The following is a 56,635-nucleotide window of genomic DNA, read 5'->3' on the forward strand; positions in this document are numbered from 1 at the left end:
CGCGCGGCCAGCGACGGCCGCGTCGCGTGGTTGCGGACCTTGCTCAACGGTCGCCCGCGAACGCGGCGCGACCTGTGCTGGCAGCAGCGTCAGGCACAAGGCCCGGAGTTGTGGCTGGTGATCGTCGACGCCTCGGCGTCCACCCGTCGGCAGGGCGCGCTGGCCGAGTGCAAGGGGTTGCTGGCTCAGGTATTCGACCAGGCCTACCGTCAACGCGCGCGGCTGACCTTGCTGACCGCCAGTGGTCGCGAACCCCGCTGGCAGCGCCATGGCCTGAAGGCTTCGGCGGCGCTGCAACCGTGGCTGCAAGCACTGGGCGCAGGGGGCGGTACACCGCTGCTGGCCGCGCTCGAGCAGGCCCGCCAGTGGTTGGCAGCACGCGCCCGCCAGCACCCCGACGAAGTCCAGCGTTGCCTGATATTCACCGATGGTCGATTGCAACGCTGGACGCCAGTGAGCCCGTTACCGTGCGCAAGCCTGCTGGTGGATATCGAGCGGGCATCGGTCCGGCTGGGCAGGGCAGAGCTTCTGGCTACGCAGCTACAGGCCGAATACTGGCATCTGGATGAATTGCGGCAGCTTGAATAGCCTTGTTGGGCTGGCGCGTATGAGTCTCAGGTTCGTTCTCTTTGGGTCGGCGCGCCGCCCATCGCGGCTGACCGGCGCGCCGGACCGGCCGCTTATTACTGAGATCTTGGGGGGAGGCACATTTGGTCTCCACTACGCATCCGTGTCTCGCGATAACAGCGGTCCCTGTAGGAGCGACTTCAGTCGCGATGGCCGGCCTAGCCGGCCGGATACAGGCGCCGCGAAAGAGCAGGAGATCAGAGGTGCAGCCTTGGGTCGGCTACGCCGCCCATCGCGGCTTAAGCCGCTCCCACACGGGCCGCGATGGGCAGGGTCATCTGGACCCCGATACAGGCGCCGCGAAAGAGCAGGAGATCAGAGGTTGCAGCCTTGGGTCGGCTACGCCGCCCATCGCGGCTTAAGCCGCTCCCACACGGGCCGCGATGGGCAGGGTCATCTGGACCCCGATACAGGCGTTGCGAAACAGCAGGTAGATTGAGTCGTCCTGTACGGTGTGCCGCTCTCAGCACAGCAACGTCAGTGTTGACGACTCAGCGCTGCCCAGGCTAAGTTTCCTACCCATGAACGCCTTCCCGCTCTCGCACGTCAGCCAGATTATTACCGCCATCATCAGATTGGCGGACTAGCGCTCACGTGCAGCAATCCCGCCCTGGAGGCGGGTTTTCACACTCTGACTCCTCGGCACCCCACACCGCCAGGAGCTCTTGATGACCAGCCTTACCGTCAACCCGCCGTCGCTTTCCCCGCTGCGCCCGTGCCTGTCCGAGCACGTGCGGCGCATTCTTGCTGCGCCGGTCTATGACCTCGCCATCGAGACGCCCCTGCAGGTTGCCCCTGCGTTGTCTCAGCGCCTGGGCAACCAGGTGCTGCTCAAACGCGAAGACCTGCAGCCCACGTTCTCCTTCAAGATCCGCGGGGCCTACACGCGTCTCTCCCGCTTGACACCCCAGCAGCGCGCCTGCGGTGTGGTCACAGCGTCCGCCGGCAACCACGCTCAGGGCGTGGCCCTGGCCGCCGCGCACCTGGGCGTGCGCGCGATCATCGTCATGCCCACCGCCACCCCCGCACTGAAGGTCGACGGCGTGCGCGCGCGCGGTGGCGAGGTGGTGATGCATGGCGACAGCCTGGCCCAGGCCATTGCCCATGCCCTGGACCTGGCCGAGCGTGACGGCGCCACGTTCATCCCACCCTTCGATGACCTCGATGTAATGGCCGGGCAGGGCACCGTGGCCATGGAGATCCTGCGTCAGCACCCCGGTCGGCTCGACGCCATCTTCGTCCCCGTCGGCGGGGGCGGGTTGATTGCCGGCATCGCTGCGTACGTCAAATATCTACGGCCGGAGGTGAAGGTGATCGGCGTCGAGCCGCATGATGCCAACTGCCTGCAAGCGGCCATGGCCGCCGGCCAACGGGTGATCCTGGCGCAGGTGGGCACCTTTGCCGAAGGCGTTGCGGTGGCACAGATCGGCGCCCAATGCTTTGACGTGTGCCGGCATTACGTCGACGAAGTGATCACCGTCAGCAGCGACGAACTGTGCGCTGCAATCAAGGACATCTATGACGACACCCGTTCCATCACCGAGCCTTCCGGCGCACTGGCGGTGGCCGGCATCAAGCGCTATGTCGCCCGTGAACAGGCCAGCGGCCAGACCCTCGTGGCCATCGATTCAGGCGCCAATGTGAACTTCGATCGCCTGCGCCACGTGGCCGAACGCGCTGAACTGGGCGAGCAACGCGAAGCGCTGATCGGCGTCACCATCGCCGAGCGGCCGGGCAGCTTTCGCGCGTTCTGCCAGGCGCTGGGCAAGCGCCAGATCACCGAATTCAACTATCGCTGCCACCCTGGCCAGCCAGCGCGGCTGTTCGTCGGCGTGCAGACCCACCCGGTCGATGACCCGCGCCCGCACTTGCTGGCCAGCCTGGCGGCGCAGGGCTTCGAGGCCGTCGATCTGACCGACAATGAGCTGGCCAAGCTGCACATACGCCATACCGTGGGTGGTCATGCCGCACTGCCCGCTCAGGAGCGCGTGCTGCGCTTTGAGTTTCCCGAGCGACCGGGAGCGTTGCTGGACTTTCTGCAACGGCTCGGCCAGCGCTGGAACATCAGCCTGTTCCACTACCGCAACCACGGCGCAGCCCAGGCGCGGGTGCTGGCAGCGCTGCAAGTGACTGATGGGGAGCATGTGCAGCTGCAACAGGCGTTGGCCGCAATGGGATACGCCTATTGGGATGAGACGGAAAATCCGGCGTATCAACTGTTCTTGGGGTAAGGCTGATGGCTGGCACAACAAGCGTGAACGCAGCGTGGGCTGAGCCTTTGCAGCGCGAGCGCCGTTGCCCCATCACGGCAGGCGCCCATGCCATCGCGGCCGCCTTTGGCCGCTGGCTCTCAGCGCTGGCGTAGCCTGGCCATGGTGAAGGCATCGGCATACGCCCCGTCTCGCACTGCGTAGTCACGCAACCGCCCTTCGATTTCAAAGCCGAACTTGCGGTAGAGCGCCAGCGCGGGCTCGTTGTCGGCAAACACCGTCAGTTCCACCCGACGCAGGTTCATCCAGTCATCGGCAATTGACAGCGCCGTCCGCATCAGCAGTGAGCCAACCCCTTTGCCGTGCCAGGCAGGCGCCACCCCAATGCCCAAACTGCCGACATGGCTCTGCCGAATCCGCTCCGATTGCACCAGGCCGACATTGCCGATCACCTCACTCTGGTGCAGCGCCACCAACGCCACACGCCGCTCCGTGTGCATTTCCAGCCGCTTGCGCCAGACCTCGGTGGACTGAAACGGCATCTGCAGCACCTGGCGGCACACCGCTGCGTGGTGATACAGCGCGGTGATCCCGTCGATGTGCGCGGCGGTCATGGGCGCGATGTGGATAGCGGGTGTGGCGGGGGGCATCGGCGTCGTCCTTGTGTCGGCGAGGTAGACGTTTCACTCTAAACCAGGTGCGTGGCAGAGTGCCAGGGCTCAGGCGTCTAGTCGGTCTCGTGCCGATCTTGTCAGCATGCCGGCAGAGCGGCAGGCACTGACAGGTTTGGCAAACCTTCCGATGGCATGGGTCTGCGGCGGGCCTCGCCGCCCATCGCTGCGGACAGGGGCGAACGTTGTACTGCACATCCGCGGCGTATCGCGATCTGAGAGTGTGGACGCCCACACTCACAGGGATTCAGGAGCGATATCCATGCCGCCAGTGACCGCACACGACCTCGCCATCCACTTCACCCACCCCAGCGACCCCGGCCTGTTCCACTGGCTGGTGGCTGCATTCCTGATGGGTAAGCGCATTCGTGCGGCGGCGGCAGTCGAGGCTTACCGCCAGTTGGTGGAACAGCAGGGCCTGGACACGCCGAACAAGCTCGCCGGCTGTGCGCATGCGGTGCTGGTGCGGCGACTGGGGCAGGCAGGGTATGCCCGTTACGATGAGTCGACCGCGCAACGCTTGCGCGCGCTGGGGGCCGCATTCGAGGCGCAGATGCCGGCGCAACAGGAGGCGCTTCGGGCTGGTGAGCTGACGCGAGCAGCGTTCGAGCGCTGGCTGTTGACCTTCGAGGGCATCGGTCCGAAGACCGTGGAAATTTTCATGCGCGAGGCGGCCAGGGTGTTGCTGTTTGCTGAAGACGCGCCTGTCTGATCCAGGCGGGGTGGGGCACATCACGCGCGGCAGCTCTCCCGCCGATGCTCCGCTCCCCGTTGCGGGCCTGTTCACCTCAGGACCGCTCACCGCGCAACCAGCGCTCGTGGTAATGCATCAGCCGTGTCAGCCCATGCAACGCGCTGTCCTGAATGACTTGTGCCCGTGCCCCGAAAAAGCGCTGCGTGGCGGTGAACACCGCGTCCGTTTCGCCGGCAAATGCCCAGGCGAAACACACGGTACCGGGCAACACCCCAGGGGCCGGCGCCGGCCCGACGACACCGGTGGTGGCGATGGCGACGTTGGCCTGGCTGTCGCGCAGGGCACCGCGCGCCATCTCCCAAGCGACCGCTTCGCTGGTCAGGCCGAACCGTTCGATGGTGGCGGGGTCGACGCCGAGCAGGCGCTGCTTGGCCGCGGGCGAGTACACCACGTAGCCGCTTTCCAGCACTTCGCCGGCGCCGTCATGCTCGGCCAGCCTCGACACGATGCGCCCTGCCGTACAGGACTCGGCCGTGGTCAGCAGCAGATGGTGGGCTTTCAGGTAATCAAGGACGGCTGAGGTAGGGTCGCGGGACATGGGCGGATCGACTCGGTGGCAGTGTTGCGGTGGACGTGCTGGCGACGCAGGGGTTCAGCTCAGGATAGGGTCAGTGTCCGCAATGCTGTATTCCAGCGCTTAGGCGGGCAGCGCCAATAATGCGAAAACGCCGCGGTCCGGTATGGGGATCGCGGCGTTTTACAGGGCGGCAGCCTCGCCGGCAAGCCGGCGCGGTGCATGACCGTCCGATCAGAGAATCGGCTTGCCGCCGGTCACCGCGTACAGCGATCCGGAAATGTAGCTGGCCTCGTCCGAGCCCAGCAGCACGTAAATAGGCGCCACTTCCACCGGCTGCCCCGGGCGGCCCATCGGGTACGCGGCGCCGAAGTTCTTCACGGCTTCATCGGGCATGGTGGCCGGAATCAGCGGCGTCCAGATCGGCCCAGGTGCGACGCTGTTGACGCGAATGCCCTTGTCAGCCAGTTGCTGCGCCAGCCCTGCGGTGAAGTTGGCGATGGCGCCTTTGGTGGTGGCATACGGCAACAGCTTGGCCGACGGATCATCCGCGTTCACCGAACTGGTGTTGATGATCGAGCCGCCTTTGGGCATCGACGACAGCGCGCGCTGGCAAATGCGGAAGATGGCGGTGATGTTGACGTTGAAGGTCATCACCCATTCATCATCCGAAATGTCTTCGAAGTTTTCGTGAGCCATCTGGAAGGCGGCGTTGTTCACGAGGATGTCGATGCGGCCGAACTGCGCCACGGTCTTGTCAACCAGGTCGTAGCAGTGCTCTTTGTGCGCCAGGTCGCCCGGCAGCAACAGGCACTGACGGCCTGCCGCTTCCACCCAGCGCGCGGTTTCCTGGGCGTCTTCGTGCTCGTCGAGGTAGGCAATGGCCACGTCGGCGCCTTCACGGGCGTAGGCAATGGCGACGGCACGGCCGATGCCGCTGTCCGCGCCGGTGATCAGCGCGATCTTGCCGTCGAGGCGGCCGTGGCCCACATAGGACTGTTCGCCGCAGTCCGGATACGGCTCCATCTTGCGCTGCGAGCCGGGCACCGATTGCGGCTGGGACGGGAAGGGTGGCTTGGGGTACTCACGCATGCTTCGTGCTCCTGTAGATGACGATACTCATGACTGTTTGAAGGGCATGGGCCAGGAGTATTGGAGTGGATGTGAATTTCGGCGACGGACGGCACGTTTATGCATTCACCCACCCCGGCCACGTGCTGTCACTGGCAGCGAACGCGGGAAAACTCAAGACGGATGGCAAAGTGGCTCGGCGCCGGCGGCGCGGCTTTTTCAGCAGTCGGCAGCGAAGGCAGAATCTCGGAAGACTTCACACTAAGGTCAAATCAACACGTAGTCGCTGCGCTGAATGATCCCGCTGTGTTCGCCTTCGACCAGATGCACATAGCGGCCGCCGACCAGATCGATAGGCAGACAGTCATCCACATCCAGCACCGCGTCGGTGTGCGCTTTCAGCCAACCTGCTGCCATGCGCTGGCGCCCCAGGCGCTTGGCGGCGGCTTTGTCAGGCGCCGGCACCAGCAGGTAGCGATGCGCTTCGCCAAACACGCCTGGCTCGTAACCGCCGAGGTTGAGAAAGAACAGGCGCATCGCACCAGGCGCGGGGCTGGCCTGGCTGAACTCCACGCGATAGCCCTCTACACCATGCACCTCCATCCAGGCATCGATGTGCAGGCCCTTGAGGCTGCCGAACCAGCTCGCACGTAACTGCGGGTAGGTGTGCGCCAGGGTGTCGGCCTGGGCGAACAGCACATCGTGGACTTCGATGCTGGCGCGCGGGTGACGGCCGCCGAGCAGAACGACGTAGAGCATGGGGACATCCACAACGGTCAAAGGAACGCTCATTGTGTGGGATTGGCTGAACGACGCAAGCGGCAGGTTGGGTGTGAATCACGCGTGGGCCGGCGGCTGGCTTCGGCCCGTGCAGGGCGGCAGCGGCTCTATCGACGCCCTCGGCCGCAAGGCGCGTGCGGCCAGCCGCTGGAAGTCGAACGGGTCGTCAACTGAGAGCGGCCATGCGGGCGTCTATCGCCGCCGCTCGATCAGTGCGCGACTGAGTTACCATGCGCCAGCAAAATCTTCTTTCGCACATGCTGGCTGCCTATGTCCTCCAACGCGCTGTACACCGACCTGTCCATCTACTACGACCTGATGTGCGCCGACATCGACTATCCGGCGCAAAGCCATAGCGTGGTTCGGTTGCATCAGCTGTTCGGAAATGGCGGACGTCGGCACCTGGACCTGGCTTGTGGCACCGGGCCGCATGTGCGGCACTTCCTCGACGTTGGCTACCACAGCACCGGCCTGGACATCAGCCCGGCAATGCTGGAAGTCGCCCAGACACGGTGCCCCGAGGCGCAGTTCGTTCGCCAGGACATGGCCGGTTTCGAGGTAGGCCAGCCGCAAGACCTGATCACCTGCTTTCTCTACTCCATCCATTACAACGCAGAGCTGACGCAGTTGCGCGCGTGCCTGGCCAGCGTGCACGCCGCGCTTGCCGACGACGGTGTGTTCTGTTTCAACGCGGTGGACAAGGGCCAGATCGACAACGGCCTGGCCGTACGCCATGGCGTGGAGCACCAAGGCAGCCATTTCACCTTCGGCTCGGGCTGGCATTATCCGGGCGAGGGCGAGCAGCAGTCGCTGCGCCTCAGCATTCAGAAGACCACCGCTGGCGTGACGCAGATCTGGCAGGACGAACACCGCATGGTGGCCTTCAGTTTCGCCGAGTTGCAGCGGGTGTTGCAGCCGCTGTTCGACGTGCACGTCTTCGAACATGACTATCAACGCATCGCGCCCTGGGGTGGCACCAGCGGGAATGCCTTGTTCGTGTGCGTCAAGCGCGAGGTCTCAGATCGAGGCAGCGATGGCGTCGACTGCAACGCAGAGCGGCGCTGCGCTTGAGGAGGGCTATCGCGAGATGTATCGCAAATGGTTCTGGATGGGGGTTCTTGGTTTCCTGGGGATGTTCGTGATCGTGTTGCTCATGGTCACGAAGATGACGCCGTGGCAGTTGGTCGGCTTGCTGGCTAGCGCCTGACATTTCCACGCCCGGCACTCCAGGCCACTGCGCACAGCGCCAACCCCGCCACATTCAGCGATACCGGATTGAACGCCTCCTTGAGCAGCCCTGGGCTGACCAACGCCACATCCACCAGCAGACCCAGCAGCGCTGTCGCCGCCACTGCGATCGGCCAGCGATGGCGTGGCGCAAGGAGGATGCACAACGCCAGGGCAATTTCCCCGATGCCTGCCAGGATGGCGAACAGTTGCACCTGCTCGATCCCATGCGCCCGGATCATCGCCTGCTCGCCCGCGCTCAACCACAGCAACTTCGGCACCAGGCCATGGTAGGCGAACATGAACGCCAGGCCGCCGCGAGCGATCCAGTTGATGCGCGCCAGAGCATTCACAACGGTGCCTTGAGAAAACGTTGCTCATGGTCCGCATTCGGCAGCAGGCAACGGTCGTATTTGCCGAACAGCCGATAGCGGTTGCGCGCAATGCGATCGTAAGCCCAATCGCGCAGCACCCGTGGAACGGCCCGCAGCAGCCGCAAAGGGCGCCAGGCCGCTGGTAGCTGCCCGATGATCTCGAACACCGCTTCCGAGCGCAGCCAACAGGCGCGGTCGCGGATCACCGCCAGCGTGTCGAACTGGTCCAACGGCAATCCTGCCCAGGCCAGCAACGTCTGCCCCTCGGGCGATTGCACGGCCGCCAGCCGCAGCCGTTGCGCAGGGTCATGGCGAATCAGAAAGCGCACCCAACCGTTGCACAGCTTGCATTCACCGTCGAACAGCACCACGGTTTCACCGGGCTGCAGGAGGGGCGCGGGGGCGGGGCGGATCTGCGAGGTGGGCATGGGAGTGATTCCAGTCGGGTGAGTGAGGATGAATCATACCCAGAGGAAGCGGTGGCAGTGTGGCAGTCTGAGTGGGCTTGGGCGATCCGGGCAGAAAACCGCTGCGGCAGCTCGAGGCCGATCGTGGATGCGAGATTGCGGAAGCGCTATCCAATTCATCGTCCTTGCTGTGTTTCGCCATGAGCGGCTGATCATGGCGTAGCTTGGCGAACTAGTGAAAAGCGCTGGAGCAGGGACGATGATTTTACCTGCGAAGCACGCCACTAGCTCGCGGGCAAGAGGATCACGAAGTTCTTCTTCATGTCTTCGAGCACTGTCCATTTGCCCTTGGCACCCGGCTCAAGGTGAGTAGCCGATGAAATCGGTTGAGTGCAACATCTTCTATCGAGAGAGTTGGGCGAATCATGGGGGCTCCAAGTACGGCTGATCTTTTATTTCTTGTTGGCGACATGACACCGTGAAGTAGCATGCAGCTCATGATCAGCTTACGAATTAGCCATGGCGCGGCTTGTCAGGCCACAGGCGTTAGAAGGACGGTTAATTTGAACCTTTGATGAAGGGTTTCCAGTCGAAACTGGGCAGAGCTAGCCTAATGGCTACAGACATAATCCTTGGAAAGGAATTTAGAGGTTGCGATGATGCTTATGGAGCTCCTTGATGGTCATCAGCCAAGATAAGTTACCAGACCTGATGCGTCAAATAAACATTTTCCAAAGCCGGATAACCTGGGGGTTATAGGTTATTGGGGCGGGTTTGCGAAAAGGTAAAAACGGGCGCTAAGCGCCCGCGTCCCAAGAGGGACCAATTACCACAAGAGTTCATTCAATAGGGTCATCATGCAAATGCACGTATATTTAACATCAAGACAGTCTTCAATGCTGTACTTGAATGTCTCATTGTTTCTTCCTCAGACAGCCGCGCTACGCTCGCGCAGGTCCATATTCAGAATGCGGTCGTTTTCACTGTAATCCACCGGGCAATCGATCACGTGCACACCGGGGTTGGAAATGCAGTGATCCAGCAGGGGCAGGAAGCCCTCGGCGCTTTCCACGCGGTGGCCGTTGGCACCGTAGGCCTCGGCGTACTTGACGAAGTCCGGATTGCCGTAGTCCAGGCCGAAATCGGTGAAGCCCATGTTGGCCTGCTTCCAGCGGATCATGCCGTAGCCGTCGTCGCGCAGGATCACCACGGTGATGTGCATGCCCAGGCGCACGGCGGTTTCCAGCTCCTGGCTGTTCATCATGAAGCCGCCATCGCCGCACACCGAGATCACCGGGCGGTCCGGGTGCACCAGGTGCGCCGCCATGGCCGACGGCAGGCCGGCGCCCATGGTCGCCAGGGCGTTGTCGAGCAGCACGGTGTTAGGCTTGTGCGCCTTGTAGTTGCGGGCGAACCAGATCTTGTAGATGCCGTTGTCCAGGGCGACGATGCCTTCGGACGGCAGCGCGCGGCGGATGTCGGCGACCAGGCGCTGCGGGTAGACCGGGAAGCGCTCGTCGTCGGCTCCTTCGGCGATCTGCGCCTCGTTGGCTTCGCGGATCGCCATCAGGCGGGTGAAGTCCCAGTGCGCGGTGTCGCTCAGCGCTTCGCCGATCTGCCAGACGGCGTTGGCGATGTCGCCGATCACTTCGACCTGCGGGAAGTACACCGCATCGACTTCGGCGGAGCGGAAGTTGATGTGGATGACTTCGGTGCCGCCCCGGACCATGAAGAACGGCGGCTTCTCGATCACGTCGTGGCCGATGTTGACGATCAGGTCGGCGGCCTCGACGGCGCGGTGGACGAAGTCGCCGGACGACAGCGCGGCGTTGCCGAGGAAGCGCGGGTGGCGCTCGTCGACCACGCCCTTGCCCATCTGGGTGGTGATGAACGGGATGCCGGTCTGGTCGATCAGCTGCTTGAGGACCTTGGCGGTCATCTTGCGGTTGGCGCCGGCGCCGATCACCAGGATCGGGTTGCGCGCGTTGCGCAGTTTCTCGACGGCGGCCTCGATGGCCTTGTGCTCGGCCAGCGGCCGGCGATGCAGGCTGCGCGGGATCGGCAGGGCGTCGGTCTGCTCGGCGGCGATGTCTTCCGGCAGCTCCAGGTGCACGGCACCCGGCTTCTCTTCCTCGGCCAGGCGGAACGCTTCGCGCATGCGCGCCGGGATGTTGACGGCCGAGGCGAACTGGTGGGTGTACTTGGTGATGGGGTCCATCATCCCGCACACGTCGATGATCTGGAAGCGGCCCTGCTTGGACTTCTTGATCGGCTTCTGGCCGGTGATCATCATCATCGGCATGCCGCCGAGGTAGGCGTAGGCGCTGGCGGTGACCAGGTTGGTGGCGCCGGGGCCGAGGGTCGACAGGCTGACGCCGGTCTTGCCGGTCAGGCGGCCATAGGTGGCGGCCATGAAGCCGGCGGACTGCTCGTGGCGGGTCAGGACCAGCTTGATCCTGGACTTGCGCAGGGATTCCAGCAGGTCGAGGTTTTCCTCGCCGGGAATGCCGAACACATACTCGACACCTTCGTTTTCCAGGCATTGCACAACGACATCGGCGGCCTTGGCCATCTTGCTCACTACCTCAAATTTATAATTGTTCCGACACCAGATTCACGAGACCGACTTCAGCGTCGATCTCGCGAATGACATCCTGCGTTGAAACCAGCGAAATCAGGCCAGTTGGTATGTGGTCTTGACGCGGGTGAAGAATTGACGGGCGTGGGTGCCTTGCTCGCGAGAGCCCAGGCTTGATGCACTGTTACCACCGAACGGTACGTGGTAATCCACACCAGCGGTTGGCAGGTTGACCATCACCATGCCTGCCGTGCTGTTACGCTTAAAATGTTCGGCGTGGCGCAACGAGGTGGTAACAATACCCGCCGAAAGACCGAAAGCGGTGTCCTCTGCCGCGGCGAAGGCTTCTTCGTAATCCCGGACCTTTAACACGCTCAACACTGGCCCGAAGATCTCTTCACGATAGATGCGCATGTCCGGAGTCACCTCGGTGAACAGAGCCGGCGTGAAGAGGTAGGCGCCAGCCTGGTTTTCGATGCGCTCACCGCCACAAACCAATTTGGCACCTTGTTCTCGTCCGATGGCTACGTAGGACAGGTTCTGCTCCAACTGCCGACCATCCACCACTGGACCGATATCGGTGCAGGCTTGCAGTGCATCGCCCACTTTCAGTGCTTGAGTACGCTCGGCCAAGCGCGCCACGAATGCATCGTGGATACCCTCAGTGACGATAACGCGCGAACTGGCAGTGCAACGCTGACCGGTGCTGAAGAACGAACCATTCAGAGCGACATCCACGGCCTGTTCCAAGTCCGCATCATCCAGCACGATCAGCGGATTCTTGCCGCCCATTTCCAGCTGGACCTTTTTCATACCTTCAGCGGCAAGCTTGGCGATCTGGCGACCGGTGTTTTCCGAGCCGGTGAAGCTGATGCCGTCGACCTCCGGCGAGCGTATGATGGTATCGCCCACGCTGCGACCGGGGCCGATAAGCATGTTGAACACCCCAGCAGGCAAGCCAGAGCGGCTGATGATTTCGGCCAAGGCCCAGGCCGAAGATGGAACCAGTTCGGCAGGTTTGAATACTACGCAGTTGCCGAAGCACAGTGCTGGCGCGATCTTCCAGGCGGGGATGGCAATCGGGAAGTTCCACGGCGCAATGATGCCAATCACACCCAGTGGTTGAGTGAATACGTCAATGCCGACGTCTTGGCGCACCGATTGGTATTTCTCGCCTTCGGCGCGTAGGGCTTCCTGAGCATAGAACTTGAACGAGCGGCCAGCGCGGTCCACTTCGCCAAGCGCTTCGCGAACGATCTTGCCCTCTTCGCGGGCCAGCAGCAGCGCAAGTTCTTCGCGGCGCGCTAGAATCTCGGTACCGATGAAATCCAGCGCATCGGCGCGTTGCTGCGGATTGCTGCGCGCCCAGACCGGCTGGGCACGGCGTGCGGCGGAGATGGCCTGCTCGGTCAATTCCTGATCGGCACGCACGAAACGCTCGACGACCTCACCAGGGTTGGAAGGGTTGCGGTTCTCGAGGATATCGGCGCCGCTGTCCAGAGCGACGAAAGCGCCGTCGACGAAGCTGCTCTTGGTGGCGATGGTCATGCTGTACGGATCCTTTTCTCGGCGGCGTGGCGGGCCACGTAATCGGTGATGTTGTCGACGGCACGGTCCATCAGTTGCTGCATGGCATCCTCACTGCTCCAGGCAATGTGTGGATTGAGGATGAAGTCGTCGCGGTCGATAAGTTGGTGCAAAGGGTTGCTCGGGTGCAGTGGCTCGACTTCGACCACGTCCAGCGCCACGCCGCCCAGGCGGCCGTTTTGCAGCGCATCGATGAGGGCAGCTTCGTTGACAATGCCGCCACGGCCGGTGTTGATCAGCAGCGCATCAGGCTTCATCAGCGCGAGCTTTTCGGCATTGATCAGGTCGTAGGTTTCGGGCGTCAACGGTGCATTGATCGACAGGACGTCGCAGCTCTTGAGCAGACTGTCCAGCGAGCGGCAATCCATGCCCTGGCGCTTGCCGCCACGGTCCTCGAACAAGACTTCCATGCCAAAGGCGCGTGCCAGCTCGGCCAGGCGCACGGCGATCGGGCCGCTGCCGATGATCGCCATCTGCTTGCCGCGCACATCGCGGATGCGGTGATCGAAGTAGATGTTCTTATACTCGGCCTGCCCGGCATGCACCTTGCGCATCAGGCGGCTGAAGGCGGCTGGGCGACGGAACAGCTCGAGCATCATCGCCATGCTGTGTTCGGCGACGGTGTTCGCGGCATAGCCAGGTACGCTGGATACCTCGATGCCATGAGCATCGCAGTAATCGACGTCGACAATATCGCGGCCGGTCAGTGCGAGGGAAATCATCTTCAGTTTCGGCAGCTGACGCAGGTGCGCTTCACGCAGCGGCACGCTGCACGTCAGAGCCACGGTGGCGTCCTTCAGGTGCTCAAGCACCTGGTCAGGATGGGTATAGGCAAACTGCTGCCAGCTATGCTCGCAGTCAGGGCGCTTGAGTCGCGTCGATGCGGCAAGGCCGTCGTCGTCGAGGAAAACAATATGCTCACTCATTATCCTGATCCTGATCCTTATTTCTTCTGGGCAGGGACATAACCGGCTGGTGCCATGGAAACCAGCTGGCGGGTGATGAAGCCTGCATCCTGGTCGTGGTCTTCGAGAGACTCTTTACGCACCAGTGCATCGCGCACCATGTGCGCGCCGAAGAAGCGGAATGGCTCTGGCGGGAGCAGTTTCATCTTCTGATTGACCAGGCCACAGTTGGCCCATTCGTCATTGGCGTGGGTGGCCAGCGACTTGATGATGCGGCTGGCGAAGACCGTGGTGGCCACGCCGTTGCCCGAGAAGCCGATGCCATAGCTGACGGTCTGGTGATGGTCGAGGTAGCCAAAGTTCGGCAGGCCTTTCATGGCCCGGTCGATCGGGCCGGTCCAGCTGCTGACCACGGGCACGTCAGCAAGCTGTGGATACAGGCGACGCAGTTCTGCGGCGACCCTGTCGGCGGCGGGCGATGGCTTCTCGTAAAGGTTTCCGATGCGACCGGCGTAGGCGAACTGGCCCAGTGGCTTGCCGAACACCACGCGGCCATCCGGGGTGTTGCGCCAGTAGTTGAGCACGGTGCGCGAGTCGGTCATGCACTCGCCGCCACTGAAGCCAATGGCATCGAGCTTGGCTTTGACCGGCGTGGTGGCCACCATGTCGCTGGACATGATGGCAATCATGCGACGCAGCTCGGGGAACTGTGCACCCCAGGCATTGAGCGCAAGGACCACATGATTGGCTTTCACTCGCCCCATGGCCGTGTGCACCACGGGATTCTTGCCGCGCTCAAGGTGGGTGAATGGCGATTTCTCGAAGATCTTCACCCCGAGTTTCAGGGCGACGCGGCGCAGGCCGCGCGCCAGCATGGCAGGCTGCACGGTGGCGGCATTAGGGTCGTAGATACCGCCCAGAACCAGCGGCGAGCCCACGCGACCGCGAATAGTCTCACGGTCCAGTTCCTGGAACGGATTAACATCGAGCTTCTGCAGGCCGTCGGTCAGCACCTTCCAGGAACCCATCTGCCGCTGGTTGGTGGCAGTCCACAACCAACCGTCTTTACGGTATTGGGCATCAATACCATGCTCCTGGCAGAAGCTGCCAATCTCGTCGATGGCCGATTCAGCCGCTTCACAGATGCGTCGGGCTTCGACGTCACCGCAGATGGTGCGTACCGACAGGTACTTGCCCCACCAGTTCGTGGCTACCCCACCGTTGCGCCCACTTGCGCCGGAGCCGCAGCGGTCGCGCTCGACGATAACGATGGATTTTTCCGGGTGCGCCTGTTTCAGGCGGATGGCCGACCACAGACCCAGGAAGCCGCCGCCGACAATGCAGACATCCGCTTGAATCGCATCCTGCAGAGCAGGGGCCAGATCGCTGTCCAGGTCGAGTGCCTGGGCATACCAGAATCCACGGTACATAGTGAGTGCCTTTGAGCATGTTGGTTTTTGTCCACATGATGCTCAGGAAATGGCTGGCGAGATATTACGCTCATGACAATTGATCGTACGCTTGCGCCTATTCGTACCGAGTGTCCTAAATGTCCCATTAGCTGAGATCGATATGATATGTAGGACCGTAGGGGTGCTTTAGAATTGAGCCGTCCCAACAAGCCGAGGTGATTCGCAGTGCTCCGGGAATCCGAAGAACAAAGCAATATTCCTGCCTCCATCAAGCCAGAGCTGAGGGTCGGCTTTGTCTTGATGAATCACTTTACCTTGGTCCCGGTTGCCGGGCTGGTGGACTCTTTACGCTTTGCGGCGGACAAGTCCTTTCGCAGTCAGCAGGTGTTTTGCCAGTGGGACTGGATGACACTGAATGACCAGCCCATCGTGGCCAGTTGCGGCATGCCGATCTTACCGACCAAGCCCCTGAACCTCTGGGCTCAGTATGACTACATCGTGATCGCCGGGGGGTTGCTCGGAGAGACGCGAAACCCGCCGGACTGGCTGCTGGACGCGCTACGCGATGTACATGCTGCCAATATTCCGATCATAGCGCTGTGCTCCGGTTCTTTCGTGCTGGGCAAGGCCGGGCTGCTTGATGGCCGGCGATGTGCGCTGCATTTCACCCTGAGAGAAGAGTTCAAGGAGCGCTTCCCGCTGTCCACTGCCGTGATCGACAAGAACTATGTCGATGATCGGGGAATCATCACCTGTCCTGGTGGTACTGCCATTGATCTGGCGGCCAGTCTGATACGCCGCCACTGCGGAGCCGTTCGAGCGCAGAAAGGTCTGGAATACCTGTTGGTCGAGGAGCGAAACGAGGAAGAGGCGACGGGAGCGGAAGGCGGCGTGTACCAAAACGACCGGGTGCAACGAGCCATCGCTTTCATGCGCGAGAATTTGGGGTCATCCCTTACCATCCAGGCGGTTGCAAGTGCTGTCGGTACGCATCCTCGGCAGTTGCATCGTGAGTTCGTAGCCAATACCCAGGAACCTCCCGCCAACTATTGGCGCAAGCTGCGTCTCGATCACGCCAGGCGCTTGCTGGTCAATACCAGCCAGAACATCACGACCATTGCGCTGGCTTGCGGTTTCTCGGACGCTTCCCATTTCATACTCTGGTTCCGCAAGCAGTACGGAGAAACGCCCTACAGCTTCCGCAAGCGTCGGCACGAGGTGGAGCGCTTTGAATGGGCCGCCGAACGTGTCGGGCTGGATCCGGAGTTGTAAGTTGCGCGTGAAAAAACGCCGCAGCCTGTGGCTGCGGCGGTTTCCGAGCGAAACGCCAGGGTTACGGCATCTCGCCAAACGCCTGAATTTCGATGAGGTACTCAGGCGCGGCCAGTTGCGCGCCCACGCACGCACGTACAGGCGGCTCGTCTGCAACCCAGGCGTCGTAGACTGCGTTCATGGCGGCGAAGTCGTCCATGTTGGCCAGCCAGATCTGTATGCGCCAGATGTTTTTCTTGCTCGCGCCAACTTCCGAAAGCCAACGCTCGAGCTGGGCGAGCACGCAGTGGGTCTGCTCGCTGATGCTGCCCTGGGGGGCTTCGGCGACGATGCCAGAGGTTTCGATGCGGCCATTGATCAGCACCATCTGGCTGGCGCGCGCGCCAGGCTTGATCCGTTCGATCATGGGTCCTCCTCAGAACAGCACGTAGGTTTTGCGCAGTGGCTCGCGAATGTCCCAGACGCCTTCGCAGTTCTCGGGGAACAGCACGGCGTCACCCGCGCGCAGTTCGACAGGCTCGCCACCGTCTGGGGTAAAGGTGCACCAGCCGCTGACGATGTGGCTGAATTCGCGATTCTTCAGATGGCGACGGAACACGCCGACGCTGCTCTCCCACACGCCGATGCTGGCCCCGACGGCTTCATCGGTTTGTGCCTGGCCGGTGGCAGCCACGGCGACGATGTCGCCGATTGGCAGTTTGGCTGGCGAGGTTTCACCCAGTGCCGATTCAGCAGCGTTTCGTACAACGGTAAGAACTTGGGTCATCAGGTACTCCTTGGTGTCTCGGTAGATCAGACTGGTTAGTAACTGCCTGCTTTGGCGGCAGTCAGTGAAGAAGCCTGTTGCAGGTCGAGCTTGCTCGTCTCGGGGGCCAGCCACCAGGAAATGAGCGCGCCAAACAACGAAATGGCAGCCGCTGCGAACATGGTGTTGGCAATGCCCAGCGACGTGAGCGAAACAGGCACAAGGTAGGTTCCGACCGCGGCGCCAATTCGCGAGAGCGACGTCGCAAGCCCCACGGCAGAGGCGCGGATCTCGGTAGGGAAGAGTTCATTGGGGTATACATATTCCAGTACCTGAGCGCCGCCGATCATGACCGCATACCCGCCAAACAGGATCAGTACGAGGGTAGGAGAGGCGTCCGGGAACATGCCCAGCAGCAGCAAGGACAAGCCTGACCACAGGAAGCTGTGGATGAGCATCTTGCGCCGGCCCATGCGGTTGATCAGCTTGGTCGCCAGGAGGCAGCCCAAGGTAAACAGGAACGTAATGGCGATGGAGCCGTAGCTGGCCCAGTCACCGGTCAGTTTCAATGCTTGCAGGACTTTGGGGGCAAACGCATAGATGGCGAACAGTGGGACAATGGCGCAAGTCCAGAACAGCGTGATGAATGCCATGCGCTTGCCATAGCCGGAGTGGAACAGCGACCACACGGAAGTTGGCTTTTCGCTTACCGCTTCTGGCAAATCACTGATGGAATACGAGGGCCCGTATACCTTCTTGATCACCGCATCTGCTTCAGCCACGCGCCCTTTGTTCAGCAGCCAGCGTGGCGACTCCGGGGTGCCGGACCGGGCGATCAGGAACAGTGCGCCAGGTACTACCGCACTGGCCAAGACCCAGCGCCAGCCGTCATCACCCATGGCGCGGAGCAAGAGCTCACCCACCAGGTAGGCGACTGCGGCGCCTGCGAACCACATGAGCACCATTGCAGCCAGCAAGGGGCCACGATGCTTGCGGGGCAAGAACTCGGCCAGCAGGGATGTGGCGATCGGATAGTCAGCGCCGACAGCGATACCGATCAACAAGCGCCAGGCAAACAGGGCCCAGGCTGACTCCACCCAGAACTGCGCGACCGAAAAGCCTACGATGGCGATCAAATCAACCAGGTACAGGATTTTTCGGCCGTACTTGTCAGTGAACCACCCGCCTAAAAAACCACCTAGAAAGACCCCAATCAAGGCGGACGCTGCAATCAGGCCTTCCCAAAAAGCAGTAAGGGAGAGGGCGCCTGAAATCTGCACCATGGCAACGCCGATAATGCTTAATACATAGCCGTCAAGAAACGGCCCCCCCGATGAATAGACCGCCAGTTTGCGGTGAAATGCATTGAGTGGAGCATCCTCGACGGAGCGTTTTGAAACTGACATTTACGACCTCTTGTTTTTATTGCGCGCACAGTCCCCGGCCCGATGGCGAGTCGACTATGCGGGTTATAACTAGCGGGGGAGGCGCCTTGCCCAATTGGTGACTTGCGCACTTTGGCATCCTGCCGTGCGCCACTATGGCATCGATTGTTAACAGGCCATATAACGCACAGGACAAGTCATAACAGTAAACGGGCTTTTCGATGCTTTACTGCGGTGGTCGAGTTCGGGTAAGAAGTGCGTCCAATACAACTTCACAGGCCGCTCCCCAGTTGGCGCTTACCGGTTGGTGCATCAACACGGACAGCCCTTCGGCAGAGAACGTCCCTGGCGTGGCAATTGCCCAGCCCAGTGACTGGAGACTCTTGTCGGGGTTGGATTCCGCAGAGCCTACACAATCCTTGATATTGCCAAGCACCAGGGCGCGTGCCTGGTCAGCGGGCAATCCTTTTTCACTCAACCATTGCTCAAGATCGTGCAGCAAGAAGTAAAACCAGCTGTTCATGCACGCTGCGACGGTTGCAAGCTCGAACGAATCTTCGTCTTGCAAAGTCACCAGCTGGCCCAACGTTTCGAGCAGATTCGCCGTCGCCGCATCAGGCGGGCAGATGACCACCGTCGAGTGGTTGAGCTTGGCTGCGCATGAGAGCATTGCCCGTACGCAGTCGGCTTGCGGGAACGCGGTGCGCAGCTGCTTCAGGCTTATGCCTGCCGCAAGCGAAATCAGCTTTTGGCCGGGCTTCAGGTGAACTTCATTTGCCACGCTTGCGATATGCTCTGGCTGGACGCCGAGCAGCACGATTTCGCTGCAATCAACGACCGCCTGATTATCTTGCAGAACCTGGCATGCGCATTCTGCAGCCAGAGTCTGGGCGCGTTCCGTGTTTCGCGGAGACACCATGATCACGCCGGTAAACCCGCTTCTGCGCAATCCGCGGACGATGCTTTCAGTCAGTTCACCTACACCGATAATGCCCAGGCTCTGCATGTCGTCCCCCTAGCTTTCCATTCCCGCGCGGTGCTGACCCCAGCGCAGATTCAAGTTGACGCCAACGCTCAGAAACGGTTCGGGAGGGTTGCGATTCGGCCCTTCGGCACTCAACAGGAAATCAATCAGCTCATCGCGTTCGCCGGCGAGCCAGTTGGCCAGCAAGGTGCCGGTCACGGTACCCCGGGTGATGCCCAGGCCGTTGCAACACAGCGCCCCATGTACATTGCGCGCGAGTGAGCCGAAGTGCGACATGTGGTTGCGCGACAAGCACATGGAACCGCCCCAGGTGTACTCGAACGGCAAGCCTGACAGCATCGGGAAGCGTCGTTCGAACGAGTCTCTGTGCTGGCGCCCGGCACGATCCAGATAACGCTGGTGGGCACGACCATCGGCATTGAAGCTGAAACTGTTGCGCACAAGCAGGCGTTGATCGGGAGTACGACGTAATGTGCTACCGAACGGATCTGCGGGAATCACGCCCCAGGTTTCCTTGCCGCCGAGTCGCTGCTGTTCCTCTGCCGTCAGGGGGCGAGTCATGCTCGCGTAGGTGAAGATAGGCAACAGGCGGCCCGGCAGGAAGCCGAAGTGCGAGGCAAAGGCGTTATTGGTGAGCAGCAACTGGTCGGCGATGATCTCGCCGGCGTCGTGCCTCAGCGTGACGCGGTCGCCCTGTTCGATAGAGGTGATGACCGTGCCCTCGTAGAGGGTAACGTTGGCCGGCAGCGTCTCTGCGAGCCCTTTGGCCAGTGCCGCTGGCTGTAGCAGTTTGGTGCCGGGGGTATACAACGCCTTTTTGTAGAACGATGTACCCAGATGATCGGGAAGATCTTGTGCGTCGATCATTTCATAGGGTTGGTCAAGCTTTTCGAGGCCACTGCGATATGCCTCCAACACCGCAAGCCCCTTGGCTTCAACGGCAGCTTGATACTTGCCATCCGGTCTTATCTGGCAGTCGATGCCGTGCGCTTTGATCAACTGCTCAAGGATGCCCTGCGCCCGCAGATTAAGCTTCAGATTCATCCGGGCAGTCGGCAGCGGGCCAATATAGTCCGCAGCACCAATGTCATGAGGCAGGTCGATGGCGAAGCCGGAGTTGCGCCCGGACGCGCCAAAGCCCACGACTTGGGCCTCGATCAGAATGATTTCGTCGGCGGGATAATGGAAAGCGAGCTGGCGTGCCGCTGCGAGGCCGGTGAAGCCTGCGCCCAATACAACCCAGCGTGCCGAGCTGCGGCCCTTGTGACTAGGTTTTGGAGTGCGGGCCGGGCTCAGGTGGAACCAGCCACAGCCATTGTCATCCGCAGGGGTGGAAGTGCTTCTGTACATGCGAATCTACTTTTAGATGTTGTTTGAGTCACTATCGCACCCATCGCCGCGTGAAAATATAACGGCCGGGACGACTCATGGAAGGTTCTGGCTGCGCCTGTTTTGCAACCGACTCCAAGCTGAAAACCGCACGCCGCAGATCCAATCGAATCCGCGGCGTGCGCTTTTATTCCCATAACAGCCGATGGTCATTTCGTCGATCAATCGGCCGGTATGGTTGTTGCCGAAGGTGCCCTGGTGCCGGAAGTCTCGACTACCGCGGGGGCGTCAATAACATCCTTGTTCGATAGAAGGCTGCGGCATAGCGTGTAGGCGGTAAGCAGCATGTACACAGCGATCGGCAGGCCGACCACGATACTGGCCATTTGAATGGCCAGAAGCCCGCCCGCGATGATCAGGCTCCCCGCGATTGCCCCTTCCAGTACGCACCACAGGATGCGTATCCACTTTGGCGGGTGCAGCGACCCGGACGAGTTGAGCGTCGTTATCACCTGCGTCCCGGCATCGGCTGCCGTAACGAAGTGCACGGCTAGTAGCAGGCATACAATCAGGCTCAGGATGCCGCCCACGGTAGGACCGTCCAGTCTTCCCAGGAAGGTGAACATGGCAGTAGTGGTTTCGCGTCGGGTTTCTTCAAGGATCGGGCCGCCTTTGAACGCAGCGGCTGCGGACTGCTCCGCTACTGGCAGGTTGGCGTAGGCATGGCGCGCCTGTTGTTCGTCTTTCAGGGCGGTGCCCCCGAATACCGACATCCAGATCAGCGTGACCATGGTAGGTACCAGTAGCGCGCCGAAAACCAGTTCTCTGACGGTCCGGCCTCGCGAAATCTTGGCGATGAACAGTCCCACGAAGGGGCCCCAGGTCATCCACCATGGCCAGTAGAACGCGGTCCAGGTCTTCTGCCATTCGCCACCCGCCTGAGCGTCGGTCCAGAAACTCATGCCCACGATGTTCTGCAGATAATCCCCGGTGGTTTCGAACAACAGGTTCATGATGAAATTGGTTGGCCCCAGCGCCAGCACCACGGCCACCAGCCCCAGAGAGATCCACATGTTCAGTGTGCAGAGGCGTTTCATCCCCTTGGACACACCGGCAAGAAGCGATATGGATGCAATGATCGTCACCACAACGATGATCGACAGCTTGAAGCTCAGGCTGACGGGGAACCCGAAGACGTGGTGCAGCCCCATGTTGATCTGCTCGACACCGAGGCCGAGTGCCTGGGAAACGCCGAAAGCTGTGACGACCGCGCCGACGATATCGACCGTGTGACCAATCGGGCCGTAGATCCGGTTTCCGATCAGCGGATAGAGAATCGAGCGCAGCGCCAGAGGCAGGCCTTCGCGATAGGCAAAATAGGCCAGGCCCAGACCGATGATGGTGAAGATCGACCACGGGTGCAGGCCCCAGTGCAGCATTGTGATGCGCATTGCCATGCTGGCGGACTCGTCCGTGAAGCCTGGCGTGAACGGGTTGCTGGCGTAATGCAGCACAGGTTCGGCGACCGACCAGAAGATCAGGCCCACGCCCATGCCGGCGCTGAACAACATGGAGATCCATGCCGCGAAGCTATATTCGGGTTTTTCGTCAGGCCGCCCGAGGCGCAGGGTGCCGTATCGGCTCATGGCCAACACCGCTAGCACCAGCAAGACGCCGCTGACCAGGAAGATATAGAACCATTTGAAGTTGTCGAGAATGGCGTCCGAGGCGAGTTTGAAAACGCCTGTGGCTGATTCTCCATAGATGCCGCAGAAAATGACGAAGGCCATGACCAGGGCAAGTGACCAAACGGTCACGGTGGGGTTCAGACCTTTTAAAAGGCCTTGCTTTGCACGCATCGGCTATATCCTTTTTATTCTTGAAAGCTGTAAATCAGCTCGGCATATTGCTGATCGAAACGTAACGAAAAAAGCCGGTGCGCAGCGCTAGCCGCGAACCAGCCAAAACCAGGTATTCACCTGGAAGGGTGATGCTCAGGGTCTCCGGAGAGGGCGCCGCTGCATGGGAGTAGGGCATCCGCTCGGAGTCAGAGGTCGACAACCAGGTTGGAGGTCGGCCGGCTGCAGCAGAGCAAGCGCAGGCCCCTATCAATCTCGCGTTGGCGGATGCCACCGTTGTGGTGCATTTCCACGGTGCCTTCCAAGACGGCGGTCTTGCATGTGCCGCATACGCCCTGACTGCAAGACGACGGAACCACTGCACCCGCTTTTTTCGCAGCAGCGAGTACGGTCTGGTCGGCGGTCATGGTGAATTCCTTGCCTGACCGTGCCAGGCGCACCGTAAAGGTGTCCGTCCCAGGCGCTGCTTCGACCGATGCAGGTACTTCAACTTCAACCACGACTTCGGCGTTGATATCGAAGCTTTCTTGATGGTAGTGGCTCATGTCGAAGCCGCCGGTCTGCAGCAGGGCCTTGACCGCGTCCATGTAGCCTTTCGGGCCGCAGGTGAAGACTTCCCGCTCGAGGAAGTCCGGGACCAGCTGTTGAAGCTGCTCGACAGACAACCGGCCCGTTGGTCCCTGCCAGTCCGGTTCGTCCCCGTTGCTCTCGCAGAAGAAGAAGGTCTTCAGGCGCGGCATGGAGCGTTCGAGGCGCGACAACTCATCGCGGAAAATGATGTCTTTCGGGGTGCGGGCGCTGTGCACGAACACGATGTCCAGGTCGGCGTGCAGATCCGCAGCGGCGCGAGTCATGGCCATCACTGGCGTTACCCCCGAGCCCGCCGAGAGGTAGAGCAACTTTCTGGCCGGTGCGGCTATGGGCGTGAAGATGCCGGCAGGGCCGGAAGCCACGAGCGCATCACCGGCACGCAGGTTGTCGTGTAGCCAGTTGGAGACGATGCCGCCCGGTACCCTCTTCACCGTAATGCTGAAGGTGAATGGGCGCGTCGGCGTCGACGACAGGGTATAGCACCGCGAGATGCTTTCGCCGTTCACGACCGGCGACACGGTGAGGAACTGCCCTGGTTCGTATGCCAGCGCGTGATAATCAGGGCAATGGAACACGTATGTCTTGACATCGTGCGTTTCGTCCACGACGGTCAGACATTCGATTCGCTTGGTTTCGCCGCTCGCCCACTGCACGCCAAAGGTCGCCCAGTGGTCGGTGTCGGCGAAGCGCTGATCAGCCCGCAGGCTGGCAATATTCTCGATCATGCCCATCACCCTTAAACCCCGTGAGCCGCGAGGCGAGTGGAGTACCAGCGTGCAAACTGGTCAACATACGGCTCGGTGAATTGAGAGTAGGGCCCAGGTACGAATGCTGGATCCTGAGTGCCGCTGTGCGTGATCGCGACCAGGTTTGCGTCCTGCTGGGTGGTAGCGACCCACACTTCGGTCAGGCGCTGCAGATCGTAGTCGACGCCTTCCACCGCATCCTGGTGAACCAGCCACTTGGTACGGACCAGGGTCTTGTCCGGCGACAGTGGGAAGATCCAGCTGATCATGGCGTGGTCGCTCATCACATGCGTCCACCCGTTGTTGCCCCACATGTGGGTATCGCCCAGATCTTTGCGGGTGAGGTTGCCGAGCAGCTTGGTGCACGCCACCTTGGTGTCGAGAGTTTGCGATTCGCCGGAACCCGCGATGATCATGCGCTGAGTGCGGAATTGCGTAGGGGCATCGTCTGCCAGATGTTCTACCGTAGCATAGAGCAGGCCGTCGCTTTCCCAGTCGGCTTCGATGCCTGCTTTACGAATCTGGTAGGCATCGTAGGAAGCCCGCTGCTCTTCGGTCATTTCCTCCAGGCTCACACCCAGGTCTTCCGACTGGTAGGAGACGATCAACTCAGGGTGAGTGCCTTCACAGTGATAGCATTCCCGGTTGTTCTCCATGACCAGTTTCCAGTTCCCGCTCTCGACATAATCGAGCTCGTAGGCAATCTTGGTCTTGGTCAGGTCAAACGGTTCGAAGCGTGGGCGCATGGTGTCCGCCTGGACCTTGATGTCCTCTGGCGGCGTATCGCTCAGGCAAACGAATACGTGGGTGCCGATCACTTCGCAGTTGACGGGGATCAGGCTGCGGCATGAAGGATCGAAATCGCTGCCCATGTGCTTGGCGTGCTTGAGGCTGCCGTCCAGGTCATAGGTCCACTGGTGGTAAGGGCAGACCAGCATGCCGACAGTCGACTTGCCGGCTTCTTTAAGGCGTGCGCCGCGGTGGCGGCAAACATTGCGGAACGCACGGACCTGCTCGTCGTCGTCACGCACGACGATAATCGACGCTTTGCCGATATCGACCGTGTAAACATCGCCAGGCTCAGCAACGTCGGCGGTAACGGCAACCAGAATCCAGTGCTTGTGGAAAAATACTTCAAGATCCTTTTCGAATACGTCTTGGCGACTATAGAGTTCGCCAGGCATACCGAAACCAGGCTTGCGCGAGTCCAGCAACTCACGATGCGTTTTGATAGGGGAAGTGCTCATTGTAATCCTCACGGGCTCTTATTTTTTAGTTCGCCATGAACGCCAGTGAATTATTTGAGCCCCGCCATATCTCGTCAACGCATCAATTCTTACGCTTGCATAACCCTAAGTTATTCAGTGACGATTTTCTTGGTGGGTGGCACCGCTTTACTCTGCAGCCACTGCACCACGGCGGTCACGTTCGCTGTTACGGGACGACCTTTTGGAACGATGAGGTAATACGACTTCTTGGGCCTGACGACGAAAGGTTCAAGTTTGACCAGTTCACCGCTGTCAATCAGGTGATCGACCATTCTTCCCCACCCCAGTGCAATGCCGTAACCGTTGACTGCAGCTTGAATGGCATCAGTGTAAAGGCTGCAACGCAGGTTGATGGTCAGCTTCGAGTAGCTGGCGCCTAGCTCCTTGAACCAAGCCGGCCAAGTGATCCAGCCTTCCGATGTGGCTTCGGCATCCAACAGCCCAGCGGTGGTCAAATCTTCAAGGGTTGATGGCATGTGGTTGCGAGCCAGCCAGGCCGGAGAGCACACCGGAAAAACTTCTTCTTCGAACAAAAGAATGGCTTCACCGTCATCCCAATGACCGCTGCCGAAACGGATGTCCATGTCGAAATCCGGCGCCTTGAGGTCCCCCAGAAACATCTGGGTCGACAGCCTGAGCCTGACGTGGGGCAGGGCGTCGATCAGCGTATTCAGGCGCGGCATTATCCGGAACTGGGACACGGGGGCGGTGGAGGACAGGACGATTTCCTCCTTTTCATTACCTTCGAGGATCTGGTCGAACCCGCTGGCAATTTTCTGCAACGCCTCCGAAATGATGGCGAACAGCGTCTGTCCGGCTTCGGTCAGGTAGATGTTGCGGTGCGTGCGCTGAAACAACTGGGTACCGACATTTTCTTCCAGAAGTTTGATTTGCTTGCTGACAGCGGCTTGTGAAACTCCCAGCTCCGTTCCGGCGAGTGTGAAGCTGTTAAGACGCGCGACAGCCTCGAACTGTAGCAAGGCAGTCATGGAAGGGATGATGCGCCGATAGCCTTTTTGATTGTTATTCGTCTCGTGGTTTTTCATACAGGTTCCGAGCGAGGTGCAGAAAAGGAGCTTGGTCAGGACGTAAGGCTAAACAAGGCATAGCTTAGTGACACAGCACACCCGAACACGTCTAGGCTTAGTGCTGTGCGCGGGACAGATTAAGGCGCCATACAGCGCGTCGCTACAAAAATTTCCACCTTGGCGTCGGGTTATGTCTGGGTGAGCTGAAGTTATGCATAGCGCTTTGCTCGCATGTTCTATCGCGTCTGCCTGGAAATTACATTTTTTGACTGAGGCATACAATTAGGCCCGCGCCGTCTGGCCTAAAGTGTGGTTAAGTCGAGATGAAAATGGATTGCAAGCTAAGTAATTTTTTTAGAAAAGTCCTGTGCATCACTGCCCATGCTCAACGAGCAGGGCGCCTCGTCTTATTTATCGCTCGCACCTGCAGAGCGACCTGCCAGTTGTGTGGCGTCTCGTGTAGCGAGTCGGCGAATTGGTCACAAATATAATAAAGAGGGTCGTATGAGTGAAGGCAACGAAATCCTTTCGGTAAAGAATATTTTCAAGATATTCGGGCCGCGTCCTGAATTGGCCATGGATATGCTGAGAAAGGGCGCGCACAAAGATGAGATTTTCAAAAGCACAGGGCATGTGGTGGGTGTGTTTGACGCCAGTTTTTCCGTCAAGCGCGGTGAGATTTTCGTCATCATGGGTTTGTCCGGATCAGGCAAGTCGACCATGGTGCGGCTGTTCAATCGTCTGATTGAGCCTACCGCCGGCAGCATCCACCTCAACGGCAAGGAAATTACCGGGCTCTCCGACAAAGCCCTGCTCGATGTTCGGCGCAAGGAAATGGGCATGGTGTTCCAGTCCTTTGCGCTGATGCCGCACATGAGCGTGCTAGAAAACACCGCCTTCGGCCTGGAGATTGCCGGCGTGCCGGAAGGCGAACGCCACAGCCGCGCCCGGGAAGCCTTGGGCCAGGTTGGCCTGGCCGGCCACGAGCACAGTTACCCGCACCAGCTGTCCGGCGGCATGCAGCAGCGCGTGGGCCTGGCCCGGGCGTTGGCCAACGATCCGGCGATCCTGTTGATGGACGAAGCGTTCTCGGCCCTCGACCCGCTGATCCGCAGCGAGATGCAGGGCGAGCTGATCCGCCTGCAGGCCGAGCAGCAGCGCACCATCATCTTCATTTCCCACGACATCGAAGAAGCCATCCGCATTGGTCATCGTATCGCCATCATGGAAGGCGGTCGCGTGGTGCAGATCGGCACCCCGCAAGAGCTGATCAACCAGCCGGCCAACGACTACGTGCGCACCTTCTTCAAGAGCTTCGACAGCTCACGGGTGCTCAAGGCCGGCGATGTCGCCAAGTTCGACCCAGCCGTGGTGTGCAAGGTCAACGGCAGGGCACCGAGCTTCCAGGCCGGTGTGCCATTTGGCTATCTGATCGACGACCGCGGGCAGTTGTTGGGCGTGGTCGACACCGATGCGGACGGCGTCACCGCCAGTGATCGCTATAGCCTGCACGAGCAGCGTCCGGTGTACACCGACACGCCGCTGCACGAAGTGCTGGGCATTGCGGCCGACCTGCCATACCCGGTGCCGGTACTCGACCGCCAGGGCGCCTTCAAGGGCACGCTGTCGAAGAACGAGCTGCTGCAGACCCTGAGCCGCAACTAAAACAACAAAGAGGTAAGCCCTCATGTCCGAATTCAGCCTTCTCGACCCGTTCCAGGCGGCCACCATCCCACTGGGTGACTGGGTCACCGCGACACTCAACTTCCTGGTGCACAACTTCCGCGAGGTGTTCCGCGCCATCCGCTGGCCGATCGACCAGGTGCTCAATGGCATCGAGTTCACCCTGCAGAGCATCCCGCCCACCATCGGCATCATCCTCTCGTCGTTGCTGGGCTGGCAGCTGGCCGGTAAGCGCATGGCGCTACTGTGCTTCATTACCCTGACCTTGCTCGGCCTGATCGGCGTGTGGTCGGAGTCGATGACCACCCTGGCGCTGGTACTGACCTCGGTGTTTTTCTGCGCGGTTATTGGTATTCCGCTGGGCATCGTCTGCGCCCGCAGCAACCGCCTGGAAAGCATTATCCGGCCGCTGCTCGACGCCATGCAGACCCTGCCAGCGTTCGTCTATCTGGTACCGGTGGTGATGCTGTTCGGCATCGGCAACGTGCCCGGCGTGCTGGTGACCATCGTCTTCGCCCTGCCGCCGCTGGTGCGCCTGACCAACCTGGGCATCCGGCAGGTGCCGGAAGACAAGATCGAGGCTGCCCGCGCCTTTGGCTGCACGCCACGGCAAATGCTGACCCGCGTGCAACTGCCGCTGGCCACCTCCACCATCATGGCCGGCCTGAACCAGACCCTGATGCTGTCGCTGTCGATGGTTGTGATCGCCTCGATGATATCGGTCGGTGGCCTGGGCCAGATGGTGTTGCGAGGCATCGGTCGCCTGGACATGGGCCTGGCCACGGTCGGTGGGGTCGGGCTGGTTCTGTTGGCGATTTTCCTCGACCGCCTGACTCAGGCCATGGGCGCCCGCACCAGTGCTGACCCGAGCCGGCGTTGGTACTACACCGGCCCTACTGGCCTTGTAATTCGCTTGTTCAACAAAAAACCGCCACGCGTTCGGCGTGAGACCGCCTGAGCTGCTCTGTTCTATCTGCCGCAGTCCATCCAACAATCCTAAAAAGGTACGCGACGATGTTAGAGTCCAAATTTGCCCGTCAGTTCTTTCACGGCATCTGCGCCGTGGCATTGAGTTTGTTCTGCCTGGGGGCCAACGCTTCAGCGGATAAACCAGGGGAGGGCGTGAAAATCACCCCAGCGTTTCCTACCGTCGATGAAGAACGTTTCCGCGGAGAAGTTGCCTTGGCGGGTTTGCGCGAGCTTGGCTACAAAGTCCAGCAGCCCAAGGAGACTGAGTACGCCACCATGGTGCTGGCGGTCGGTTATGGTGATGCCGACTTTACCGTGAATGCCTGGGACAAATTGCACGCTGCGTTCTACGAGAAAGCCGGTGGCGACGCCAATATGATCAAGGTTGGCAACATCCTGCCAGGAATCTTGCAGGGTTACCTGATCGACAAGAAAACAGCCGATCAATACAACATCAAGTACATCACCGACCTGAAAAAACCTGAAATCGCGAAGCTCTTCGATGCGGATGGCGACGGTAAAGCGGATATGACCGGCTGCAATCCCGGTTGGGGTTGCGAGCTTGTCATCGCCCATCAGATGAAGGCCTATGATCTGGAGAAAACGGTTCATATCAATCAGGGCTCATACTTCGCGCTGATGGCGGACACGATCTCTCGCTTCAAGGAAGGTAAGCCGGTGTTCTACTACACCTGGGTTCCGCAATGGGTCGCGGGTGTGTTGGTAGAAGGGCGAGACGTCGTCTGGTTGCAGGTACCCAAAACCGACCTGCCGGGCGGCGATAACACGGTCAACACGGTCTACGAGGGTAAGAACCTCGGCTTTGCGCTGGACAAGGTGCAGGCGTTGGTCAATCGCGATTTCGCCGAGAAAAACCCTGCAGCAGTCAAGTTCCTTTCCGTGATGCAGATTCCGGCTGCTGACGAAAGCGCGCAGAACCTGAAAATGCAGCAGGGGGAGAAATCCATGGCCGATATTCAGCGTCACACCAAAGAATGGATTGCCGCCCATCAACAGGAATTTGATGGCTGGTTGCAAGCGGCCCGCGCCGCTGCTGCCCAGGCAAGCAACTGACCAAACCCTGCCTACACCGAACGGCACCAACCGCGTAGCCTGGGGCCAATGAGCCAGGTGGCTGCGCAACGGGTGCCAAGGTGGAATGACAAGAACATCAGGACAACCGTGAGCTATGGGAAGTACATCATTTTCCATTTCTGCCAATAGCCGACGTATCGATCCTACCCGGCATCGTCCGGACGGCTCTTCAGCAAACAACGACCGTACTGAAATCGGCCCAACGCCATTGGCTTTCGCTGAATGGGCAGCATTATCGCTGGCGGTGCCCCATCTCCCGACGATGCGCGAGTATCGTCTGGGACGCCTGGTCCAGCAGCTCCAAGCCCGTGACCTTGCCGGCATTCTGTTGTTCGACCCGCTTAACATTCGCTACGCCACTGATACGACGAACATGCAGCTGTGGACCACTCACAACCCGGCCAGGGCCTGCTTTGTTTCTGCCGGTGGGCATGTGGTGCTGTGGGATTTCCATGGTTGTGATCACCTCTCGACCCATTTACCCCTGGTCAGCGAGCTGCGTAGCGGCGCCTCGTTCTTCTACTTCGAAACGGGCGATCGCACGGACCAGCATGCCAAGCGTTTTGCTGGGCAAGTGGATGAACTCTTACGCACGCACGGGGGCGCCAATCGTAGGTTGGCTGTCGATCGCATCGAGGTTGCCGGCCTTCGAGCACTTGATGCTCTCGGCGTCGAGGTTTGCAGCGGCCAAGAGGTAACCGAGTACGCGCGGGTCATCAAAGGGCCCGATGAGATCAAGGCCATGCGCTGTGCTGTGGCCTCCTGCGAAGCATCCATTCGCGAGATGCGCGAAGAGATGCATGCGGGGGCGACGGAGAACGACGTCTGGGCGGAGCTTCACGCAGGTAATATCCGTCGTGGTGGCGAGTGGATCGAAACGCGCATCTTGAGTTCTGGGCCACGTACCAACCCTTGGTACCAAGAGTCGGGGCCTAGGGTCTTGAGTGACGGTGACCTGGTGTCCTTCGATACCGATCTGATCGGCGTCTATGGCATGTGTGTAGATATGTCGCGTAGCTGGATCTGTGGGGATTTACAGCCTACTGCAGAACAGAAGCGGCTTTATCAGATCGCTTTCGAGCACATCCATTACAACACCGAACTTGTCCGGCCAGGTGTTGGATTCACTGAGCTGACCAAGCTCGGTCATCGTCTGCCCGAATCATGCCGCGCCCAACGTTATGGCGTGATGTTCCACGGGGTCGGCCTGTGCGATGAGTATCCGTGCATCCGTTATCCCGAGGACGTCGAGTCGTACGGTTATGAAGGCGTACTTGAACCGGGCATGGCACTGTGCGTGGAGGCTTATATCGGTGAAGTGGGGGGGCGGGACGGCATCAAGCTTGAAAACCAGTTGTTGGTCACGGATGACGGCTGTGAGGTACTCACGCGGTATCCATTCGAAGATCGATTTTTGAAGTGAACGAGTTTTACCAAAAAGAGAGGTAGTAGATGAGTGCAAATAACAGAGGTGTGGTGTACCTGGGCGCAGGGAAGGTCGAGGTGCAGCACATTGACTACCCGAAAATGCAGGACCCACGCGGCAAGAAGATCGAACACGGCGTCATTCTGAAAGTGGTCTCGACCAACATTTGCGGCTCCGACCAGCACATGGTTCGCGGCCGCACCACTGCCCAGGTCGGCCTGGTGCTGGGGCACGAGATTACCGGCGAAATCGTCGAAAAGGGCAGCGATGTCGAGCGCATGCAGATCGGCGACCTGGTGTCGGTGCCGTTCAACGTAGCCTGTGGTCGTTGCCGCTCCTGCAAAGAAATGCACACCGGTGTCTGCCTCACCGTCAACCCGGATCGCCCGGGTGGCGCTTATGGCTACGTCGACATGGGCGACTGGACTGGCGGCCAGGCTGAGTATGTGCTGGTGCCGTACGCCGACTTCAACCTGCTCAAACTGCCTGATCGCGACAAGGCCATGGAAAAGATCCGTGACCTGACCTGCCTGTCCGACATTCTGCCGACCGGATACCACGGCGCTGTAACCGCAGGCGTCGGCCCAGGGAGCACCGTTTATGTCGCCGGCGCCGGGCCGGTCGGTCTGGCGGCTGCCGCGTCGGCCCGTCTGCTGGGGGCTGCTTGTGTGATCGTTGGCGACCTGAACCCGTTGCGTTTGGCGCATGCCAAGTCGCAAGGATTCGAAGTGGTCGATCTGACCAAGGACACCCCGCTTCATGAACAGATCGCCGATATTCTGGGCGAACCAGAGGTAGACTGCGCGATCGACGCGGTAGGTTTCGAAGCTCGCGGCCACGGCCACGAAGGCGCTAAACAGGAAGCGCCAGCAACCGTGCTCAACTCGCTCATGCAGGTTACCCGTGTAGCCGGCAAGATTGGTATTCCTGGCCTTTACGTGACAGAAGACCCGGGCGCGCACGATGCTGCTGCAAAAATGGGGGCGTTGAGCATCCGCTTCGGCTTGGGCTGGGCGAAATCGCACAGCTTCCACACTGGCCAGACCCCTACGATGAAGTACAACCGTCAGTTGATGCAGGCGATCATGTGGGACCGAATAAACATCGCCGAAGTAGTCGGTGTGCAGGTGATCAGCCTGGATCAAGCTCCGGAAGGATACGGTGAGTTCGATGCTGGTGTGCCCAAGAAATTTGTTATCGACCCACACAAGATGTTCAGCGCGGCTTGATCAGGCAGGTTAGCTAATCGCAGCGTGAACGCGCTGTGACAGGGGAGGCCGCAGCTTTTTTAGAGCTTGATGCCTGCAGCAAAGAAACGCCGTGGCCCTGGGCCGCGGCGTTTACATTTGTGCAATGCCGATCATGAGATTTGATGATGCGAATTTGGAATGCTGAAAGAATTACAGATTCCGGTAGACAGTATCAGGAATCTTGATGGAGTGGTCGCATATACTGTTTTTGTAATTTCTAAAGCGTAGACTCAGAAAAGCGTCGGATCACAACCGGCATTCAAAACAAGTACAAAAATGTCCTCTGGAGTCACGAATGAACACTCAAGTTTCTGTCGAAGACCTGCCGCTTAGCCGCTTCCATATTCGAACGGTTTTCAGTGGAACAGGTGGACAGTTCAGTGACGGGTTCGTATTAGGGATTATTGGTATCGCAGTCAGCATGGCAGCTGGCCCCCTCCAATTGAATGCGCTTTGGATGGGCTTGCTAGGGGCAGCCTCCCTTGCAGGTCTATTTATTGGTAGCCTGGTTGCAGGCCCATTGGCAGATAAATTTGGGCGACGAAAGATCTTCGCCTGGGATATGTTGCTGTTCGCTACCATCTCAGCCTCACAATTCTTCGTCACCTCTCCCGAACAATTGTTCGTATTGCGCTTGTTGCTTGGACTGGTGCTCGGCTTCGATTACGTAGTGAGCAAGTCTTTGGTAACCGAGTTCGCTCCACGGCGCTATCGCGGACGACTGCTGAGCGTGCTTGCTGCAGCATGGGCGGCAGGTTACGTCGCGGCATACCTTATCGGTTTCGTCCTGCGGGATCTTGGGCCAGACGACTGGCGCATCATGCTCGCGGTCAGCGGCATCCCTGCATTACTAATCCTGCCACTGCGAATGGGCGTGCCTGAATCTCCAATCTGGCTGATGGCTCGTGGTCGCAAAGAAGAAGCCCTGGCGATCATACGCGATAAATTCGGCCCCAACGTCTATCTGCCAGTCCCGAACGCGACTCCCAAGAAAACCGAAGGTGCCTGGGCCGAGCTGTTCAGCAAGCGGTGGCGGAAAAACACCATTGTCGGCTGCGTCTTTTACACCTGCCAGGTCATTCCGTTCTTTGCGCTGGGAACCTTCGCGCCGCGTGTTCTCGAGGCCCTCAACGTTCAGGATAAGTTCGTCGGTGGGCTGGTCTACAACGTGTTGCTGATGATCGGTGCATTGCTTGGCCTGATGATCATCGACCGGATTTCCCGCCGCGCATTCCTGGTTGGCACCTTCTACCTGAGTGCAATAGGTCTTGCCGTCTTAGCCTTTGCCGGGTTCGGTCCGCTTGGCACCATTATCGCCTTCGGCTTCTTCGCCTGTGTATTGGCTGCAGCCGTCAACCTGGAATTCGTTTACCCGCCAGAACTGTTCCCCACCCATCTGCGCGCTTCGGGTATCGGCATGGCCGTAGCGGCGAGCCGATTCGGTTCTGCTTTTGCTACCTTCCTGTTGCCTATCGCCGTACAGGACCTCGGTATCCACGTCGCATTGGGTGTGTGTCGCTGTCTTGTTGATCGGTGGTGTGGTGTGCCATTTGTTTGCGCCCGAGACCAGCAAAGAGCAGTTGTCTGCCGTCACGACCGATAACCATGGGGCGTTGCCGCCTGAGGCCTGTGCAGTGCCTCCGGCCGGGCGCAAGATCGGCTGACACCTGCTTGACCGACTCACGATCATGAAAGAGTAGAGCCTATGCCGACCGACAAGCTTATCGACATGTACGCCGTGCAGGTTTTCATTGCGGTTGCAGAGACGGGCAGCATGTCGGGCGCGGCGGTGCGTCTCGGGATCTCCCAGTCTGGTGTTTCGCAAATGGTCAGGCAGCTGGAAGAGGAGCTGGGCGTCATTTTGATCAACCGCTCGACGCGGCCGATGACGCTTACCCCCTTGGCATGGCGCTGAAGAATAGAGGGTCCTTGCTTAGCGAGGAGCTCTCTCACCTCAAGGCACAGGTGCTGAATGCCGGCCGCGGTGTGAAACCGGACCTTCGGATCGGTTTGGTGGATTCCTTCGCCGCCACCTGCGGTTCGGTTTTCACCAAGCAGCTGTTGGGCAAGGTGTCTCAACTGTCGATTCGAACCGGCTTGAGCCCTCAGCAGGGCGAATCGCTACTGCGCAGGGATCTGGATCTTATCGTGACCAGTGACCCGCTCATGGATGCGAACGTGGAGCGGTATCGAATCCTGTCGGAGCGATACTTCGTGATCACGCCTAAAGACAACCGGCCGACGATGTCCACCATGGAAGAGCTCCGGACACTGGCCAATGTTCTACCCGTAGTGCGTTTTAACAGAGCCTCTCAGGTGGGTCTTCAGACTGAGCGGCATTTGCGTGGCCTGGATATCCGCGTGCCCAATCGCCTAGAACTCGACAATGCCGATGCGCTGACCTCGATGGTCGCTGAAGGCATAGGTTGGGCGGTGACCAGCCCGATATGTTTCTTGCAGGCCGCCCATTGGGTGAACGATGTTGCAGTTCATCTCACACCCGACCTGGGACTGCAGCGTTCGCTGTACCTCGTAGCCCGCCGCGATGAATACAGCTCATTTTTTGCCGATGCATGTGAAATTGCTCATGACGTTGTGCTCAACACCTTTTTGCCCCGCCTAACCGCACTGGGGTGTGGTGTTGAAACACTGATAAATATTGCCGAGGTTAAATAGCCGTGAACACCTTTGATAGCGTGAAAGAACGTCTGGAACGTGACTATGTGGGTGAAGTCCAGATTCCTGCGGACAAGCTGTATGGCGTTAATTCGCTGCGTGGCTACGAGAACTTGACCGTTTCGCCACTTACGGTTGCCCACTACCCGGATTTCCGCAACGCGTTTGCCCAGGTCAAATGGGCAGCTGCCCTGGCCAACCTGGACTGCGGCGTGTTGACCAACGCTCAATGTGATGCGATCGCCCAGGCGTGCCAGGATGTGATTGCAGGCAATTGTGACAGCTCTCTGATCGTTGACTTGCTGAAGGCTCAGGCGGCACGTCCACCAACATGAACTTCAACGAAGTCATCGCCAACCGCGCCCAGCAGTTGCTTGGACATGAAGCGGGCTCTTACGAAGTCGTGCATCCCAACGATCATGTGAACTGCTCGCAGTCCACCAATGACGTGTACCCGGCTGCCTTGAAGATCGCCACCCACGCCATGCTGGGCGGGCTGATCGCGGAAGTCGGGCTGCTCGCCGCCGAGTTCGATCGCAAGGCACTGCAGTTTGCTGACATCCTGCACCTGGGCCGCACATGCCTGCAGGACGCGCAGCCGATGCGCCTGGGTCAACTGTTTTCCGGTTACGCTTCGCTGACCCACCGCCTGGCCGACGAACTGGCCGGGGTTCGGAGCAAACTGCACACGCTGCCTCTCGGCGGTACCGCGATCGGTACGGGCTTCGGCGCGCCGGCCGCTTATCGAGCTTCGGTGTATCAGCATTTGGCCGCCATCACCGGCGTGGCCTACAAGGCGCCATCGAATTCCTTTGATGCCATGCAGAATATGGATGTCTTCTCGCGGGTATCGGGTGAGTTGCGTACCTGTTCCGCTTCCATTGCTAAAATCGCGGCCGATCTCACCGTGCTCTCCTCGGGGCCGGTTGCCGGGTTGGGGGAAGTCAAGTTGCCCGAAGCCCAGGCCGGCTCGTCGATCATGCCTGGCAAGGTCAATCCGGTGTTGCCGATGTCCATGATCCAACTGAGCTTCGCTGTGATCGGCAATGATACCGCCGTCGCCCAAGCGGTTCAGTACGGTGAGCTCGAGATCAACCACTTCGAGCCGGTCGTGTCTTCTCGGGTCTTTGACAGCATTACACTGCTGGCCAAAGGCATCCGGCAATTCCGTGAAAAGTGCATTGCCGGCTTGACTGCGGATGCGGAGCGAAACAAAGCGCACCTCACCCAGTCCATGGCTGTCGCCACTGCCTTGGTGCCCAAGCTTGGCTATGCGAAGGTGAGTAAACTGGCCCGCCAATCGGTGAGCGAAGGGCGGTCGTTGCTCGCCATCATGGAAGAGACCGGCGTGATGAGCGAAGCGGAAGCGATGGCGGCCATTGAAAAAGCGTCGCGCCCCGTCTTCGACGTCTGACGGCAAGGCAACCTGCAAGATACGCGCTCTGTGTCTTGCAGGTCTTGATGAGAGTGAATGTGGTGAACGCAACTCAATTGCTGGCAGAAATGAAGTGCATGAAATTGGCGTTTGCAGTCCAGACCCATGCTGCCGTCCTGACCATGGCCGAATCAGGCGAACTGGAACTGACGCTTGAAGGTGAGCGCTGCAAGAATCTGCTGTTGCGCGATAAAACCGGGCAGCTTTTTCTGGTCATGACCCTTGCTGACAAGGCCATAGATCTCAAGACGCTTCGGGCGTCACTCGGCTCTGCTCGGCTTTCCATGGCGAGCCACGATCAGATGTTCGAGACGCTCGGCGTCAAGACCGGTGCGTTGAGCCCGCTGACATTGATCAACGACACCCAGCGCGCAGTCAAGCTGGTTATCGACAGCGAGCTCCAGCTAAGCCCCGGGCTTTTGCTGCATCCGCTCGATAACTCCATGAGTGTCCAGCTTTGCAGCCAGGTGCTGGGCAATTTTTTGTCGCTACTGGGGTATGCGCCCGCTTGGACGCCGCTGTAGGCATAGCCCCGTCAATGCAAGAAGCGAAGCCATGGGTTGGCTTCGCTTTTTTGTGCCTACAGATATGAGCTGGGTGCTTCGGCTACAAGCGTCATGACTAGCGCTCAAGCCCAATCTCGCTGGCTAGCCCTGCCTTGCACGCCAAAAGTGCATCAGTGTACCGGTTCGGCTCTCGCTCAAAGCGGAACGTCGGGATCGGCATCGAGATGGCGAAGCAGCCAAGCACCGTATCCAGAGCGACTGCAGTGGTGGTGATGCCTTCCATCAATTCGCCATGATCACAGGAAAAGCCCAGCTGGCGGATTCCATTCAGCTGTTGAAATATCTGGTCATCGAGCGGGTAACTTGCCGCATCTGCACTGACCATCATGCTCCGGATCTTCTCGTCATCTTCCAGTGCCAATAGCGCACGTCCCGCTGATGTTCCATGCAGTGGCAAATCGAGCAGCCCCAGTCTGGGCATAACCTGCAGTTCACGATCAGCCACCACGCGATGTTCCACCAGCAGCCGAAGCCTGTCCGCACGAGACAGCACAGCGGTCTCCTGGACGCTGCCGCTGAGCTTTTGAAGCCACGGCTGGACAATCGTGATGCGGTCGGCATGCGCGTGGGTTACGAGCCGCAGCAGACCAACACCCAGGCGGATACCGCCTGCGCCCTCGCTTCGGATCATGCCTTCCTCTTCCAGCGCGCCCACAATCCGCTGCACCGTGGAACGCGGGAAACCAACCTGCTGGGCGATTTCTCCAAGACTCACCCCGTCAGGCCTTTTGCCTAGCAAATTCAATATCTTGGCTGCACGCGCAATCACTTGGATACCGCCGCCACGTTCGTCGCTGGTGCCTGCCTGATTCGACGGTTCCATGCTCACCTCCAAATTTCCGGTCACTGTACCACATTGCGATACGAATATATTCGCGGTACAGTGACCGCATTGCGATACAGGCCATGAGGTGGGCTGTGCTCCGGGAGTTTTCATTTGCAGGACTGTTGGTAAGCCCGATGGTGGTATGTGTGTTTATCGCGGCGCTGCTCACGGCCATGACGCTTCGGCTGATCCCAGGGCGGCTGGAAATGCTGTTCCAGGTCAGACCTGCCTGGTTAGGGCTCGCGATTTTCACAGGCTATACCGCCGCGGCCTTATCCATTCTGGATGGGGGTTTGAAATGAGCGGGGTGGTACGCGTTTCGATGACCTTGCTGATCGCCGCCGCTACGATTGTTGCTGGATCCTGGGTATGGAACCACTATCGATATTCGCCGTGGACTCGGGATGGGCGCGTGCGTGCAGACATCGTGGTGGTCGCCCCTGACGTTGCCGGCTGGGTAACCCGGTTAAGTGTTAAGGATAACCAGGCGGTCAGGAAGGGCGACCTCTTGTTCGTGATTGATCCTGCCCGGTATCTGGCAGCCTTGAACGAAGCAAAAGCGAAGATGGAGCATGCGAAACATGCCTGGCAACTAGCCGCCGGCCAGGAGCGTAGGCGAGTTCCGCTCGCCAGAATCAACGCTATCAGCGCAGAGGATTTGGACAATGCCCGCTCCCAGGTACTGCTCGCCAAATCCGAATATGAAATGACCAAGGCGCAGTGGGACACAGCTCGGATCAATCTCGCGCGCACCCGAGTCACCGCCCCGGCAGATGGCACCATCACCAATATCCGGCTGCAGGAGGGCAATTACGTGACCCAAAGGTGGCCCGGCATTCTCCTTGATCAAAGATGGCTCGTTCTACGTGACCGCGTACTTCGAGGAGGCCAAGTTGCCCAGCATCAGCGAAGGGGACACGGCTGATATCGCGCTGATGAGCGGTGGGCCGATCTTGTCAGGGCGGGTTACGAGCATCGCCAAGGGCGTCGCCAACACGAACACCCAATCCGACCCCATGTTGCTACCGCAAGTGCAGCAGGCATTCAACTGGGTTCGGCTGGCGCAACGGATACCCGTGGATATCCGGCTCGAATCCGTGCCGCGTGAAATACGCTTGAGTGCGGGCATGAACGTCTCGGTGAGACTCGTACCTGTTCATGGCGCGGTCGCTGGCCGATGAGAGCCGTGCTCATACATTACCTGCAGCCGAACTTGCGCAGCGTTCTCTTTGCGCTGAAAGGGGTGTCTGCGGTCGCATTGGCGCTCGCTGTCTCCATGGGCCTGGATCTGGACAAGCCGTTCTGGGCGATGGTCGCCTCGATGATGCTACAGGCGCGCCCCGAAACCGGCCTCGTGATGGAAAAGGCGTGGTGCTTGATCCTTGGCTCGACACTTGGCGCAGCGGTGGCAATATTCATCCTGGATAGCTTCATGCCTTATCCGACGCTGGCCATTGGTGCGTTGGCTGTCTGCGTTGCTTTCACTTCAGCGCTGGCTTCAACCGAGCGTCATGTCAATTTCATCTTTGGGCTCGCACTCGTTTCGGTGACGGCCATCCTGATCGTCATGTTCGCGATAGCCGATCCCGCGACCACTAGCAGCGGGTCAATATTCCTGGTGGTCAGAGCGAGGCTGGCCGAGGTGATCGTAGGCGCAAGTTGCGCAACGCTTTCGAGCCTGTTCCTGTTTCCCTGGCGGGTTGAGACGCTGGTCAAAGGTCATGCAAAACGGCTGCAGGCTTTGATCATGGGTTACATCGAACTGCTGCTGCAGCCAGAGCTAGATCGTGCAGCGCTTCACCAGCAGCGTCTGGGCATGATCGCCCTGGTCACCACGATCAGCGATGATTCGAACGCTGGTCGCTACGAGCGGGCCAACACCATTCGCGCTGCTCTGCATATGGCGAACGCTGCCCTGACAGTGATCGCCTGTGGCCAGACAGTTGAGGGATGGTTCAGGCAGAACAAAGCGAGCTGGGTAGGCTTGCTGGCTGCGCACAACACAAATCAAGGTGCACAGCATTCCCCGCTGCAGCTTCTGGCTGAGCTAAGCCAAAGATCCTGTGAGACCCACGTGGCTGACCTCGACGCCGCATTTCGGGAGTTGGCTAGGGCCAGTGCGTTGATGTCTGCTGCAGATGAAACCTTGGAGAAGAATGAACATTTCCATGAGCCTGGTCCACGCCTGGAAAGGCACAGGGACTGGCGGACCGCCGGAACATCAGCGCTGCGCAATGCAATGGTGTTTCTTGCCGTAGCTTACGTATGGATCCTGTCCGATGGCGCCCCAGCGTTGATCATGATGATGGTACTGCCCACTCTTTTCTCGCAAATGTTCGGCGTTGCACCGGCACCGGCGATGATCGTTCGTAAACTGATAGTAGGGGTCGCCCTCGCGGTACCGGTGGCAACTTTTTTGGTGTTGGGAACGGTTGCCCAAGGCCCTGATCATTTTGCAGCTTTAATCATGATTCTGGCTGGCCCCCTGTTTCTTGGCCTGATGGCGATGACGTCGCCTGCCTTGACGCCGTATGGACTGGCCTTTTGCCTGACGCTGGCGGTATCGACCCAGCCTAGCAACTACATGACGTTTGCAGTTGATCAAGCTGTTACGACCGGCATCGGTGTCATAGCTGGTCTCGGCGTCCTCTTCATTGCGTTCGCCCTCACAGGACCACCCAAAGGCGTTGCGTTTCAGAGGCGGGTAATCAAGGCGTTGACTGCCGACTTGACCTTCATGAAGGCGACAGGAAAGCCGGTAGCGTGGTTCAACCGGCGTGTGGCTGAACGACTCGCTTACCTACACGGTTATGCACCCGATACCGTCGAGGGGCTAGAGCTCACCGTACACGGCTTGGCTCTGCTTGAGAAAGGGCATCGCTTGACAAGGAATCGTTTAGCTACTGGCTGAAGCCAGCCGGGACAGGTCCCTGGCTGACAAGCCCGCCTTCTGTGGCCCGAACCCAGATGCGCAGGCAGATTGGACGGGTGTGCTATCAATCGGGGCGGACCGGGTTTTTGCCCAAGCCTACCAATTGTAGATCCAGTCACTTGCTCGGCCTGCAAAATGAGTCCAGAATTGAGGCTATCCCAGATTAAGGGATGGCTGAAAAGCTTTGAATTTCAACAGCTCGCAAGCCCGATGCGAGTCTCGTTTCCATTCTTTAATTCAGTTCAGGCAGCACCTTGCCTTTGTCAGGTTGCTTTGCAACCTGACAGTGCATAGCGAGCCCATTCCTCCATAAGCTGTTTTCGTTTTTCCAGCAGATCGCCTCGTCGATACGCTGCTTCAGTCGCGTTACTGATTTTATGCGCCAAGGCCATTTCAGGAACGATGTTGGCGAAGTTAGTTGTCTCGGCGGCCCAGTCTCTGAAGCTTGATCGGAAACCATGCATGGTGATGACTTCGCCGGCTTCGTTGCGCCAGCCTGGTCCGTTATTGGCTAAGGACTTCTCATCCATACCGCGTATTTTTTGTAGCATTGCCATGTTCGAGAGCGGTCGGCCAATGCTACGACCAGGGAAAAGCAACCCGCTTTTGCTTACCGCCTTCAGGCATCTGAGCGTATGAAGGGCGGCTTTAGATAACGGTACTCGATGCTGGCGCCCGGCTTTCATTCGGGAAGCCGGAATAGTCCAAGTTTCTTCGTCCAGATCAACTTCTTCCCAATACCCACCTATCACTTCGCTTGTACGCAGAGCGCACAGCACGGTTAACTTTACCGCAGTTGAACTAAGGTCCCTGGAATGCTCTAGTTCTGCCATGAAGGCTGGCAATTGCTCCCAGGGTAGAGCGGGATGATTACCACGGTCTACCAGCCTTCTTCGAGGGAGAAGCTTGTCCAAGTGACCCCGCCAGCGAGCGGAGTTTTCACCCGTACGCAGCCGGCGTGCTTTGGCAGCATCGAGAACAAGCTCTAGCCGGTTTCTGACCCTGGCCGCTGTTTCAGGCTTAGAGGTCCATATTGGATTCAGAATCTTCAGGATATCGTCTGTTTCAACTTCGTCGACTGGCTTTTCTCCGATAAAGGGGAATGCATAAGTAGTTAGAGTGTTGACCCATTGTTGCGCGTGTTTTGCGTTGTTCCAGCCAGCTCTATGGGCTTCGATGTAGTCCACTGCACAAGCGCGAAAGGTGTTTTCAAGATTCATCTCTCGAGCAATCCTAGCAGCCTCAGCCTGCTGGAGTGCATCAGCCTTATGAGTCAAGGGGTCGATACCCTCACGAATCAATGCTCTGTGAGTGTCGGCGCGAGAGCGCGCCTCTTTCAATCCATAGTGGGGGTAGGGGCCCAAGCCGATTTCCTTACGCTTGCCTGCAAGCTGGTAACGCAGCACCCAAGCTTTTCCAGACTTTCGAATGACAAGGCGCAGGCCATCGCCATCATCGTACTTGCCATAATCCTTGAGGTTTTCTACCAGTTTCGCGGTGAGCTTGGGCATGGTGGTGACCTCCGATCTCTAAATCCGGTCCCCCAGTTGGTCCCCCACTCACAGCCTGGAAACAGGCGGAACTGGGCGGAAACTAGAAGACTGTGGCAATATTCAAACTACCCCAAATAGGCTGCTCTAGAGCGGCCGGGCGTCGGGTTTTGGATGCCGGTGGTCGGGAGTGGAAATACACTTCGAATGACTACGCTGCATTCGAATTAAGATTTCTATCTTATTGATTGCTATAACTTTTTTTAATCGGGCTGGCTAAGGCGCGTGAGTTCGAATCCCGGGTGCTCCGCCATATCCACGAAATTGAACTGGCTCTTCCTGATAAGGCAGTCGTTGCAGTCGTGGGAGGAAGGAATTGCAAGCAGGATATGTACTTTCCCGACAACTATTCTGATGTTGTATGTTTGGAATTTTTTCGAAGCCGATCGAGGTAGTCCGCCCAATGCTGCGCCGCTTCTCGTCGCTGCGGCAGCAACTGCGCGCGGGCATACACTGCGCCCAGAGCGCCTGGCATTCGGTGAGAAAGCGACAACTCCAGCACAATCGGATCGATGCCCAAATGCTCGTGAGCGATAGTACGGTAGGTGGCGCGGAAACCGTGCGCAGTGATGCGGTATTCCGGCCAGATCCGCTGGTAGGCCTTGGCCAGGGATGTGGCGTCAACTGGATAGCCTGGGTAGACCGGCGATACAAAGACCCAGCCATTGCCCGCTTCATCCACCACCCGCCGTTCATGTAGTTCACGCAACAGCACAAGGACCTGCTCCGGCAGTGGCACGATGTGTTTGCTCTTATCCAGATGGCGTGTTTTCCCTACTACATAGCGCCAGTCGGCGCTGACCAGATCGATGTCTTCCCAACGCATTTTCACCAATTCGCCGGGGCGAACCGGCAGCATGACCAGCAAGCGCATCGCAGTGCTCACGCTGCTCGGGCTGAGCTCATCCAGACGAAGCAGAAGGTGACCCAAATCGGCTGGTCGTTCGATCGCTGGATTACTGGTCACCACATGGCGAACCTTGAGCTCTTCGGTGTTGCTCAAGGCCACGTTACGCTCCACCCAGCCACGACCCTCAGCGAAACCGAGCACGGCACGGATGATGGTACGCACGCGCTTGGCCATGGCCAGTGTGCGTGCTCGGCGCAGGCTAGCGATGATCTCGATGATGTGGTCCAGTTTGATCTCGCTGACGGGGATACTGCCGATGGTGGGTAGGATGTGATTGTTCAAAGCGCCGCGAAAGCCCGCGAGGGATTTGCGCACAAGGTCGTGCGATTTGAAGGCCAGCCACTGTTCGGCCACGTAACTGAAGGTGCGTTCCTCATTGAGTAATTGATCGGCGATTTTCTTGCGTTTGGCCTTCAGTGGGGCGACGTGATGGGCTACGTTCTGACGCGCGGCTCGGGCCAGGTCGCGGGCGTCTTTCAAGCCAATGTCGGGATAGCGACCGATCGCGTACACGTTCTCCTTGCCGTGCAGGCGATACCTCATCCGCCAGTACTTGGCGGCTGGCTTGTTCGACTTCTGTGAGGCCTGGACATGTAGGTACAGACCGGGCACTTCACCGTCGGCGTACTTGCCGGGTTCGGCAATGGCACGCAAGAAGGCGTCGCTGAGTTTACGCCGCAATGCAGGCGTGGGGAGGGAAGTCGTCATGTGCGGGTACTTTTTTTCGAAACAGGAAAAGTACCCAAAAATATACCCGCAGATGCATTGGAAATGAGCGGAATACGACGGACGGCCTTGGACGTAAAATCAGTTTAAGATGCTGATTTTATTGATTTTTATGGATCTAGGTGGAAGTCAGTCACAAGCTATCGGGATCCCCAAAAAACATCTGAATCCGCGACCGCAACCACCGCTCCGCCGGATCATTGTCCTGCGCCCCACGCCACGCCATGTGCAGCTCATACCGCTCCATCGGCAACGGCAGGTCATCGGCGCGCAACCCGCCGGCGGCCGTCAGCACCTCGGCGGTGTAGTCGGGCACCGTGGCGATGATGTCGGTGCCGGCGAGCAGGCTGCCCAGCCCGTTGAACTGCGGCACGGCCAGCACCACCTGGCGCTTGCGCCCAAGCCCCTCCAGCGCCTGGTCGATGATCCCGGACAAGTCCCCTGCAAATGACACCAGCGCATGCGGCCGGTTGCAGAAGTCATCCAGGCTGATCGCGCCGGGGATGCTGTCGGCGCGCAGCAGCTTGGGCATGCTGCGGCGTAGCAACTTGCGTTTGGCGTTGGCGGGCAGGTCGGCGGTGTAGCTCACGCCGACCGAGATCTCGCCCGAAGCGAGCAGGGTCGGCATCAACAGGTAGTTGACCCGCCGTACCACCAGCACGATGCCCGGTGCCTCGGCGCGGATGCGCTTGAGGAGCAGCGGCAGCAGGGCGAACTCGGCGTCGTCTGACAACCCGATGCGAAACACTGCATTGCTGGTGGCCGGGTCGAACTCAGCGGCGCGGCTGACGGCGGTGGAGATGGAGTCCAGCGCCGGCGAGAGCAGGCCGAAGATCTCCTGGGCGCGGGCCGAAGGTTCCATGGTGCGGCCGGTGCGCACGAACAGGGGGTCATCGAACAGGTTGCGCAGGCGCGACAGCGCAGCGCTGATGGCGGGTTGGCCAAGGAACAGTTTTTCTGCCGCGCGGGTCACGCTGCGTTCGTACATCAGGGTCTCGAAGACGATCAACAGGTTGAGGTCTACGCGGCGCAGGTCGTTACGGTTCATGGGGCGGGTGCCTGGTGCCTGGGCGGGAGCAGGGTGAATCTTACGGGCAAAGACTGTTACCCTGCACCGTTTTCCGGGCGGCTGCTGGCAAATTGTCACGAACCCAATCGATGCCAGGCATGTCGACTATTAATAGCCGCTGATGGTCTCGGCGCTGGCCCCCGGCTACAGTCCGGTCATACGAGATACACATAGTTGAGGTAGGCGATGTCCCGCATCATCCGATTCCACAAGTTCGGCGCCGCCGATGTGCTGCGCTGCGAGGAACGCCCTGAGCCGAGTCCGGCCAGCGGCGAGGTGCAGGTGCGTGTCGAAGCCATTGGTGTCAGCTGGTACGACGTGCTCTGGCGGCAGAACCTGGCGCCCTCGCAGGTGCGCCTGCCGTCTGGCATCGGCCATGAGATGGCCGGTGTGGTCAGCGCAGTGGGCGAGGGCGTCGAGGATCTGGCCGTGGGTGACCGGGTGGCGAGCTTCCCGGCCACCAGCCCGAATGATCATCCGGTCTACGGTGATGTCATCGTGCTGCCGCGTAGCGCCTTGACCCGTTATCCCGAAGTGCTCACGCCGATCGAGGCCAGCGTCCACTACACGCCCTTGTTGATCGCGTACTTCGCCTATATCGACCTGGCCCGCGCCAAACCTGGGCAAACCGCACTGGTCACCGATGCCAGCCACTGTGCAGGTCCTGCCTTCGTGCAGTTGGGCAAGGCGCTGGGGCTCAAGGTGCTGGCGGCAACCAAAGAGCCTGATCAGCGCGATTATTTGCTGAGCCTGGGCGCCGCGCAGGTCATCGTGACCGAAGAGCAGGACCTGCTGCTGCAGGTGGGCAAGTACACGGCCAACCGCGGCGTGGACATGGTGCTCGATGGCATGGGTGGGCCGCAGATGTCGATGCTGGGCGATGTCCTGGCCCCGCGCGGCAGCCTGGTGCTGTATGGGCTGCAGGGCGGCAATCAGACACCCTTTCCGGCATGTGCCGCGTTCAAGAAGAACATTCAGTTCCATTTGCACTGCGTGAGCAACTTCACCGGCAAGCCCGAACTGGGCATCGATCAGGATGTGTCTGCGTTGCAGCGCGCCCTGCACGACATCAACCGCTTCACCGCCGAGCGCCTGTTGACCCCGCAGATCATCAAGGTCTATCCGTTCGAGCAAGTCGTCGAGGCGCATCGACACATGGACGCCTGCCCCTGCGGCGGTCGCGTGGTGCTCGGGCTGGGCCAGGTCGACTAAGCACTGTGACGGGCGCTCGCCGAGGGCCCCCGGCGTGTCGCGGCACCTGCTCAGCGAGTCCCTGAGCGGGCCTCGGTGGAAATATCCTACGCGGTAAAACAACTATTCCTACAGCGTTTAGGAATAACCCCTCATCGCTAAATGCACACCGAATTATTACCGTCACGGGTAGGAAAGACTTCCTCACGCCCCGGCGGCCGAGTGGGGGCGGGAGTCTGTCGCCTGAGCTGCTTAGGGATGAGGAAAGCACGCGATGAGTGAAATGCATGATCACGCTATTCAATCCATTTATCAGCAGGTGCTGGGGCGCCTCCAGGAGCATCTCAGCCAGGCCCAGCGCGCGTCGCTGCAACTGCTGATTCAGCGTCTGCTGGTCGCGGCGGGCGGCCTCGAACGGATCGGCGATTTTCGCTTGCTCCTCGTGCATGGCAATGATCGCCTCAGTGCGCATCTGCTCGCCTGCCTGCGTGCGGCGCAGTTGAGCATTGCGCAGCGGGGGTCCCAGACCTTCAGCTTGCGTGTCCTGGTATTACGCCAGCCCGGCGTCAATGCGCTCGAGCTGGCGCGCCATGCGCGTTGTTTCGACGCGCTGTTTCTGCATGACGACAGCCGTGTCGAGTTGCTCATGGCCGACCCGGCCGGCTTGCAGCCCTTTGAAGCGCAGCTCGGCCAGAACGAGCCGCCCCACGTGCTCGAGAGGGACGCCTGGCTGCTGTTCGGTCACGTCTCGGAGGGTGACGTGGATGGGTTGGTGGGCAGTCGCCTGTGGCTGCAGATGGCCCGGGCCTGCGCATCGGCGCTGACGTGCGAAGAGGGTGTGAGCGCACTGGTCACCGCCGTGCCGGCGGCGCAGCGACGCCGGTTGCTGGCCTGGAGCCGACGCTGTCTGCGTCTGGTCGAGCCCGGCCGCGCGCCGTCCTTGCAGTGCGCCAGCACCGTGATCAAGGCCATGGCGCGGTTGCAGGCGCGCATGGCCCAGCTACCCACCGGGCTGTGCGTCCTGCCATCGCGCACTGTCCGTGACAGTGGCGCCTGCACGCTGCACGTGCTTGGCCTGGACGAGCTGTTGCAACACATTGGCCAGCCGGATCGCCTGAACAGACTGCTCAGCGGCGCCGCAAACGATTCATCGCCCAAAGCAGGCTTCGAGGCATGGCAGGACCCGCTGCTAGCCGCTCACCTGAACGGCCTGCAAGCCCAGTACCTGCGCGCTGCCAGCTACCAGGAGGGCGTGCGCGCGGCGCTGGCGCACACGGATCTGGCGTTGCCATGCACCTCGCGGACGCTGCGCCTCGAGACCGAAAAGCGTTTGCAACGCGGCTATGGCCTGGGTGAGGAGCAGTTGGCCTGTCTGCTGTTCGCTCCATTCGTGGGCCGGGGCGCGCAGCTTGAAGCCTGGCTGCGGCGGTGCCACCCCAACATGCGTGTGGCGCTGCCCTATGTTCACAACGCCTTGCAGGGCCGTCCGTGCCCTGAGGCGGTAGTGCGCTGGCTGGTGGGTGTCAGCGGTCTATCGCTCGCCAGGCTGCAGGGTCTGTACGGATTGCGACTGGATGATCGCACGCTCTGCCTGCCTCGCTATCTGGCGCGGCGCGATGCCAGCCTGCGCCTGCTGAGCAAGCGCAAAACCTCCGAGTAATCGAACAAGACGCGCGCGTCCTCTCCAGCGTCTTTGAGCACTGTCAGATTGTTCTACATCTAGCGGGCGAATTATTCCCGATCTGCGTGCTCCAAGCAGATAGCTCGGTGCTCTGAGCGGAGACCGGCGTGTTCACAAGTCGCAATACAATTCCCCTGTTTTCAACGACTTGAAAGGCTGCGCGCAGCTCGGCTCGGGCCCATACTAGCGCCGCATCACAAATGCCCAGTGCGGCATTTCACGCTTGACAAAACGCGGCCCAGTGGGTGCGCAGGTTCAACGAACCGTAGGTAATCCATGATCTGGTTTCTGGAAGGGCAGGCGTCTCAGCGCGACATCCTGCTAGGTGCCCGTGAGGCACTGCCGGCACACATTCGCCTGCTGGCCTCGCATCGTTCAGATCGGCCTGAAATCACAGGCGTTGCTGATATCGCGCTGACAGAGCCGGCCGACTCCGACGAGCGCATCCGGTGGGTCATCCGCACTGCGCTCGAGTACGGCGTTCAGGTCGTGGTTGCCGGTCGCCTGGGCGCGCTGTATGAAGCGCACCGCGCCGACTTCAGCAGCGCCGGGCTGAGCCTGGTCACCGGTGGCCTGAGCCCGCACACCTTCGCCTGCGTCGACGACAAGGCCACGTTCACTGCCATGGCCGAGGCCGTTGGGCTGGCTTGCATTCCAGCCATCACCGTGACCAGCGTTGAGCAGCTGCAGGCTGCCTACCTGGCCTGCCGCGCCAGCGGCGAGGTGTGCGTGAAACCGGTGGTGGGTATCTACGGGCAGGGGTTCTGGCGTCTGCGAGAAGGCCTTGACCCGTTTCGCTGCTTCGCCAACCCTGACGCGCGCGAAGTCGACTTCGCCACCTACCTGCACGCTTATGGCACCCAGCCCGAGCGCAACGCAGTGCTGGTGATGCCGTACCTGCCAGGTCCTGAGTGTTCGGTCGACATGGTATGCGAAGCGGGCAGGGTGGTGGCCTATGTCGGCCGGCGCAAGGCGGGCGTGCACCAGTGCTTCGAGCGCGACAGCGCCGCCACTGAATTGGCGATCGCCGCTGCCGAGCACTTCCAGTGCGATGGTATCGTCAACGTACAGACCCGCGACGACATCGATGGCCAGCCGCGACTTCTGGAAATCAATCCACGCTACTCTGGCGGAATCGGCTATACCCGCATGACCGGTATCAACCTGGCGGGCATCTTTGCCACCCGCCGGCTCGGCCTGCCAGAACCTGCCGGCCAGTGGATCGACGGGGTCAGGGTCAAACCCATCACCGTCGCTGTCCCGGCCCAGGGCTGAAGTGCCTATGTGGCCGACGCCTGCTGCGCAATCCCGCCACTTTGGCGCAGGTCACTCATGGAGCGAGCAATGCTGACACCCGGCGCGAACACCGCTATTGGCTCCAGCTCCACTGCATGGACACTCACCTCACCCGTGGCCGACGCCTTTGGCTCGACGGCTGGTGTCGCTCTGCTGCCAGTGAACGAGCGCCGCGCGCCTACAGGGCCGGCCGCGCTGTTCCATGTCGAACAGTGCGCGTGGATGAGTTGGAGCGGCGATCCTGCCCAGGTAGGCTGCGCGCTGCGCCTGGACCACCTGCCTGAGGGTAGCGACCGCGTATTGCTGCTGGTCTATCGCTACGCCAATCTGGGGCCGGTCAGTGCCCTGGGGTCGCTGACCTTGCGCATCGACCAGACTATTCACTACACGCTGGATGTCAGCGGGCAGGGCGAAAGTGCCTTGATCCTGGGCGAGTTCTACCAACGGGCCGGGCAGTGGAAATTTCGCGCCCTGGCCGAAGGCTCGGCCTACGGGCTGGCTGCGTTCGGTCGACGCCTGGGCGTCGAACTGGATGAAAATCATCCTGAACGCCCCGCCGGGCGTGGCGGGGCGCCAGATACCAGCGCCGCATACGCCACTGGCACCGGCTTCGCGGTGTCTGGCAACACGCTGCTGACTTGCGCTCACGTCATCGAGGGCATGCAGGCGATCGAAATCCACGCCTTCAGTGGCCGTCACCGGGCCGAGCCGATCATGGTCGACACCACCAATGACATCGCACTGTTGCGGGTCGACGCTGTGGTGCTGCAGCCAGTCCAGGTGGCTGCCAGCGGCGGCTGCGCACTCGGTGATCCGGTCACTGCTGTAGGCTTTCCGTTGGCAGGCTTTGCAGGGGGTGGGGCGCATGTCACCCAAGGCGGTATCTCGGCGTTGTTCGGGCTGCGTAACGATGCCACCTTATTGCAGTTCACCGCCGCCATTCAGCCCGGTTCCAGCGGAAGCCCGCTGTTCGATGGCAGCGGCGCAGTGATCGGCATGGTCACGTCCACCGTGGCGGACGCTCAGAACATGAATTTCGCAGTGAAGGCTCAGGTGCTCGCCGCTTTTCTCGAGGCGTGTCACGTGCCGGTCAGCCTTGCGCAACCGGGAGCGCTGAAGAGCCCCGCGGAAATCGCCCGGGCCGCACAACCTTCGCTCTGGAAAATTGAGGCGCGCCGCTGATGCGGTGCCCAGGCTTATGACGACCTTCGATGAACGGCGTCCACACAGGGAACACAGTGCAGTGAACCAGCAACCTATCCGGCTCAGCGCCGCCTTGACCCGTGGTGTGCTCGACGTCGATGTGCACGGCAGCCGTGGCGCGGCGCAGGCGCTGTTCGGATTTGCCGAGCGGCGCAACCCCAAGCGGGCCTTTCTGTTCGTCTCGAAGGTGCTCGGCAAGCATATTCCGGTCAAACCCTCGGTGATGGAAGCGACCTATCAGGCCCTGGCCGCGCAGATTCCTGCCGACCTGCCGGGCCCGGTGTTGTTGATCGGCATGGCCGAAACGGCGGTTGGGCTGGGCGCTGGAGTACACCGTGTGTACAGCGCTGGGCGCGCAGATTCGATGTACCTGGTCAGCACGCGGCACCCTGTCAGCGAGCGAATCTTCACGCGCTTTGAAGAAGAACACAGTCATGCCAGCGCCCACCTCATCCACGAACCGGCCGATCCGGTTTTGTCTGCGCGCCTGCGCAGCGCGCGTTCGCTGGTCATGATCGATGACGAGGCCTCCACGGGTCGTACGTTCGTCAACCTGCACCGCGCCTTGGTCGCGGCTGGGGTCGATCAGGTTGAACGGGTGGTTACCTGCGTGCTCACCGACTGGTCGAGCGGCGCGCTGAGCGCTGACCTGGGCGCCTCGGTGGAGCAGGTTTCATTGCTCAGCGGCGCCTATGCATTCACCGAAAACCCGGAAGCTGCGCTGCCACAGATGCCCGAAACGGGCACGGTGGCCAAAGGCGAATGGCCGCTGAACCCGGCCAATGACTGGGGCCGTCTGGGCACTTGCGGGGTGCCGGACACGCTTGGCCGCAGCGTCACGGTTACCCCAGGGCAACGCGTGTTGGTGCTGGGCACTGGTGAGTTCGTGTGGAAGCCGTTCCTGCTCGCCGAGCGCTTGGAGCGCGCGGGCGCCGAGGTGCAGTTCAGTTCCACGACGCGTTCGCCGATCGCGCTCGGCCACTGCATCGAGCATGCCTTGAGCTTTTCCGACAACTACGGCTTGGGCATCGTCAATTTCCTGTACAACGTCGCGCCCGGGCAGTTCGACCGAGTGCTGATCTGCAGCGAAACCGACGCCCGAGCGGTGCCACGTGCACTGATCGATGCGTTGAATGGGGAGGTGATCGTCGATGGCCAATAAACGCCCCCTGGTACTGGTCGATCTGGACGACACACTGTTCCAGACCGCGCGCAAGATGCCCGCCAATGCCGCGCGGTACCCTGCGTCGTATGACGTGAACGGCGACGTGAGTGGCTATCAGAACGCGGTGCAAAAGGCACTGCTCGACTGGTTGCTGGCCACCGCCGATGTACTACCGGTGACCGCGCGCAGCGCCGAAGCCTTCAACCGGGTCAGGCTGGAGTTCACTCACGGGGCGATCTGCGCCCACGGAGGCCTGATCCTCGACCCTCAGGGGCGTGTCGACAAAGACTGGCATGCTGCGATGGGTGAGGTACTTGCGCCTTTCCATGAACGCCTGCCAGCCCTGTGCGATACCGCGCTGGGCCTGGCCGACAGGCTCGGTGTGTCGTTGCGTGGATGGGTAGTGGAAGAGGCTGAGCAGCGTCACTACGTGGTCATCAAGCACAACAGCGGGAGCGATCACGATCTGCAGCGGGTGCTGGAGGCGTTGCAAGCACAAGGGTTGCTCACTGATTTGCACAGCCACCGCAACGGCAACAACCTGGCCCTGCTGCCGAGCGGCTTGTGCAAACGCGCGGCGGTGCAGCACTACCTGGCCCGTGACCGTCTGCAACACGGTGAGCGTCTGGTGCTCGGGTTTGGCGACAGCATCACCGACCTCGGCTTCATGAATCTCTGCGATTTCTGGGCAACGCCATCACATAGCCAGTTGGCGGCTGTGGTGCGGGAGCATGCCGATGAATGATCTCGACCTCGCTTCAAGCACCGTCGGCAGTGGCAGTTACCTGTCCGATGACGTGCACTTTCTGTTGCGTCCCGTCGACCTGGCCATGACCGACGTGCTTGAGAAGGAACGCCTGATCCAGACGCGGCAGAAGCACTATTCAGAAATGATCAGCGCTGAACACGCGCCTACCTCCACACATATGGCGCTGTTCGAGCGCAGCCTGCGGCAGAATGGTTTGCGCATGGCGGCCGATGTGCAATCGCTGGCGTTGTCGCTGGCCGAGCACTACGCAACAGGCACCCTGGTGCTGGTGTCTTTCGTCCGGGCCGGTCTGCCGCTGGGGGTGCTGGTGCGCCGCGCCTTGCTCGGGCTTGGCCGCGATGCGTACCACTACGGCATCAGCATCGTGCGCGACCGCGGTATCGATGAAACAGCGCTTGAGGCCATCATCGGCGCCCATGGCGCGCAGAACATCGTGTTCGTCGATGGCTGGACCGGCAAGGGCGCCATTGCCGGGGAGCTGGCGCGTTGCCTGGGGCACGACCCTCGCTTCCCCAACGGCCCACGCATGGTGGTGCTGGCTGACCCCTGCGGACGCGCCTGGCTGGCGGCTTCGGCCGAGGACTGGATCATTCCCTCGGGCATTCTTGGCGCTACGGTTTCGGGGTTGGTCTCGCGCTCCATATGGCCGGCTGATGGCGGTTTGCATGGCTGCGTGGTGTATGACGAGCTGCGCCCGCACGATGTGACCCGCAGCTTCATCGAGCACATCGAGGCCGCTCGCGCAGGGGTGGCCGTGGAGCCTGCCAATCCCTGGAGCGCTGCTCAAGCCGCGCAGTTGCAGCTCCAGGCCCTGCAAGTCGTGCAACGCTTGGCAGGCCGCTTCGGTATCAGCAACCTCAACCGCATCAAGCCCGGGATCGCCGAAGCCACTCGAGCCGTGCTGCGGCGGGTACCCGATCAGGTACTGGTACGCGACCGTGAGGATGCCGACGTACAACTGCTGATCCATCTCACAGACCGCGCAGGCATCGAGGTACAGGCCGTAGGCGATGAACTTGGCCCCTATCGCGCGGTCACCATAATTCGGGGGGTCAGTTGATGGGAAAGATTTCACCGTTTGCTCTCGGTGCCACCTTGTACATGCCGGCGACTAGGCCCGACATCCTTGATGTCATGCAGGGTACGAAGCTGCCAGGTTTGCGCTCGATGGTGATCTGTCTGGAAGACGCGGTAGCGGCCATGGACGTGGAGCATGCGCTCGACGCGTTGCGCGCTGTGCTCAGCCAGGCCAGATCAAATGCCAGTCATACCGATACTGCAAGCGGACCGCTGGTGTTCATTCGCCCGCGAGACGCGCAGATGGCGGGTTCTCTCAACGATTGGCCCGACATTGCCTGTGTCGACGGCTTCGTGTTGCCAAAGCTGTCGATGGCCAACCTCAGCCAATGGGCAGGCGCGGTGTGCAACCCTGACCTGCTGCTGATGCCGACGCTGGAAACCCGTGAAGTGTTCCATTCCAGCGCCATGTCGGATCTGGGTTTTGCGATGCACGAGGCCCTTGGTGAGCGGGTGCTGGCCTTGCGTATCGGTGGCAATGACCTCATGAGCTGCCTGGGGCTGCGCCGCAACCCCGCCACCACGCTGTACCAGACCCCGATGGGCTACGTGATTCCGATGCTGGCAGGGGTGCTCGGCGCTCAAGGTTTTGCACTGACCGGCCCTGTGTTCGAGCAGTTGGCCACTCCGCAGCTGCTCGCCGAAGAGCTGCAGCTGGATATCGCCCATGGCCTGGTGGGCAAGACCGCGGTACATCCTTCGCAGATTGCGCCGATCAATGAAGCCTTCCGAGTCTCCATCGAAGACCTCAACTGCGCACGGATGATCGTCAATGACACCGCTCCGGCGGTGTTCAGGCACAACGATGCAATGCTTGAACCAGCCACCCACCACAGCTGGGCGGTGAACATTCTTGAACGGGCCAAGTGGCACGGCGTGAAGCCTGTCGATGGCGCGATTGCAGAACCCGTACGACTAGCGGAGGTCGCTCGATGACCCAGGAAATGATGGAGGCGGGCCCTGCAGGCGCAGACGTACTGTCAGTGTTCGACTTCGATGGCACCTTGACCCATCGCGACAGCTTTTTACCGTTTCTGCTCTACGCCTTCGGCAAGCGTGCCTTCGCGGGGCGCGCGTTGCGCATGCTGCCCGATTGTTTCCGCTACCTCGGCAAGGGCCTGAGCCGTGACGAGCTCAAGGCCATCCTGATCGCCACCTTCTTGACCGGGGTCGAGGAACAGTGGGTGCAGCGCAAGGCTGGCGAGTTTCGTGCCGCCTACTGGAAGCGCCTGATGCGCCCGGCGGGCGTACGCTCGGTCGCTGCGGAAGTGGCCAGTGGCGCGCATGTCACGATTTGTTCAGCGTCGCCGCGTATCGTGCTCAAACCTTTTGCCGAGCACTTGGGGATCAAGCTGATCGCAACGGAACTGGAGGTGGTCGATGGCCGCCTGACGGGCGCCATCAGTGGCAACAATTGCCGCTGCGAGGCCAAGGTCCTGCGTCTTGAAGCTGTCTACGGCGCGCTCGATCAATACCGCCTGCGTGCCTGGGGCGATACCCGTGGCGACCATGAGTTGCTGGCTGCCGCACAGGAACCTCACTGGCGGCACTTCCATCCGCGCTGGCAGCGCGGCCGGCTGAACATTCAGCGCATCGGCCCCAAGCTGCAAAAAGGCGAGATGCTGAACAACCCTGTGACCGGCAGCGGGCGCGCAAACCAGCAGCATGACGACCAACAAGGAGCGTAAACATGGCACTCACTCTCTCGAAGAATCAGACCATTTCCCTCGAAAAAACCGCGGGCAGTGGCTTGTCCAAGGTGACGCTCGGCCTTGGCTGGGACCCGGTCAAAGCCGGGTTCCTGGGCAAGCTGTTTGGTGGCGGCGCCGGCATCGACCTGGATGCCTCGTGCATTCTGTTCGATGCCAACTTGAAGTCGATGGACGTGGTGTGGTTCCGTCAGCTCACTTCCCGTGACGGCTCGGTGGTGCACAACGGTGACAATCGCACGGGCGAAGGCGAGGGTGATGACGAGTCGATCGAGGTCGACCTGCACAGCCTGCCCGCTGCAGTGACGCACCTGGTGTTTACCGTCAACTCCTTCACCGGGGAAAACTTCGAGCGAGTACAGAACGCCTACTGCCGCATCATCAACTCGGCAAACAACAATGAGCTGGCCCGATTCAACCTGTCCCAGCAGGGCGCACACACAGGCATCGTCATGGCACGCTTGTCGCGCGGCGCATCAGGCTGGGAGTTCCACACCATCGGCTCCACTGCCAGCGGACGCACGGTCGATGACCTGGTCGGCCTCGCGGCCCAGGCGGTGCGCGCATGACCGCGCTGACTCCCGGCGCGAACGCCGCGCTTGCGACCGGCATGACCCGGGTGGAAGTGCTGTATTCCGCCATTGCCGGGGCGGACATCGACGTGTCCGCCTTCGCCCTTGCTGCGAGCGGCAAGGTGCGCAGTGACGATGACATGTGCTTCTACGGTCAGCCCTCGGTGCTGGCCGGCGCGGTTCAGCTGGCTGAAAGCGCCGCCGGGCGCGCGGTGTTTTCGATTGACCTGAGCAGGCTGGACGCAGCCATCGAAAAAATCGCACTGACCGCCACCATTCACGAAAACAAGGCGACCTTCGCTCGTGTTGCCAGTCTCGGCATGACATTGTCCGGTGGTCTGGAGGCGCAGATCCCAACGGCGGGAATGAACGAAACCGCGCTGATTCTTGGCGAGCTCTACCGCCGCCAGGGCGCGTGGAAATTCCGTTGTGTCGGGCAGGGTTTCGCTGGCGGGCTGGCACCCTTGGCGACCCACTTCGGTGTCGACGTTGCAGCGCCCGAGCCTGCCTCCAGCGCCACCCCAGCCCCGTCGC

53 protein-coding genes and 3 pseudogenes are annotated in these 56,635 nt (G+C 60.5%); 32 read left to right on the forward strand and 24 right to left on the reverse strand.

Going from position 1 to position 56,635, the window contains the following annotated elements; all coding sequences use genetic code 11:
* The coding region (locus tag RT028_RS05320) for a VWA domain-containing protein (RefSeq protein ID WP_312933224.1) at positions 1-588 on the forward strand (588 nt) is incomplete at its 5' end.
* A 707-nt stretch (positions 589-1,295) separates the two neighbouring features.
* Positions 1,296-2,858, forward strand: a complete 1,563-nt coding sequence (ilvA, locus tag RT028_RS05325) for a threonine ammonia-lyase, biosynthetic (RefSeq protein ID WP_312933226.1) — start codon at positions 1,296-1,298, stop codon at positions 2,856-2,858.
* 119 nt (positions 2,859-2,977) lie between these two features.
* Here the strand turns inward: ilvA and RT028_RS05330 are convergent, their stop codons facing one another.
* Positions 2,978-3,487 (reverse strand): GNAT family N-acetyltransferase, encoded by a 510-nt coding sequence (locus RT028_RS05330; protein WP_312933228.1) that lies wholly within the window; start codon positions 3,485-3,487, stop codon positions 2,978-2,980.
* Positions 3,488-3,770: 283 nt separating this feature from the next.
* On the opposite strand from RT028_RS05330, the gene RT028_RS05335 reads away from it, so the two are divergent.
* A complete protein-coding gene (locus RT028_RS05335; RefSeq protein WP_312933230.1) occupies positions 3,771-4,220 on the forward strand; it encodes a DNA methylase in 450 nt (149 codons plus the stop codon).
* 76 nt (positions 4,221-4,296) lie between these two features.
* Here RT028_RS05335 and RT028_RS05340 read toward each other — a convergent pair whose 3' ends face one another.
* From RT028_RS05340 to RT028_RS05350, 3 genes are all read right to left on the reverse strand, one after another.
* Entirely contained in the window at positions 4,297-4,800 is a 504-nt protein-coding gene (locus RT028_RS05340) for a CinA family protein (RefSeq protein WP_312933232.1), read from the reverse strand.
* 210 nt (positions 4,801-5,010) lie between these two features.
* Positions 5,011-5,868 carry an SDR family oxidoreductase gene (locus tag RT028_RS05345; RefSeq protein WP_312933234.1) on the reverse strand — a complete coding sequence of 286 codons (858 nt, stop codon included), beginning with the start codon at positions 5,866-5,868 and terminating at the stop codon, positions 5,011-5,013.
* A gap of 246 nt (positions 5,869-6,114) precedes the next feature.
* Positions 6,115-6,606, reverse strand: coding sequence for a DUF1543 domain-containing protein (locus RT028_RS05350; protein ID WP_312933236.1), 492 nt, complete (start codon positions 6,604-6,606; stop codon positions 6,115-6,117).
* A 291-nt stretch (positions 6,607-6,897) separates the two neighbouring features.
* On the opposite strand from RT028_RS05350, the pseudogene RT028_RS05355 reads away from it, so the two are divergent.
* Both RT028_RS05355 and RT028_RS05360 read left to right on the forward strand, forming a co-directional pair.
* Positions 6,898-7,638, forward strand: a pseudogene (locus tag RT028_RS05355) (class I SAM-dependent DNA methyltransferase); the annotation flags it as partial.
* A gap of 22 nt (positions 7,639-7,660) precedes the next feature.
* A pseudogene (locus RT028_RS05360) lies at positions 7,661-7,834 on the forward strand (DUF2269 family protein); the annotation flags it as partial.
* Here the strand turns inward: RT028_RS05360 and RT028_RS05365 are convergent.
* The 7 genes and pseudogenes from RT028_RS05365 to RT028_RS05395 all read right to left on the reverse strand — a co-directional run bounded on the left by RT028_RS05365 (position 7,824) and on the right by RT028_RS05395 (position 15,135).
* Entirely contained in the window at positions 7,824-8,207 is a 384-nt protein-coding gene (locus RT028_RS05365; protein WP_312933238.1) for a DoxX-like family protein, read from the reverse strand. The pseudogene RT028_RS05360 and the gene RT028_RS05365 sit on opposite strands and share 11 nt — an antisense overlap.
* A complete protein-coding gene (locus RT028_RS05370) occupies positions 8,204-8,656 on the reverse strand; it encodes a thiol-disulfide oxidoreductase DCC family protein (RefSeq protein ID WP_312933240.1) in 453 nt (150 codons plus the stop codon). Before RT028_RS05370 ends, RT028_RS05365 begins: the two co-directional genes overlap by 4 nt.
* A gap of 263 nt (positions 8,657-8,919) precedes the next feature.
* Positions 8,920-9,000, reverse strand: a pseudogene (locus tag RT028_RS05375) (cupin); the annotation flags it as partial.
* Positions 9,001-9,563: 563 nt separating this feature from the next.
* The gene (locus RT028_RS05380) at positions 9,564-11,207 is read right to left on the reverse strand and encodes an acetolactate synthase large subunit (RefSeq protein WP_312933242.1); all 1,644 of its coding nucleotides are present in this window, start codon (positions 11,205-11,207) and stop codon (positions 9,564-9,566) included.
* 102 nt (positions 11,208-11,309) lie between these two features.
* Positions 11,310-12,761, reverse strand: a complete 1,452-nt coding sequence (locus tag RT028_RS05385; RefSeq protein WP_312933244.1) for an aldehyde dehydrogenase family protein — start codon at positions 12,759-12,761, stop codon at positions 11,310-11,312.
* Positions 12,758-13,726, reverse strand: a complete 969-nt coding sequence (locus RT028_RS05390; RefSeq protein WP_312933246.1) for an NAD(P)-dependent oxidoreductase — start codon at positions 13,724-13,726, stop codon at positions 12,758-12,760. The genes RT028_RS05385 and RT028_RS05390 overlap by 4 nt, the downstream gene beginning before the upstream one ends.
* 17 nt (positions 13,727-13,743) lie before the next feature.
* The gene (locus RT028_RS05395; protein WP_312933248.1) at positions 13,744-15,135 is read right to left on the reverse strand and encodes an FAD-binding oxidoreductase; all 1,392 of its coding nucleotides are present in this window, start codon (positions 15,133-15,135) and stop codon (positions 13,744-13,746) included.
* A 207-nt stretch (positions 15,136-15,342) separates the two neighbouring features.
* Here RT028_RS05395 and RT028_RS05400 point away from each other — a divergent pair, with 207 nt between their 5' ends.
* Positions 15,343-16,389 carry a GlxA family transcriptional regulator gene (locus RT028_RS05400; protein WP_312933250.1) on the forward strand — a complete coding sequence of 349 codons (1,047 nt, stop codon included), beginning with the start codon at positions 15,343-15,345 and terminating at the stop codon, positions 16,387-16,389.
* A 61-nt stretch (positions 16,390-16,450) separates the two neighbouring features.
* Here the strand turns inward: RT028_RS05400 and RT028_RS05405 are convergent, their stop codons facing one another.
* The 9 genes from RT028_RS05405 to RT028_RS05445 all read right to left on the reverse strand — a co-directional run bounded on the left by RT028_RS05405 (position 16,451) and on the right by RT028_RS05445 (position 26,343).
* On the reverse strand, positions 16,451-16,795 hold the full coding sequence (locus RT028_RS05405; protein WP_312933252.1) for a RidA family protein: 345 nt from the start codon (positions 16,793-16,795) through the stop codon (positions 16,451-16,453).
* Positions 16,796-16,804: 9 nt separating this feature from the next.
* Positions 16,805-17,155: a cupin domain-containing protein gene (locus tag RT028_RS05410; protein ID WP_102689153.1), complete on the reverse strand. Its 351-nt coding sequence runs from the start codon at positions 17,153-17,155 to the stop codon at positions 16,805-16,807.
* A 35-nt stretch (positions 17,156-17,190) separates the two neighbouring features.
* Complete coding sequence (locus RT028_RS05415) at positions 17,191-18,540, reverse strand: MFS transporter (RefSeq protein ID WP_312933255.1); 1,350 nt, start codon at positions 18,538-18,540, stop codon at positions 17,191-17,193.
* A 205-nt stretch (positions 18,541-18,745) separates the two neighbouring features.
* Positions 18,746-19,525 (reverse strand): NAD(P)-binding domain-containing protein, encoded by a 780-nt coding sequence (locus RT028_RS05420; RefSeq protein WP_312933257.1) that lies wholly within the window; start codon positions 19,523-19,525, stop codon positions 18,746-18,748.
* 9 nt (positions 19,526-19,534) lie between these two features.
* A complete protein-coding gene (locus RT028_RS05425) occupies positions 19,535-20,854 on the reverse strand; it encodes an FAD-binding oxidoreductase (RefSeq protein ID WP_312933259.1) in 1,320 nt (439 codons plus the stop codon).
* Between the two features lie 200 nt (positions 20,855-21,054).
* On the reverse strand, positions 21,055-22,692 hold the full coding sequence (locus RT028_RS05430) for a BCCT family transporter (protein WP_312933261.1): 1,638 nt from the start codon (positions 22,690-22,692) through the stop codon (positions 21,055-21,057).
* A 188-nt stretch (positions 22,693-22,880) separates the two neighbouring features.
* On the reverse strand, positions 22,881-24,014 hold the full coding sequence (locus RT028_RS05435) for a hybrid-cluster NAD(P)-dependent oxidoreductase (protein ID WP_312933263.1): 1,134 nt from the start codon (positions 24,012-24,014) through the stop codon (positions 22,881-22,883).
* 5 nt (positions 24,015-24,019) lie between these two features.
* Positions 24,020-25,276 (reverse strand): aromatic ring-hydroxylating dioxygenase subunit alpha, encoded by a 1,257-nt coding sequence (locus RT028_RS05440; protein ID WP_312933265.1) that lies wholly within the window; start codon positions 25,274-25,276, stop codon positions 24,020-24,022.
* A 110-nt stretch (positions 25,277-25,386) separates the two neighbouring features.
* Entirely contained in the window at positions 25,387-26,343 is a 957-nt protein-coding gene (locus RT028_RS05445; RefSeq protein ID WP_312933267.1) for a LysR substrate-binding domain-containing protein, read from the reverse strand.
* Between the two features lie 486 nt (positions 26,344-26,829).
* Between RT028_RS05445 and RT028_RS05450 the strand changes: the two genes are divergently transcribed.
* From RT028_RS05450 to RT028_RS05500, 11 genes are all read left to right on the forward strand, one after another.
* The gene (locus tag RT028_RS05450; RefSeq protein ID WP_312933269.1) at positions 26,830-27,990 is read left to right on the forward strand and encodes a glycine betaine/L-proline ABC transporter ATP-binding protein; all 1,161 of its coding nucleotides are present in this window, start codon (positions 26,830-26,832) and stop codon (positions 27,988-27,990) included.
* Positions 27,991-28,012: 22 nt separating this feature from the next.
* Complete coding sequence (proW, locus tag RT028_RS05455; RefSeq protein ID WP_312933271.1) at positions 28,013-28,966, forward strand: glycine betaine/L-proline ABC transporter permease ProW; 954 nt, start codon at positions 28,013-28,015, stop codon at positions 28,964-28,966.
* A 56-nt stretch (positions 28,967-29,022) separates the two neighbouring features.
* Positions 29,023-30,051 carry a glycine betaine/L-proline ABC transporter substrate-binding protein ProX gene (gene proX, locus RT028_RS05460; RefSeq protein ID WP_312933273.1) on the forward strand — a complete coding sequence of 343 codons (1,029 nt, stop codon included), beginning with the start codon at positions 29,023-29,025 and terminating at the stop codon, positions 30,049-30,051.
* 115 nt (positions 30,052-30,166) lie between these two features.
* Positions 30,167-31,495 (forward strand): dimethylsulfonioproprionate lyase DddP, encoded by a 1,329-nt coding sequence (gene dddP, locus RT028_RS05465; RefSeq protein WP_312933275.1) that lies wholly within the window; start codon positions 30,167-30,169, stop codon positions 31,493-31,495.
* A 29-nt stretch (positions 31,496-31,524) separates the two neighbouring features.
* The gene (gene fdhA / locus RT028_RS05470) at positions 31,525-32,727 is read left to right on the forward strand and encodes a formaldehyde dehydrogenase, glutathione-independent (protein WP_312933277.1); all 1,203 of its coding nucleotides are present in this window, start codon (positions 31,525-31,527) and stop codon (positions 32,725-32,727) included.
* A 316-nt stretch (positions 32,728-33,043) separates the two neighbouring features.
* Complete coding sequence (locus RT028_RS05475; protein WP_312933279.1) at positions 33,044-34,351, forward strand: MFS transporter; 1,308 nt, start codon at positions 33,044-33,046, stop codon at positions 34,349-34,351.
* Positions 34,352-34,453: 102 nt separating this feature from the next.
* On the forward strand, positions 34,454-34,663 hold the full coding sequence (locus RT028_RS05480; RefSeq protein ID WP_312933281.1) for a LysR family transcriptional regulator: 210 nt from the start codon (positions 34,454-34,456) through the stop codon (positions 34,661-34,663).
* A gap of 14 nt (positions 34,664-34,677) precedes the next feature.
* Positions 34,678-35,424, forward strand: a complete 747-nt coding sequence (locus RT028_RS05485) for a LysR family transcriptional regulator substrate-binding protein (protein ID WP_312933282.1) — start codon at positions 34,678-34,680, stop codon at positions 35,422-35,424.
* A 2-nt stretch (positions 35,425-35,426) separates the two neighbouring features.
* Positions 35,427-35,759, forward strand: a complete 333-nt coding sequence (locus RT028_RS05490) for a hypothetical protein (RefSeq protein WP_312933284.1) — start codon at positions 35,427-35,429, stop codon at positions 35,757-35,759.
* Complete coding sequence (locus RT028_RS05495; RefSeq protein ID WP_312933286.1) at positions 35,756-36,838, forward strand: lyase family protein; 1,083 nt, start codon at positions 35,756-35,758, stop codon at positions 36,836-36,838. Before RT028_RS05490 ends, RT028_RS05495 begins: the two co-directional genes overlap by 4 nt.
* Before the next feature lie 53 nt (positions 36,839-36,891).
* The gene (locus RT028_RS05500; RefSeq protein ID WP_312933288.1) at positions 36,892-37,383 is read left to right on the forward strand and encodes a YbaK/EbsC family protein; all 492 of its coding nucleotides are present in this window, start codon (positions 36,892-36,894) and stop codon (positions 37,381-37,383) included.
* A 97-nt stretch (positions 37,384-37,480) separates the two neighbouring features.
* Here RT028_RS05500 and RT028_RS05505 read toward each other — a convergent pair whose 3' ends face one another.
* Positions 37,481-38,248 carry an IclR family transcriptional regulator gene (locus RT028_RS05505; protein WP_312933289.1) on the reverse strand — a complete coding sequence of 256 codons (768 nt, stop codon included), beginning with the start codon at positions 38,246-38,248 and terminating at the stop codon, positions 37,481-37,483.
* 95 nt (positions 38,249-38,343) lie between these two features.
* Between RT028_RS05505 and RT028_RS05510 the strand changes: the two genes are divergently transcribed.
* From RT028_RS05510 to RT028_RS05525, 4 genes are read left to right on the forward strand one after another with little or no spacing between them, the layout of a single operon-like run.
* Positions 38,344-38,553, forward strand: coding sequence for a hypothetical protein (locus RT028_RS05510; protein WP_312933291.1), 210 nt, complete (start codon positions 38,344-38,346; stop codon positions 38,551-38,553).
* A 20-nt stretch (positions 38,554-38,573) separates the two neighbouring features.
* Positions 38,574-39,176 (forward strand): efflux RND transporter periplasmic adaptor subunit, encoded by a 603-nt coding sequence (locus RT028_RS05515; protein ID WP_312933293.1) that lies wholly within the window; start codon positions 38,574-38,576, stop codon positions 39,174-39,176.
* Positions 39,145-39,432, forward strand: coding sequence for a hypothetical protein (locus tag RT028_RS05520; RefSeq protein WP_312933295.1), 288 nt, complete (start codon positions 39,145-39,147; stop codon positions 39,430-39,432). The genes RT028_RS05515 and RT028_RS05520 overlap by 32 nt, the downstream gene beginning before the upstream one ends.
* 5 nt (positions 39,433-39,437) lie before the next feature.
* A complete protein-coding gene (locus RT028_RS05525; protein ID WP_312933297.1) occupies positions 39,438-41,162 on the forward strand; it encodes an FUSC family protein in 1,725 nt (574 codons plus the stop codon).
* 284 nt (positions 41,163-41,446) lie between these two features.
* Here the strand turns inward: RT028_RS05525 and RT028_RS05530 are convergent, their stop codons facing one another.
* From RT028_RS05530 to RT028_RS05540, 3 genes are all read right to left on the reverse strand, one after another.
* Entirely contained in the window at positions 41,447-42,694 is a 1,248-nt protein-coding gene (locus tag RT028_RS05530) for a phage integrase central domain-containing protein (protein ID WP_312933299.1), read from the reverse strand.
* A gap of 385 nt (positions 42,695-43,079) precedes the next feature.
* Positions 43,080-44,351: a tyrosine-type recombinase/integrase gene (locus tag RT028_RS05535; RefSeq protein WP_312933301.1), complete on the reverse strand. Its 1,272-nt coding sequence runs from the start codon at positions 44,349-44,351 to the stop codon at positions 43,080-43,082.
* 151 nt (positions 44,352-44,502) lie between these two features.
* On the reverse strand, positions 44,503-45,417 hold the full coding sequence (locus tag RT028_RS05540; RefSeq protein ID WP_312933303.1) for a LysR family transcriptional regulator: 915 nt from the start codon (positions 45,415-45,417) through the stop codon (positions 44,503-44,505).
* Between the two features lie 207 nt (positions 45,418-45,624).
* Here RT028_RS05540 and RT028_RS05545 point away from each other — a divergent pair, with 207 nt between their 5' ends.
* The 11 genes from RT028_RS05545 to RT028_RS05595 form a co-directional block, all read left to right on the forward strand.
* The gene (locus RT028_RS05545; RefSeq protein WP_312933304.1) at positions 45,625-46,650 is read left to right on the forward strand and encodes a zinc-dependent alcohol dehydrogenase family protein; all 1,026 of its coding nucleotides are present in this window, start codon (positions 45,625-45,627) and stop codon (positions 46,648-46,650) included.
* Between the two features lie 253 nt (positions 46,651-46,903).
* Positions 46,904-48,289 carry a hypothetical protein gene (locus RT028_RS05550; RefSeq protein ID WP_312933306.1) on the forward strand — a complete coding sequence of 462 codons (1,386 nt, stop codon included), beginning with the start codon at positions 46,904-46,906 and terminating at the stop codon, positions 48,287-48,289.
* A gap of 297 nt (positions 48,290-48,586) precedes the next feature.
* Positions 48,587-49,585, forward strand: coding sequence for an ATP-grasp domain-containing protein (locus tag RT028_RS05555; protein ID WP_312933308.1), 999 nt, complete (start codon positions 48,587-48,589; stop codon positions 49,583-49,585).
* A gap of 69 nt (positions 49,586-49,654) precedes the next feature.
* Positions 49,655-50,788, forward strand: a complete 1,134-nt coding sequence (locus RT028_RS05560; protein ID WP_312933310.1) for a trypsin-like peptidase domain-containing protein — start codon at positions 49,655-49,657, stop codon at positions 50,786-50,788.
* A gap of 61 nt (positions 50,789-50,849) precedes the next feature.
* Complete coding sequence (locus tag RT028_RS05565) at positions 50,850-51,971, forward strand: phosphoribosyltransferase domain-containing protein (protein ID WP_409567175.1); 1,122 nt, start codon at positions 50,850-50,852, stop codon at positions 51,969-51,971.
* Positions 51,961-52,719 carry a trehalose phosphatase gene (locus RT028_RS05570; protein ID WP_312933314.1) on the forward strand — a complete coding sequence of 253 codons (759 nt, stop codon included), beginning with the start codon at positions 51,961-51,963 and terminating at the stop codon, positions 52,717-52,719. The genes RT028_RS05565 and RT028_RS05570 overlap by 11 nt, the downstream gene beginning before the upstream one ends.
* Entirely contained in the window at positions 52,712-53,803 is a 1,092-nt protein-coding gene (locus RT028_RS05575; protein ID WP_312933316.1) for a cysteine protease StiP family protein, read from the forward strand. Before RT028_RS05570 ends, RT028_RS05575 begins: the two co-directional genes overlap by 8 nt.
* Complete coding sequence (locus RT028_RS05580) at positions 53,803-54,756, forward strand: HpcH/HpaI aldolase/citrate lyase family protein (RefSeq protein WP_312933318.1); 954 nt, start codon at positions 53,803-53,805, stop codon at positions 54,754-54,756. Before RT028_RS05575 ends, RT028_RS05580 begins: the two co-directional genes overlap by 1 nt.
* The gene (locus RT028_RS05585) at positions 54,753-55,508 is read left to right on the forward strand and encodes an HAD family hydrolase (RefSeq protein WP_312933320.1); all 756 of its coding nucleotides are present in this window, start codon (positions 54,753-54,755) and stop codon (positions 55,506-55,508) included. Before RT028_RS05580 ends, RT028_RS05585 begins: the two co-directional genes overlap by 4 nt.
* A gap of 2 nt (positions 55,509-55,510) precedes the next feature.
* Positions 55,511-56,098, forward strand: a complete 588-nt coding sequence (locus RT028_RS05590; RefSeq protein WP_312933322.1) for a TerD family protein — start codon at positions 55,511-55,513, stop codon at positions 56,096-56,098.
* The coding region (locus RT028_RS05595; RefSeq protein ID WP_312933324.1) for a TerD family protein at positions 56,095-56,635 on the forward strand (541 nt) is incomplete at its 3' end. The genes RT028_RS05590 and RT028_RS05595, both read left to right, overlap by 4 nt.

It is taken from the genome of Pseudomonas sp., from assembly GCF_032058845.1.
Taxonomy (GTDB): domain Bacteria; phylum Pseudomonadota; class Gammaproteobacteria; order Pseudomonadales; family Pseudomonadaceae; genus Aquipseudomonas.

Bases quoted from the DNA above. Each gene is read 5' to 3' on its own strand.
- ilvA (WP_312933226.1), top strand. From the start codon at position 1,296: ATGACCAGCCTTACCGTCAACCCGCCGTCGCTTTCCCCGCTGCGCCCG.
- RT028_RS05330 (WP_312933228.1), bottom strand. From the start codon at position 3,487: ATGCCCCCCGCCACACCCGCTATCCACATCGCGCCCATGACCGCCGCG.
- RT028_RS05335 (WP_312933230.1), top strand. From the start codon at position 3,771: ATGCCGCCAGTGACCGCACACGACCTCGCCATCCACTTCACCCACCCC.
- RT028_RS05340 (WP_312933232.1), bottom strand. From the start codon at position 4,800: ATGTCCCGCGACCCTACCTCAGCCGTCCTTGATTACCTGAAAGCCCAC.
- RT028_RS05345 (WP_312933234.1), bottom strand. From the start codon at position 5,868: ATGCGTGAGTACCCCAAGCCACCCTTCCCGTCCCAGCCGCAATCGGTG.
- RT028_RS05350 (WP_312933236.1), bottom strand. From the start codon at position 6,606: ATGCTCTACGTCGTTCTGCTCGGCGGCCGTCACCCGCGCGCCAGCATC.
- RT028_RS05370 (WP_312933240.1), bottom strand. From the start codon at position 8,656: ATGCCCACCTCGCAGATCCGCCCCGCCCCCGCGCCCCTCCTGCAGCCC.
- RT028_RS05380 (WP_312933242.1), bottom strand. From the start codon at position 11,207: ATGGCCAAGGCCGCCGATGTCGTTGTGCAATGCCTGGAAAACGAAGGT.
- RT028_RS05385 (WP_312933244.1), bottom strand. From the start codon at position 12,761: ATGACCATCGCCACCAAGAGCAGCTTCGTCGACGGCGCTTTCGTCGCT.
- RT028_RS05390 (WP_312933246.1), bottom strand. From the start codon at position 13,726: ATGAGTGAGCATATTGTTTTCCTCGACGACGACGGCCTTGCCGCATCG.
- RT028_RS05395 (WP_312933248.1), bottom strand. From the start codon at position 15,135: ATGTACCGTGGATTCTGGTATGCCCAGGCACTCGACCTGGACAGCGAT.
- RT028_RS05405 (WP_312933252.1), bottom strand. From the start codon at position 16,795: ATGATCGAACGGATCAAGCCTGGCGCGCGCGCCAGCCAGATGGTGCTG.
- RT028_RS05410 (WP_102689153.1), bottom strand. From the start codon at position 17,155: ATGACCCAAGTTCTTACCGTTGTACGAAACGCTGCTGAATCGGCACTG.
- RT028_RS05415 (WP_312933255.1), bottom strand. From the start codon at position 18,540: ATGTCAGTTTCAAAACGCTCCGTCGAGGATGCTCCACTCAATGCATTT.
- RT028_RS05420 (WP_312933257.1), bottom strand. From the start codon at position 19,525: ATGCAGAGCCTGGGCATTATCGGTGTAGGTGAACTGACTGAAAGCATC.
- RT028_RS05425 (WP_312933259.1), bottom strand. From the start codon at position 20,854: ATGTACAGAAGCACTTCCACCCCTGCGGATGACAATGGCTGTGGCTGG.
- RT028_RS05430 (WP_312933261.1), bottom strand. From the start codon at position 22,692: ATGCGTGCAAAGCAAGGCCTTTTAAAAGGTCTGAACCCCACCGTGACC.
- RT028_RS05435 (WP_312933263.1), bottom strand. From the start codon at position 24,014: ATGGGCATGATCGAGAATATTGCCAGCCTGCGGGCTGATCAGCGCTTC.
- RT028_RS05440 (WP_312933265.1), bottom strand. From the start codon at position 25,276: ATGAGCACTTCCCCTATCAAAACGCATCGTGAGTTGCTGGACTCGCGC.
- RT028_RS05445 (WP_312933267.1), bottom strand. From the start codon at position 26,343: ATGAAAAACCACGAGACGAATAACAATCAAAAAGGCTATCGGCGCATC.
- RT028_RS05450 (WP_312933269.1), top strand. From the start codon at position 26,830: ATGAGTGAAGGCAACGAAATCCTTTCGGTAAAGAATATTTTCAAGATA.
- proW (WP_312933271.1), top strand. From the start codon at position 28,013: ATGTCCGAATTCAGCCTTCTCGACCCGTTCCAGGCGGCCACCATCCCA.
- proX (WP_312933273.1), top strand. From the start codon at position 29,023: ATGTTAGAGTCCAAATTTGCCCGTCAGTTCTTTCACGGCATCTGCGCC.
- dddP (WP_312933275.1), top strand. From the start codon at position 30,167: ATGGGAAGTACATCATTTTCCATTTCTGCCAATAGCCGACGTATCGAT.
- fdhA (WP_312933277.1), top strand. From the start codon at position 31,525: ATGAGTGCAAATAACAGAGGTGTGGTGTACCTGGGCGCAGGGAAGGTC.
- RT028_RS05475 (WP_312933279.1), top strand. From the start codon at position 33,044: ATGAACACTCAAGTTTCTGTCGAAGACCTGCCGCTTAGCCGCTTCCAT.
- RT028_RS05480 (WP_312933281.1), top strand. From the start codon at position 34,454: ATGCCGACCGACAAGCTTATCGACATGTACGCCGTGCAGGTTTTCATT.
- RT028_RS05495 (WP_312933286.1), top strand. From the start codon at position 35,756: ATGAACTTCAACGAAGTCATCGCCAACCGCGCCCAGCAGTTGCTTGGA.
- RT028_RS05505 (WP_312933289.1), bottom strand. From the start codon at position 38,248: ATGGAACCGTCGAATCAGGCAGGCACCAGCGACGAACGTGGCGGCGGT.
- RT028_RS05515 (WP_312933293.1), top strand. From the start codon at position 38,574: ATGACCTTGCTGATCGCCGCCGCTACGATTGTTGCTGGATCCTGGGTA.
- RT028_RS05530 (WP_312933299.1), bottom strand. From the start codon at position 42,694: ATGCCCAAGCTCACCGCGAAACTGGTAGAAAACCTCAAGGATTATGGC.
- RT028_RS05535 (WP_312933301.1), bottom strand. From the start codon at position 44,351: ATGACGACTTCCCTCCCCACGCCTGCATTGCGGCGTAAACTCAGCGAC.
- RT028_RS05540 (WP_312933303.1), bottom strand. From the start codon at position 45,417: ATGAACCGTAACGACCTGCGCCGCGTAGACCTCAACCTGTTGATCGTC.
- RT028_RS05545 (WP_312933304.1), top strand. From the start codon at position 45,625: ATGTCCCGCATCATCCGATTCCACAAGTTCGGCGCCGCCGATGTGCTG.
- RT028_RS05550 (WP_312933306.1), top strand. From the start codon at position 46,904: ATGAGTGAAATGCATGATCACGCTATTCAATCCATTTATCAGCAGGTG.
- RT028_RS05555 (WP_312933308.1), top strand. From the start codon at position 48,587: ATGATCTGGTTTCTGGAAGGGCAGGCGTCTCAGCGCGACATCCTGCTA.
- RT028_RS05560 (WP_312933310.1), top strand. From the start codon at position 49,655: ATGCTGACACCCGGCGCGAACACCGCTATTGGCTCCAGCTCCACTGCA.
- RT028_RS05570 (WP_312933314.1), top strand. From the start codon at position 51,961: ATGGCCAATAAACGCCCCCTGGTACTGGTCGATCTGGACGACACACTG.
- RT028_RS05575 (WP_312933316.1), top strand. From the start codon at position 52,712: ATGAATGATCTCGACCTCGCTTCAAGCACCGTCGGCAGTGGCAGTTAC.
- RT028_RS05580 (WP_312933318.1), top strand. From the start codon at position 53,803: ATGGGAAAGATTTCACCGTTTGCTCTCGGTGCCACCTTGTACATGCCG.
- RT028_RS05585 (WP_312933320.1), top strand. From the start codon at position 54,753: ATGACCCAGGAAATGATGGAGGCGGGCCCTGCAGGCGCAGACGTACTG.
- RT028_RS05590 (WP_312933322.1), top strand. From the start codon at position 55,511: ATGGCACTCACTCTCTCGAAGAATCAGACCATTTCCCTCGAAAAAACC.